The 56,243-nt window shown below is 65.8% G+C and carries 52 protein-coding genes (2 of these 52 cut by a window edge); 11 read left to right on the forward strand and 41 right to left on the reverse strand.

The genetic code is table 11. From position 1 onward, the window contains the following. The 23 genes from OMP44_RS03400 to OMP44_RS03510 all read right to left on the reverse strand — a co-directional run. Positions 1-788: the start of a bifunctional protein-serine/threonine kinase/phosphatase gene (locus OMP44_RS03400; RefSeq protein WP_280306441.1), read on the reverse strand. Its footprint begins 883 nt before the window's first position; the window shows 788 of its 1,671 coding nt (coding positions 1-788); the start codon lies at positions 786-788; its stop codon lies off the left edge, out of view. 73 nt (positions 789-861) lie between these two features. Continuing rightward, entirely contained in the window at positions 862-2,895 is a 2,034-nt protein-coding gene (locus OMP44_RS03405) for a M13 family metallopeptidase (RefSeq protein ID WP_280306442.1), read from the reverse strand. Between the two features lie 149 nt (positions 2,896-3,044). Further along, positions 3,045-4,496 (reverse strand): NADH-quinone oxidoreductase subunit NuoN, encoded by a 1,452-nt coding sequence (nuoN, locus tag OMP44_RS03410; protein ID WP_280306444.1) that lies wholly within the window; start codon positions 4,494-4,496, stop codon positions 3,045-3,047. A gap of 7 nt (positions 4,497-4,503) precedes the next feature. Then, the gene (gene nuoM / locus OMP44_RS03415; RefSeq protein WP_280306446.1) at positions 4,504-6,036 is read right to left on the reverse strand and encodes an NADH-quinone oxidoreductase subunit M; all 1,533 of its coding nucleotides are present in this window, start codon (positions 6,034-6,036) and stop codon (positions 4,504-4,506) included. 27 nt (positions 6,037-6,063) lie between these two features. Then, positions 6,064-7,911, reverse strand: a complete 1,848-nt coding sequence (gene nuoL, locus OMP44_RS03420; protein WP_273862251.1) for an NADH-quinone oxidoreductase subunit L — start codon at positions 7,909-7,911, stop codon at positions 6,064-6,066. Next, on the reverse strand, positions 7,908-8,216 hold the full coding sequence (nuoK, locus tag OMP44_RS03425; protein ID WP_007158894.1) for an NADH-quinone oxidoreductase subunit NuoK: 309 nt from the start codon (positions 8,214-8,216) through the stop codon (positions 7,908-7,910). The genes nuoL and nuoK overlap by 4 nt, the downstream gene beginning before the upstream one ends. 25 nt (positions 8,217-8,241) lie before the next feature. Next, the gene (gene nuoJ, locus OMP44_RS03430) at positions 8,242-8,754 is read right to left on the reverse strand and encodes an NADH-quinone oxidoreductase subunit J (protein WP_133861054.1); all 513 of its coding nucleotides are present in this window, start codon (positions 8,752-8,754) and stop codon (positions 8,242-8,244) included. 9 nt (positions 8,755-8,763) lie between these two features. Continuing rightward, a complete protein-coding gene (gene nuoI / locus OMP44_RS03435; protein ID WP_017642306.1) occupies positions 8,764-9,312 on the reverse strand; it encodes an NADH-quinone oxidoreductase subunit NuoI in 549 nt (182 codons plus the stop codon). Positions 9,313-9,322: 10 nt separating this feature from the next. Next, on the reverse strand, positions 9,323-10,333 hold the full coding sequence (gene nuoH / locus OMP44_RS03440) for an NADH-quinone oxidoreductase subunit NuoH (protein ID WP_133861053.1): 1,011 nt from the start codon (positions 10,331-10,333) through the stop codon (positions 9,323-9,325). Continuing rightward, the gene (gene nuoG / locus OMP44_RS03445) at positions 10,330-13,047 is read right to left on the reverse strand and encodes an NADH-quinone oxidoreductase subunit NuoG (protein ID WP_273862250.1); all 2,718 of its coding nucleotides are present in this window, start codon (positions 13,045-13,047) and stop codon (positions 10,330-10,332) included. Before nuoG ends, nuoH begins: the two co-directional genes overlap by 4 nt. A 140-nt stretch (positions 13,048-13,187) precedes the next feature. Then, positions 13,188-14,537, reverse strand: coding sequence for an NADH-quinone oxidoreductase subunit NuoF (nuoF, locus tag OMP44_RS03450; RefSeq protein ID WP_280306460.1), 1,350 nt, complete (start codon positions 14,535-14,537; stop codon positions 13,188-13,190). Next, the gene (gene nuoE / locus OMP44_RS03455; protein ID WP_187979635.1) at positions 14,534-15,034 is read right to left on the reverse strand and encodes an NADH-quinone oxidoreductase subunit NuoE; all 501 of its coding nucleotides are present in this window, start codon (positions 15,032-15,034) and stop codon (positions 14,534-14,536) included. Before nuoE ends, nuoF begins: the two co-directional genes overlap by 4 nt. A 2-nt stretch (positions 15,035-15,036) precedes the next feature. Then, on the reverse strand, positions 15,037-16,821 hold the full coding sequence (nuoC, locus tag OMP44_RS03460) for an NADH-quinone oxidoreductase subunit C/D (protein ID WP_158894193.1): 1,785 nt from the start codon (positions 16,819-16,821) through the stop codon (positions 15,037-15,039). Between the two features lie 51 nt (positions 16,822-16,872). Further along, positions 16,873-17,547: a NuoB/complex I 20 kDa subunit family protein gene (locus OMP44_RS03465; RefSeq protein ID WP_059315327.1), complete on the reverse strand. Its 675-nt coding sequence runs from the start codon at positions 17,545-17,547 to the stop codon at positions 16,873-16,875. Positions 17,548-17,557: 10 nt separating this feature from the next. Then, positions 17,558-17,971 carry an NADH-quinone oxidoreductase subunit A gene (locus OMP44_RS03470; RefSeq protein WP_007158885.1) on the reverse strand — a complete coding sequence of 138 codons (414 nt, stop codon included), beginning with the start codon at positions 17,969-17,971 and terminating at the stop codon, positions 17,558-17,560. A gap of 259 nt (positions 17,972-18,230) precedes the next feature. Continuing rightward, positions 18,231-18,992, reverse strand: a complete 762-nt coding sequence (locus tag OMP44_RS03475; RefSeq protein WP_280306465.1) for a secretin N-terminal domain-containing protein — start codon at positions 18,990-18,992, stop codon at positions 18,231-18,233. Further along, positions 18,989-19,519 carry a DUF7931 domain-containing protein gene (locus OMP44_RS03480; RefSeq protein ID WP_280306466.1) on the reverse strand — a complete coding sequence of 177 codons (531 nt, stop codon included), beginning with the start codon at positions 19,517-19,519 and terminating at the stop codon, positions 18,989-18,991. The genes OMP44_RS03475 and OMP44_RS03480 overlap by 4 nt, the downstream gene beginning before the upstream one ends. 12 nt (positions 19,520-19,531) lie before the next feature. Beyond that, positions 19,532-20,710 carry a ribosomal protein uL16 3-hydroxylase gene (locus OMP44_RS03485; RefSeq protein WP_273862246.1) on the reverse strand — a complete coding sequence of 393 codons (1,179 nt, stop codon included), beginning with the start codon at positions 20,708-20,710 and terminating at the stop codon, positions 19,532-19,534. Between the two features lie 58 nt (positions 20,711-20,768). Next, complete coding sequence (gene purB / locus OMP44_RS03490) at positions 20,769-22,139, reverse strand: adenylosuccinate lyase (RefSeq protein ID WP_280306467.1); 1,371 nt, start codon at positions 22,137-22,139, stop codon at positions 20,769-20,771. 87 nt (positions 22,140-22,226) lie between these two features. Then, complete coding sequence (gene hflD, locus OMP44_RS03495) at positions 22,227-22,847, reverse strand: high frequency lysogenization protein HflD (protein WP_273806045.1); 621 nt, start codon at positions 22,845-22,847, stop codon at positions 22,227-22,229. Beyond that, a complete protein-coding gene (gene mnmA, locus OMP44_RS03500) occupies positions 22,844-23,926 on the reverse strand; it encodes a tRNA 2-thiouridine(34) synthase MnmA (RefSeq protein WP_431312625.1) in 1,083 nt (360 codons plus the stop codon). The genes hflD and mnmA overlap by 4 nt, the downstream gene beginning before the upstream one ends. Positions 23,927-23,954: 28 nt before the next feature. Beyond that, a complete protein-coding gene (locus OMP44_RS03505; protein ID WP_280306471.1) occupies positions 23,955-24,407 on the reverse strand; it encodes an NUDIX hydrolase in 453 nt (150 codons plus the stop codon). Between the two features lie 129 nt (positions 24,408-24,536). Further along, positions 24,537-26,768, reverse strand: a complete 2,232-nt coding sequence (locus tag OMP44_RS03510; RefSeq protein WP_273862242.1) for an NADP-dependent isocitrate dehydrogenase — start codon at positions 26,766-26,768, stop codon at positions 24,537-24,539. Between the two features lie 423 nt (positions 26,769-27,191). Between OMP44_RS03510 and OMP44_RS03515 the strand changes: the two genes are divergently transcribed. Beyond that, positions 27,192-27,401, forward strand: coding sequence for a hypothetical protein (locus OMP44_RS03515; protein WP_280306473.1), 210 nt, complete (start codon positions 27,192-27,194; stop codon positions 27,399-27,401). Positions 27,402-27,500: 99 nt separating this feature from the next. Here the strand turns inward: OMP44_RS03515 and OMP44_RS03520 are convergent, their stop codons facing one another. The 3 genes from OMP44_RS03520 to queD all read right to left on the reverse strand — a co-directional run bounded on the left by OMP44_RS03520 (position 27,501) and on the right by queD (position 29,730). Further along, a complete protein-coding gene (locus tag OMP44_RS03520) occupies positions 27,501-27,683 on the reverse strand; it encodes a hypothetical protein (RefSeq protein WP_187979629.1) in 183 nt (60 codons plus the stop codon). Positions 27,684-27,824: 141 nt separating this feature from the next. Further along, the gene (locus OMP44_RS03525; RefSeq protein WP_133861038.1) at positions 27,825-29,291 is read right to left on the reverse strand and encodes an inorganic phosphate transporter; all 1,467 of its coding nucleotides are present in this window, start codon (positions 29,289-29,291) and stop codon (positions 27,825-27,827) included. Positions 29,292-29,373: 82 nt separating this feature from the next. Continuing rightward, complete coding sequence (gene queD, locus OMP44_RS03530; RefSeq protein WP_280306474.1) at positions 29,374-29,730, reverse strand: 6-carboxytetrahydropterin synthase QueD; 357 nt, start codon at positions 29,728-29,730, stop codon at positions 29,374-29,376. A gap of 172 nt (positions 29,731-29,902) precedes the next feature. Between queD and OMP44_RS03535 the strand changes: the two genes are divergently transcribed. After that, positions 29,903-30,520: a hypothetical protein gene (locus tag OMP44_RS03535; RefSeq protein ID WP_280306476.1), complete on the forward strand. Its 618-nt coding sequence runs from the start codon at positions 29,903-29,905 to the stop codon at positions 30,518-30,520. On the opposite strand, the gene OMP44_RS03540 is transcribed toward OMP44_RS03535, so the two are convergent. The 3 genes from OMP44_RS03540 to OMP44_RS03550 form a co-directional block, all read right to left on the reverse strand. Beyond that, positions 30,475-32,346: an ABC transporter ATP-binding protein gene (locus OMP44_RS03540; protein WP_280306478.1), complete on the reverse strand. Its 1,872-nt coding sequence runs from the start codon at positions 32,344-32,346 to the stop codon at positions 30,475-30,477. The two genes, OMP44_RS03535 and OMP44_RS03540, sit on opposite strands and share 46 nt — an antisense overlap. Before the next feature lie 94 nt (positions 32,347-32,440). After that, positions 32,441-32,995, reverse strand: coding sequence for a peptidylprolyl isomerase (locus OMP44_RS03545; protein ID WP_222613601.1), 555 nt, complete (start codon positions 32,993-32,995; stop codon positions 32,441-32,443). 62 nt (positions 32,996-33,057) lie between these two features. Continuing rightward, positions 33,058-33,948, reverse strand: a complete 891-nt coding sequence (locus OMP44_RS03550) for a LysR family transcriptional regulator (RefSeq protein ID WP_133861033.1) — start codon at positions 33,946-33,948, stop codon at positions 33,058-33,060. A gap of 172 nt (positions 33,949-34,120) precedes the next feature. Here OMP44_RS03550 and OMP44_RS03555 point away from each other — a divergent pair, with 172 nt between their 5' ends. From OMP44_RS03555 to rarD, 3 genes are all read left to right on the forward strand, one after another. Further along, positions 34,121-34,711 carry a DUF3060 domain-containing protein gene (locus tag OMP44_RS03555; RefSeq protein ID WP_280306480.1) on the forward strand — a complete coding sequence of 197 codons (591 nt, stop codon included), beginning with the start codon at positions 34,121-34,123 and terminating at the stop codon, positions 34,709-34,711. Positions 34,712-34,785: 74 nt separating this feature from the next. Next, complete coding sequence (locus OMP44_RS03560) at positions 34,786-35,637, forward strand: EamA family transporter (RefSeq protein WP_280306482.1); 852 nt, start codon at positions 34,786-34,788, stop codon at positions 35,635-35,637. Beyond that, a complete protein-coding gene (rarD, locus tag OMP44_RS03565) occupies positions 35,634-36,542 on the forward strand; it encodes an EamA family transporter RarD (protein ID WP_273862235.1) in 909 nt (302 codons plus the stop codon). Before OMP44_RS03560 ends, rarD begins: the two co-directional genes overlap by 4 nt. On the opposite strand, the gene OMP44_RS03570 is transcribed toward rarD, so the two are convergent. From OMP44_RS03570 to puuE, 4 genes are read right to left on the reverse strand one after another with little or no spacing between them, the layout of a single operon-like run. Next, complete coding sequence (locus OMP44_RS03570; protein ID WP_280306483.1) at positions 36,539-37,039, reverse strand: ureidoglycolate lyase; 501 nt, start codon at positions 37,037-37,039, stop codon at positions 36,539-36,541. The genes rarD and OMP44_RS03570 overlap by 4 nt on opposite strands. After that, positions 37,036-38,043: an allantoicase gene (alc, locus tag OMP44_RS03575; RefSeq protein ID WP_133861028.1), complete on the reverse strand. Its 1,008-nt coding sequence runs from the start codon at positions 38,041-38,043 to the stop codon at positions 37,036-37,038. Before alc ends, OMP44_RS03570 begins: the two co-directional genes overlap by 4 nt. 23 nt (positions 38,044-38,066) lie before the next feature. After that, on the reverse strand, positions 38,067-38,579 hold the full coding sequence (uraD, locus tag OMP44_RS03580; protein ID WP_133861027.1) for a 2-oxo-4-hydroxy-4-carboxy-5-ureidoimidazoline decarboxylase: 513 nt from the start codon (positions 38,577-38,579) through the stop codon (positions 38,067-38,069). Then, positions 38,576-39,484 carry an allantoinase PuuE gene (gene puuE, locus OMP44_RS03585; RefSeq protein WP_280306486.1) on the reverse strand — a complete coding sequence of 303 codons (909 nt, stop codon included), beginning with the start codon at positions 39,482-39,484 and terminating at the stop codon, positions 38,576-38,578. The genes uraD and puuE overlap by 4 nt, the downstream gene beginning before the upstream one ends. Before the next feature lie 216 nt (positions 39,485-39,700). Here puuE and uraH point away from each other — a divergent pair, with 216 nt between their 5' ends. Continuing rightward, positions 39,701-40,072, forward strand: a complete 372-nt coding sequence (gene uraH / locus OMP44_RS03590; protein WP_280306488.1) for a hydroxyisourate hydrolase — start codon at positions 39,701-39,703, stop codon at positions 40,070-40,072. A 70-nt stretch (positions 40,073-40,142) separates the two neighbouring features. Here uraH and OMP44_RS03595 read toward each other — a convergent pair whose 3' ends face one another. Continuing rightward, on the reverse strand, positions 40,143-41,189 hold the full coding sequence (locus OMP44_RS03595; protein WP_273862231.1) for an SGNH/GDSL hydrolase family protein: 1,047 nt from the start codon (positions 41,187-41,189) through the stop codon (positions 40,143-40,145). 194 nt (positions 41,190-41,383) lie between these two features. Then, on the reverse strand, positions 41,384-41,707 hold the full coding sequence (locus tag OMP44_RS03600; RefSeq protein WP_133861023.1) for an ArsR/SmtB family transcription factor: 324 nt from the start codon (positions 41,705-41,707) through the stop codon (positions 41,384-41,386). A gap of 92 nt (positions 41,708-41,799) precedes the next feature. On the opposite strand from OMP44_RS03600, the gene OMP44_RS03605 reads away from it, so the two are divergent. After that, the gene (locus tag OMP44_RS03605) at positions 41,800-42,897 is read left to right on the forward strand and encodes an NADH:flavin oxidoreductase/NADH oxidase (protein ID WP_133861022.1); all 1,098 of its coding nucleotides are present in this window, start codon (positions 41,800-41,802) and stop codon (positions 42,895-42,897) included. 213 nt (positions 42,898-43,110) lie between these two features. On the opposite strand, the gene guaD is transcribed toward OMP44_RS03605, so the two are convergent. The 4 genes from guaD to xdhA are packed head-to-tail and all read right to left on the reverse strand — an operon-like array spanning position 43,111 to position 49,091. Beyond that, on the reverse strand, positions 43,111-44,415 hold the full coding sequence (guaD, locus tag OMP44_RS03610; protein ID WP_431312615.1) for a guanine deaminase: 1,305 nt from the start codon (positions 44,413-44,415) through the stop codon (positions 43,111-43,113). A 23-nt stretch (positions 44,416-44,438) separates the two neighbouring features. Beyond that, on the reverse strand, positions 44,439-45,263 hold the full coding sequence (gene xdhC / locus OMP44_RS03615; RefSeq protein ID WP_280306491.1) for a xanthine dehydrogenase accessory protein XdhC: 825 nt from the start codon (positions 45,261-45,263) through the stop codon (positions 44,439-44,441). After that, positions 45,260-47,659 (reverse strand): xanthine dehydrogenase molybdopterin binding subunit, encoded by a 2,400-nt coding sequence (xdhB, locus tag OMP44_RS03620; protein WP_280306493.1) that lies wholly within the window; start codon positions 47,657-47,659, stop codon positions 45,260-45,262. Before xdhB ends, xdhC begins: the two co-directional genes overlap by 4 nt. Further along, complete coding sequence (xdhA, locus tag OMP44_RS03625; protein WP_280306494.1) at positions 47,652-49,091, reverse strand: xanthine dehydrogenase small subunit; 1,440 nt, start codon at positions 49,089-49,091, stop codon at positions 47,652-47,654. Before xdhA ends, xdhB begins: the two co-directional genes overlap by 8 nt. Before the next feature lie 312 nt (positions 49,092-49,403). On the opposite strand from xdhA, the gene OMP44_RS03630 reads away from it, so the two are divergent. Next, a complete protein-coding gene (locus tag OMP44_RS03630) occupies positions 49,404-51,974 on the forward strand; it encodes a bifunctional diguanylate cyclase/phosphodiesterase (protein ID WP_280306497.1) in 2,571 nt (856 codons plus the stop codon). On the opposite strand, the gene OMP44_RS03635 is transcribed toward OMP44_RS03630, so the two are convergent. Together OMP44_RS03635 and OMP44_RS03640 are read right to left on the reverse strand one after the other, a co-directional pair. Further along, the gene (locus tag OMP44_RS03635) at positions 51,971-52,603 is read right to left on the reverse strand and encodes a LysE family translocator (protein WP_280306498.1); all 633 of its coding nucleotides are present in this window, start codon (positions 52,601-52,603) and stop codon (positions 51,971-51,973) included. The genes OMP44_RS03630 and OMP44_RS03635 overlap by 4 nt on opposite strands. A 181-nt stretch (positions 52,604-52,784) precedes the next feature. Further along, complete coding sequence (locus tag OMP44_RS03640) at positions 52,785-54,236, reverse strand: efflux transporter outer membrane subunit (protein WP_280306499.1); 1,452 nt, start codon at positions 54,234-54,236, stop codon at positions 52,785-52,787. 98 nt (positions 54,237-54,334) lie between these two features. On the opposite strand from OMP44_RS03640, the gene OMP44_RS03645 reads away from it, so the two are divergent. The 3 genes from OMP44_RS03645 to OMP44_RS03655 all read left to right on the forward strand — a co-directional run. Next, the gene (locus tag OMP44_RS03645; protein WP_187979612.1) at positions 54,335-54,952 is read left to right on the forward strand and encodes a TetR/AcrR family transcriptional regulator; all 618 of its coding nucleotides are present in this window, start codon (positions 54,335-54,337) and stop codon (positions 54,950-54,952) included. Between the two features lie 76 nt (positions 54,953-55,028). Beyond that, complete coding sequence (locus OMP44_RS03650; protein WP_280306501.1) at positions 55,029-56,144, forward strand: efflux RND transporter periplasmic adaptor subunit; 1,116 nt, start codon at positions 55,029-55,031, stop codon at positions 56,142-56,144. Further along, positions 56,141-56,243, forward strand: the beginning of a protein-coding gene (locus OMP44_RS03655) for an efflux RND transporter permease subunit (RefSeq protein ID WP_280306503.1). Its footprint extends 2,996 nt past the window's final position; 103 of the gene's 3,099 nt are visible here — the first part of the coding sequence; it begins with the start codon at positions 56,141-56,143; its stop codon lies beyond the right edge, outside the window. The genes OMP44_RS03650 and OMP44_RS03655 overlap by 4 nt, the downstream gene beginning before the upstream one ends.

Below are 56,243 nucleotides of genomic sequence, written 5' to 3' on the forward strand. Positions count from 1 at the left end.
GTCCAGCCTTCGAAGTGCTGGCCGGGCTTGAGCGCCGGCAACGGCGGCCAGGTATCGGCGCTGGCCAGGGTATCGGCCAGGGACACGTCAGGGAGGCGGTCGACCCGTACCAGCAGGGCGCTGGCGTTGTCCTGACCACCGGCATGCAGGGCGCCGGCCACCAGGGCCTGGGCAGTGGCCTCCAGCTCCGCGACGCCATCGACCAGGATGCGCCTCATGCTGTCTTCACCCAGCGCGGCCCAGACGCCGTCGCTCACCAGGAGCAGGGTTTCGCCGGCTTCCAGCTCGCCTTCGCGAAAGTCCACCACCAGGTGGTTCTCCAGGCCCAGGGCGCGGGTCAGCACATGCTGCATGCCGGCCTGCTGCCAGACGTGGTCGACGGTGAGGCAGCTCAGCCGGTCGCCGTGCCAGCGATAGGCGCGGCAGTCGCCGACGTGGGCCAGGGTATAGCGCCGCCCGCGGATCACCAGGGCGGTGAGGGTGGTCAGCAGTGGCTGGCCATTGCCCGCAGCCTGCAGCCAGCGATTCTGCGCCAGCAGCAACCGCTCCAGGGCCTGGGCCACCGGCCAGGTCTCCGGCGTGGAATAGTAATCCTGGGCCAGGGCCTGGAGGGTGGCGCGGGCGGCCAGGCCACCGTCGGGACAGCCGCTGACGCCATCGGCGAGGGCGAACAGATGCCCCTTGGTCGCCGCCAGCGCCGCGCTGGGCTGGACACTGCGCAAGGCGTCCTGGTTTTCCTTGCGCGGACCGGTCGCAGTGGCTTCGGCGAAGGCGAGTTCTAGAGGCATGTAGGGGGCGCCAGAGAGGAGAGGAGACCGGCGATGCAAAAGCGATACCCGACCACCGGACGCCCCTGATCCCTCACCAGATTTCCACGCGTTTCTCGTCCGGCCGGACCATGGCATCACCCGCCTTGCAGCTGAACGCCTTGGCGAAGGACGGCATGTTGGACGGCGCGCCAAGCGCGCGGAATCTCATGGGCGCATGGGGGTCGGTGTTGAGGAACAGGCGCGCCTGCTCTTCACGGATCGAACCGCGCCAGACCCGCGCCCAGTTGAGGAAGAAGCGCTGCTGCTGGGTATAGCCATCGATCTTCCGGTTGGCTTCCTCCGGCTTTTTCGCCAGGGCCAGTTGCAGGGCGTCGTAGGCCGCATTGATGCCGCCGAGATCGCCGATGTTCTCGCCCAGGGTGAGCTTGCCGTTGACGTGCAGCTCCGGATGATCCGGCAGCGGCTGGTAGTTGTCGAACTGCTCCACCAGTTTGCCGGTGCGGGCTTCGAAGGCCTTGCGATCGGCCGGGGTCCACCAGTCCACCTGGTTGCCGGCGCCGTCGAACTTGCTGCCCTGGTCGTCGAAACCATGGCTGGCCTCGTGACCGATCACTGCGCCGATACCGCCGTAGTTGATGGCATCGTCGCCGTCCGGATAGAAGAACGGCGGCTGCAGGATGGCGGCGGGGAAGTTGATGGTGTTGTCGGTGGGGCTGTAGTAGGCATTGACCGTCTGCGGGTACATGCCCCATTCCTGGCGGTCGGTGGGCTTGCCGATCTTGTCCAGGTCATGGCGATAGTTGAAGCGCGAGGCGGCTTCCAGGTTGGCATAGAAGCCCTGCGGCTTGAGGGTCAGGCCGCTCCAGTCGCGCCAGCGCTCGGGATAGCCGATCTTGGGCAGGAAGCTGTCCCACTTGGCCAGCGCCTTCTGCTTGGTCTCCGGACTCATCCAGTCGAGCTGCTCGATGCGCGCCTTGAGCGCCAGCATCACGTTATCCACCAGTTCCTGGGCCCGCGCCTTGGCCTGGGGGGAGAAGTGCTCCTGCACATAGAGCTGGCCGAGACCTTCGCCCATGGCGCCGTTGACCGCGCGCAGCACCCGCTTCCAGCGTTCGCTCTGCTGCTGCTGGCCACTCAGGGTCTTCTGGTTGAATTCGAAGCTTTCCTGCTGGAAAGGCCTGGACAGCAGCGGCGCGGCGTCGTCGATCACATGGGCACGCAGATAGGCCTGCCACTGCTCGACGGGGGTCTGGGCCAGCATCCGGTCGAATTCGGCGAAGAAGCCCGGCTGGGACAGCGAAAAGCCCTGCTGGCCGGTGACGCCCTGGCTGGCGAAGAAGGCCTGCCAGTCGAAGTGCGGCGTGACCTTGTTGGCTTCGGCGAAGCTCAGGTAGTGATACTGGTTCTCCGGATTGCGCAGCTCCACCGGCTTGACCGAGGCCCGCGCCAGGCGACTTTCGAAGGCCAGCACCAGTTCGGCCTGGGCGGCCGCCTTGGCCTTGGGCACTCCGGTCAGCACCAGCAGCCGGGCGATATGGCCGAGATAGGCCTGGCGCAGCTTGGCGTAGTCGGCTTCGGTGTAATAGTCGGGCGTGGGCAGGCCCAGGCCGCCCTGGTAGGCGTAGGCGATCTGCTGCTTGGCATTCTGATAATCGGCGCCGGAGCCGAAGGAGAACACCTGCATGTCGCCACGGGCGAAGCTCTGTTGCAGGTACTTCACGACATCAGCCGTGGTGCGCAACCCGTCGATGGCCGCCAGTTGCGCCTGGATCGGCCGATAGCCGGCGCGCTCGATGGCGGCCTCGTCCATGCCCGAGCGATACAGCCAGCCGACCTTCTGTTCCACCGAGCCTGCTTGCGCGCGGTCCGCCGTGCGGGCGGCGCGCTGCAGGATGGCGTGCTGGTCGTTGAGCGATTTTTCCCCCAGGGCCATGAAGGACCCCCAGCGTGACTTGTCCGGCGGGATCGGATTGGCCGCGACCCATTTTTCATTGACGAAGGTGTCGAGGTCGCTACAGGCGGTGGCGGGGTCACCCAGTTCGGTGACGTCGAAGACCGGGGCGGCGAAGGCCTGGCTGCCGAGCAGCAGGCCGATGGCGAGGGTGAGGGGTTTCAACGCAGGCATGGGAGAAAAGGGTCTCCAGGAAAGGACAGGAAAGCAGGGTGGGGCGTCGAGGGTAGCGGTCGGGGCGCGACCCTGCCAAGGGCAGGTATTTCACAGGCTTCAGAAACGACGATCCCCGCCGAGGCGGGGATCGTGGGCGACGCTCTGGATCAGAACACCGTCAGCTGCGCCAGTTGCAGCAGCGGCTGCGGATAGACGCCGAGGATGAAGGTCGCGATGGAAATGGCGATCAGCATCACGCCACCAACGCGCTGACCCCAGTTCATCGGCGCATCGTGGCGCTGCAGGCCCTGCTCGGTCAGGTACAGGGTGACCATCACGCGCAGGTAGTAGAACAGGCCGATGGCACTGCCCAGCACGATGGCCGCGGTCTGCCACCACATGCCTGCTTCCACGCCCACGGTGATGACGTAGAACTTGCCGATGAAGCCGGCGGTGAGCGGGATGCCGGCCAGGGACAGCATCATCACCGTCAGCGCCGCGGTCAGGTACGGACGGCGCCAGAACAGGCCGCGGTACTCGAACAGGGCATCGGCGTCACGCTGGCCGTTGCTCGGGCTGGACATCAGGGTAATCACGCCGAAAGCGCCCAGGCTGGTGAAGACATAGGTCACCAGGTAGACCGCCACGGCCTCCATCGACAGGCCTTCGCCCGACGCCACCGCCACCAGCAGGTAGCCGAAGTGGGAGATGGAGGAATAACCCAGCAGACGCTTGAGGTTGCTCTGCATCAGTGCCAGCAGGTTGCCCACCAGCATGGAGGCGATGGCGATGAAGGCGATAGCATCGTGCAGCCAGCCGTCTTCGGTGGCCATGGGCATGGTCTGGAACACCCGCACCAGCACGGCGAAGACGGCAACCTTGCTGGCGGTGGCCAGGAAGGCACCGACCGGAGCCGGGGAGCCTTCGTAGACGTCCGGGGTCCAGAGGTGGAAGGGCACCAGCGACAGCTTGAAGCCAAGGCCGACGATCAGCATGCCGAGGCCGATTTCCATCAGCAGGCCGGTGCTCGCCGGGGCGTCCATCTGCATGCCGATGTCGGCGAAGTTCAGGCTGCCGGACTGGGCGTAGAGCAGGGCCATGCCGAACAGCAGGATGGCCGAGCCGGCGGCGGACAGCACCAGGTACTTCATGCCGGCTTCCAGGGAACGGCGATTGAAGTAGCTGTAGGCCACCAGGCCGTAGACCGGTACCGACAGCAGTTCCAGGCCGATGAACAGGCCGGCGACGTTCTGCGCCGCCACCAGCACCAGACCCCCGGTGGCGGAGATCAGCAGCAGCAGGTACAGCTCTTCGCGGTTGCCCGGATAGCCTTCCATGTAGGCATGCGACAGGGTCATGCAGGCCAGGGTGGCGATCAGGATCAGCGCCATGTAGAAGCAGGTGAAACCGTCGATGCGCAACATCGGGGTGACATCGATGGCACCGACGCCGAGGGCCGGGATGCAGGACAGCAGGGCCAGGTTGAGACCGATCACGCCCAGAGTCGGGATGATGGTGTGATCCCGCCGCCAGGCGATGCCCAGCATCACCACCACGGCGGTGAAGCCGGTGATGATGATCGGCAGGAGGGCGATGAAGTGTTCGTAGGTAAAGGTCATGGCGCTCTTACCGGGCGGAAACGAGAGAGGAGAAGGCTTCGCCGAGCCACTGCTGGACACCGGCCATGCTCGCGACCGAGGTATCCAGCACCGGCTGCGGATAGACGCCGAGCAGCACCAGCAGCACGCCAAGCAACAGCAGCATCGACAGTTCCCGTGCGTTCAGACCCGGCAGGGCGCCTTCGGCCTTGGCCGGACCGAAGTAGGCGCGGTGGATCATGATCAGCGAATAGACCGAGGCGAACACCAGGCCGAAGGTGGCGATGACGGTGATCAACGGCACCACCGGGAAGGCGCCCAGCAGGATCAGGAATTCGCCGACGAAGTTGCCGGTACCCGGCAGACCCAGCGAGGCCGAGGCGAAGAACAGACTCAAGGCCGGCAGGTAGGGCAGCCGCGCCCAAAGCCCGCCCATCTGGCGCATGTCACGGGTGTGCATGCGCTCATAGAGCTGGCCGCAGAGGATGAACAGACCGGCAGCGGAGAGGCCGTGGGCGATCATCTGCACCACCACGCCCTGCAGCGCCTGGGGGCTGCCGGAGTAGATGCCGATCAGCACGAAGCCCATGTGCGAGACGCTGGAGTAGGCCACCAGGCGCTTGATGTCGGTCTGGGCAAACGACAGGATGGCGCCGTAGAAGATGCCGATGATGCCCAGCCACATGGCGATCGGTGCGAATTCCGCCGAGGCGTTGGGGAACAGCGGGATGGCGAAGCGCAGCAGGCCGTAGGCGGCGGTCTTGAGCAGGATGCCGGCGAGGTCGACGGAACCGGCGGTCGGCGCCTGGGCGTGGGCATCGGGCAGCCAGGAGTGCAGCGGCACCACCGGCAGCTTCACCGCGAAGGCGATGAAGAAGCCCAGCATCAGCAGGTATTCCAGCTTGGGGTCCAGCTGCAGTTGCAGCAGGTCTTCGTAGTCGAAGGTCAGGACGCCGGTGGCACCGTAGTTCACCAGCACCAGGGCGATGATCGCCACCAGCATGATCAGGCCGCTGGCCTGGGTGAAGATGAAGAACTTGGTGGCAGCGGTGATGCGGCTCTTCTTGCCGTCCGCGGAGCTATGGCCCCACAGCGCGATCAGGAAGTACATCGGCACCAGCATCATTTCCCAGAAGAAGAAGAACAGGAACAGGTCCAGGGCCAGGAACACCCCCACCACGCCGCCGATGATCCACAGCAGGTTGAGGTGGAAGAAGCCGACGTGGCGCTGTACTTCGCGCCAGGAGCAGGTCACCGCGAGCACACCGAGCAGGCCGGTGAGCAGGATCATCAGCAGTGACAGGCCATCGAGGCCGAAGTGCAGACTGATGCCGAAGCGCGGAATCCAGTTCATCTGGAATTCCGCGGTCCAGGCGGTTTCGGCGCCAGGGGCCGGAGCCAGGCTGTAGTCGCCGTGGGCCCACAGCCAGAGGCCGAGTACCAGCTCCAGCAGCATGGTGAACAGGGCGATCCAGCGGGGCACCAGCGGGCCGGTCTTTTCCGTGAGGAAACAGAGCAGGCCGCCGATGAAGGGGATCAGGATTAGCCAGGGCAGAAGCATGACGTGTACTTATCCTTAGTCAGGGGGTCAGGCCAGCAGCAGCGCGCCGAGCAGCAGCACGGCGCCTCCCACGATGGAAGCCGCGTACCAGCGCAGACGGCCGTTCTCGGTGATGCTCAGTGCCAGGTTGCCGCCACGCGCCAGCATCGGGATCAGGCCAATGGCCTGGTCGAAGGGATCGCGACGCAGCAGACGGGTCAGCAGCAGGTACGGCTTGACGAAGATCAGGTCGTACAGCCAGTCGAAGCCCCAGGCGTGGTACCACCAGGTCCCGAAGAAGCGACCCGGCGCACTCCTGGCCAGGCCGTTCACGAAGGAACGCTTGCCGAGGAAGAGCAGGGCGGCCAGCAGGATACCGGCGATGGCGATGGCCCCCGAGGTGATCTCCAGGGAGTGCTTGGCTTCGCCACCGGCGTGGCCGATGGATTCCGGCAGCACCCCGGCCAGCGGCGGCACGATCATCGCGCCGACAAAGGTCGAGAGCACCAGCAGTACCGCCAGCGGCAGGTTGTGGGCGATGCCGTGGCCGGCATGGGCCTCGGTGTGCGCCTCGCCATGGAAGGTGATGAAGATCAGGCGGAAGGTGTAGATCGAGGTCAGGAAGGCACCGGCCAGGCCTGCGTAGAGCAGGTAGGTATGACCGCTGGCCATGGCTTCCCAGAGGATCTCATCCTTGGAGTAGAAACCGGCGGTCACCAGCGGCAGCGCCGCCAGGGCCGAACCACCCACCACGAAGCTGGCGTAGGCCAGGGGGATCTTCTTCCACAGGCCGCCCATCTTGAAGATGTTCTGCTCGTGGTGGCAGGCCAGGATCACCGAACCCGAGGCGAGGAACAGCAGCGCCTTGAAGAAGGCGTGGATCATCAGGTGGAAGATCGCCGGCTGCCAGGCGCCGACACCCAGGGCCAGGAACATGTAGCCGATCTGGCTCATGGTCGAATAGGCCAGGATGCGCTTGATGTCGGTCTGCACCAGGGCGGCGAAACCGGCCAGCACCAGGGTCACGGCACCGATGATGCCGACCAGGTGGAGGATTTCCGGCGCCAGCAGAAACAGGCCGTGGGTCCGGGCGATCAGGTAGACGCCCGCGGTCACCATGGTCGCCGCGTGGATCAGGGCGGAGACCGGGGTGGGGCCGGCCATGGCGTCCGCCAGCCAGGTCTGCAGCGGCAGCTGGGCCGACTTGCCGACGGCACCGCCGAGCAGCGCCAGGGTGGCCAGCACGATCAGTGGATCACCGCTGGCGAAGACGTCCGGCGCCTTCTGCAGCAGCTCCTGGATGTCCAGGGTGCCGAGGGTCATGAACAGGATGAACAGACCGAAGGCCATGAAGACGTCGCCGACGCGGGTGACGATGAACGCCTTCAACGCCGCGTTGCCGTTGGCGCGCTCGCTGTAGTAGAAGCCGATCAGCAGGTAGCTGCACAGGCCCACGCCTTCCCAACCGAAGTACAGCAGCAGCAGGTTGTCGCCGAGAACCAGCAGCAACATGCTGAAGATGAACAGGTTGGTGTAGGCGAAGAAGCGCGAATAGCCCTCTTCACCGCGCATGTACCAGGACGCGAACAGGTGGATCAGGAAGCCGACGCCGGTGACCACGCCGAGCATGGTCAGCGACAGGCCATCCAGGTAGAGAGCCATGTTGGGCGCGAAGCCCTCCACGTTCATCCACTGCCAGAGGACGATGGTCAGGTGGCCGTCGGCGGGCGGGGCGACGTGGAAGTTCCAGCCGACCCAGGCGGCGACCAGCGCCGCCAGGCCCACCGAACCCACGCCGATCAGCGCGGAAAGATTCTCCGACAGCCGACCGCGGGAGAAGGCCAGCAGGAAATAGCCGACCAGGGGAAAGGCGAAGGTGAGGGGTAGCAGGTTCATCCGTGCATCTCGCTGGCGGCATCGACGTCGAGGGTGTGGAAGCGGCGATAGAGCTGCAGCAGGATCGCCAGGCCGATACTGGCCTCGGCGGCGGCCAGGCTCAGCACCAGGATGAACATCACCTGGCCGTCGGGAGCGCCCCAACGGCTACCCGCGACCACGAAGGCCAGGGCGGCGGCGTTCATCATGATTTCCAGACTCATGAGCACGAAGAGAATGTTGCGGCGGACCATCAGGCCCACCAGGCCAAGGGCGAACAGGGCGCCGGCGAGGGCCAGGCCGTGTTCCAGAGGTATGGCGTTCATTGGCTGTTCTCCAGTCCTTGGCGACTCACTCGCCGATCCCGTCTTTGACGTCGCTGCGACCCAGGTGATAGGCCGCGACCAGGGCACCCAAGAGCAGCATGGAGGCCAGTTCGACCGCCAGCAGATAGGGTCCGAACAGGCTGATGCCCACGGCCTTGGCTTCCACCGAGGTATGACCGATGGCAGCACCGCCCGGCGTGCGCGCGAGCACCACCAGCAATTCCACCAGCAGCGCACCGGCGAGGATCGACGGAGCTATCCAGATCTTGGGGGTCAGCCACTTGCGTTCCTGCTCGGCAACGACCGGCCCGAGGTTGAGCATCATCACCACGAAGACGAACAGCACCATGATGGCGCCGGCGTAGACGATGATCTCCAGGGCGCCGGCGAAGGGCGCGCCCAGGGCGAAGAACACCATGGACACGGCCAGCAGCGAGATGATCAGGTACAGCAGCGCATGCACCGGATTGGTGTTGGTGATCACCCGGAAGGTGGCCAGGACGGCCACCCCGGCGGAGAAATAGAAGGCGAATTCCACGACAGCTCCTTAGGGCAGCAGGCTCTTCACGTTGATCGGCTCTGCCTCGCTCTGCGCGGCACCCTTGGGCTTGCCCGCGATGGCCATGCCGGCCACGCGGTAGAAGTTGTATTCCGGATACTTGCCCGGACCCGAGATCAGCAGGTCCTGCTTCTCGTACACCAGCTCCTGGCGCTTGAACTCGGACATTTCGAAATCCGGGGTCAGCTGGATGGCGGTGGTGGGGCAGGCCTCCTCGCACATGCCGCAGAAGATGCAACGCGAGAAGTTGATGCGGAAGAACTCCGGGTACCAGCGACCGTCTTCGGCTTCGGTCTTCTGCAGGGAGATGCAGCCGACCGGGCAGGCCACGGCGCACAGGTTGCACGCCACGCAGCGCTCCTGGCCGTCGGGGTCACGGGTGAGCACGATGCGGCCGCGATAACGCGGCGGCAGGTACACCGGCTCCTCGGGATATTGCAGGGTGTCGCGCTTGCGGAAGGCGTGGCCGAAGACCATCACGATGCTGCGCAACTGGGTGTAGGTGCCATGCAGGACGTGCAAGATTTCCTTGATCATGACGAATACCTCACTGGCCGATGGCCGGCGAGGCGCTATAGAGCACCACCGCGCCGGTCACCAGCAGGTTGATCAGGGTCAGGGGCAGGCAGAACTTCCAGCTGAAGGCCATTACCTGGTCGTAGCGCGGACGCGGGATGGACGCGCGCAGCAGGATGAAGATCATGATGAAGAAGGCGGTCTTCAGGGCGAACCAGAAAAACGACAGCCAGGGCAGGGTGTCCAGGAAGGGACCGTGCCAGCCGCCGAAGAACAGGGTCACCAGCAGCGCCGAGATCAGCACGATGCCGATGTACTCGCCGACGAAGAACATGCCCCACTTCATGCCCGCGTATTCGATGTGGTAACCGTCGGCGAGCTCCTGCTCGGCTTCCGGCTGATCGAACGGGTGACGGTGGGTGACGGCGATGCCGGCGATGAAGAAGGTGCAGAAGCCGAAGAACTGGGGAATGATGAACCACCAGCCCTGGTGCTGCGCCTCGACGATATCCCTCATGTTGAAGGAACCGGTCACCGCGACGATGCCCATCACCGACAGACCCATGAACACCTCGTAGGAGAGGGTCTGGGCCGAGGCGCGCATGGCGCCCAGCAGCGAGAACTTGTTGTTGCTCGCCCAGCCGGCGAAGAGCACCGCATAGACGTTGACGCCGGCCATGGCGAAGAAGAACAGCAGGCCGACGTTCAGGTCAGCCACGCCCCAGGTGGGGGTGATCGGAATGACCGAGAAGGCCACCAGCAGCGAGCCCATGGCGATCACCGGCGCCAGGGCGAAGATCATCTTGTCGGCGAACGGGGGCGTCCAGTCCTCCTTGAAGAACATCTTCAGCATGTCGGCGCCAAGCTGGAAGGCGCCGAAGGGACCGACCCGGTTGGGGCCGTGACGGTCCTGCCAGAGTCCCAGCAGACGCCGTTCGACGAAGCTCAGCAGCGCCCCGCAGATGACCACCGCCAGGAGGATGACGATGGCCTTGAGGATGCCGATCACCACGGCGATGAGGGTGGGGGTGAGCCAGGTCATGCCGCGGCCTCCTGCAGTCCTTCCACGCTGAGGCCGGCGAAGTCCACCGGAATCCCTTCGAAGCCGGCGGGCAGGCCGACCAGACCCGCCGACAGCTCGGGCTTGATCTGCAGCGGCAGGCGCAATTCCTGACCAGCGACCTGCAGGCGCAGCAGGGCGCCTTCGTTGACGCCCAGGCGGTCGGCATCAGCCTTGGCCAGCGCCACATAGGCGGCCGGGATGCGCTCGCGTACCGGTTCGGCACGGGAAGAGGTCTCTTCGCTACCGAACAGGTGGTACAGCGGCACGGCCTGGAAGCCGGACTCGGCACTGCGTACGGCAGCGGTCGGTACGGCGAACCAGGTCAGGCGATCGCCCTGGGACTCGATCAGACGCACGCCCGGATCGCCGGCGCGCAGGTGACCACCCACCTCGTCCTGGAACTTGTTCCAGGCCTGGGGCGAGTTCCAGCCCGGGGACCAGGCGAAGGGAATCTGCTGACGCGGTTCGACGCTGCCGGCATAGCCTTCCATGGAGAAGGCGAAGGCGGTGTCGGCATCCTGGGGCGCACGCGGCTCGTGCACGCTGAGGTTGGCGCGCATGGAGGTGCGGCCGCTGTAGCGATGCGGTTCGCGGGCGAGCTTGAGACCCTTCACCCGGAAGCTGGCGTTGGGCGCAGCATCGCGGATACCGTCCAGCTGCGGCGCAGCGGTGGCCACGGCGTCGGTGACGTGGTCCAGCTGGGTCCAGTCCACCGGACGGTTGTCCAGGGTGTTGCGCAGGGCGTGCAGCCAGCGCCAGCCCTCGCGGATCAGGCTGGAGGGGTCGTAGTAGCTCGGCTCATAGACTTGGAAGAAGCGCTGGGCGCGACCTTCCTGGCTGACCAGGGTACCGTCGCCTTCGGCGAAGCTAGCCGCCGGCAGCACCAGGTCGGCGCGCTGGGCGGTGGCGGTACGCTGGTGATCCAGCACCACCAGCACCTGGGCGCGGGCCAGGGCCTGATCCACCTGCTCGGCAGGGGCGCGGCGATAGAGGTCGTTCTCCAGCACCACCAGGGCGTCGGCCTGGCCGTTTTCCAGGGCGGCGAAGGCGTCTTCGACGGACTCGCCGCCGTAGAGCGCCAGGCCCAGGCTGTTGGCTTCGGGCACCACCAGGCTCAGGGAGCCGGCCTTGCCCTTGGCGGCCAGGGCCTTGGCCAGGTTGGCGGCGGCCTCGATCAGCGCCGGTTCACCCAGGGAGGTACCGGACACCACCAGCGGGCGTTCGGCCGCCAGCAGGGTTTCGGCCAGCAGGCGCGCCTGCTCGGCGACTTCGTCGCTCAGGCCGTCGACGGCCGGGGCGCTGGCGTCGATGGCATGGGCCACGGCATGGCCGAAGCGGGCCAGTTCCAGCGGCGAACCATGCAGGCGGGCGTCGGCGACGTCGTCCAGGCGGGTGGCGGCGACGCTGGCGATGAACAGCGGATTGCGCTCGCTCTGGCCGATGTTCTGCACGGCGGCGTTCAGCCAGGGCTGGATCTTCTGCGCCGCGGCCATGGCCTCGGGCTTGCCCTTGACCGACTGCCGCAGGGACAGCGCCAGACGGGCCGCGGTCTGGGTCAGATCTTCGCCGAGGACGAAGACGGCATCGTGCTTCTCCATGGCGCGCAGGGTGGGGACGGGCAGGGGGCTGTCCTTGAGCACCTGCAGCACCAGGCGGACGTTGGCCAGGTCACGGGTGCTCATGCCACTGGAGAAGTTGTCGGCGCCGACCAACTCGCGCAGGGCGTGGTTGCTTTCCAGGCTGGCACGCGGCGAACCGATGCCGATCACCTTCTTGCCGCGCAGCAGCAAGGCGGCACGATCCAGGGCGGCGTCGATACCGGTCTCCAGGCTGCCGTCCTTCAGCAGGGCCTGGCGCGGACGATCCTTGCGATTGACATAGCCATAGCCGAAGCGGCCACGGTCGCAGAGGAAGTACTGGTTGACCGAGCCGTTGAAGCGGTTCTCGATGCGGCGCAGTTCGCCATAGCGCTCGCCGGGGCTGATGTTGCAGCCCGAGGAGCAGCCATGGCAGATGCTCGGGGCAAACTGCATGTCCCACTTGCGGTTGTAGCGCTCGGAGTGGGTCTTGTCGGTGAACACCCCGGTGGGGCAGACCTCGGTCAGGTTGCCGGAGAATTCGCTCTCCAGGGTACCGTCCTCGACGCGGCCGAAATAGACGTTGTCGTGGGCACCGTAGACGCCCAGGTCGGTTCCGCCGGCGTAGTCCTTGTAGTAGCGCACGCAGCGATAGCAGGCGATGCAGCGGTTCATCTCGTGAGCGACGAACGGGCCGAGGTCCTGGTTCTGGTGGGTACGCTTGGTGAAGCGATAACGGCGCTTGTTGTGACCGGTCATCACTGTCATGTCCTGCAGGTGGCAGTGGCCGCCTTCTTCGCAGACCGGACAGTCGTGGGGATGGTTGGTCATCAGCCATTCGATGACCGAGCTGCGGAATTCCTTGGCTTCGGCGTCTTCGATGGAGATGTAGGTCTTGTCGCTGGACGGGGTCATGCAGGACATGACCAGGCGCCCGCGGGTGTCATTCTCGTCGGCGAACTGCTTCACCGCGCACTGGCGGCAGGCGCCGACGCTACCCAGCGCCGGGTGCCAGCAGAAATAGGGGATGTCGAGCCCCAGGGACAGGCAGGCTTCGAGGAGGTTGTCCGCCCCGTCGACCTCATACGTCTTGCCGTCTACATGGATAGTGGCCATAGGGTTTTCTTCTCACCCGCGCAAGGCGGGTCTGGCTAATGGGAAAACATTCGCGCCGCCCTGGCGGTCGCCAGTGGCAGCGCCGGCCAGGTCGGGCCCGGCCAGAAAGCGATAGGTTCGGCCCCCGAGGGGGCCAAACCTCAGGTCACGGTCGCGGAAGCGGTCGGACGAGGTTCGCTGGGCGCCTTGCGCACACCGGCCTCAAACTCTTCGCGGAAATACTTGATGGCACTACCCAGGGGCTCGACAGCGCCCGGTGCGTGGGCACAGAAGGTCTTGCCCGGGCCGAGGAAGTTGACCAGCTGCAGCAGGGTATCGAGATCTCCCTGCTGGCCTTCGCCCTTCTCCAGGCTGCGCAGGAGTTTGACGCTCCAGGGCAGGCCGTCGCGGCAGGGGGTGCACCAGCCGCAGGATTCGCGAGCGAAGAACTCTTCCATGTTGCGCAGCAGCGAGACCATGTTGACGCTGTCGTCCACGGCCAGGGCCAGGCCGGTGCCCATGCGGGTGCCGACCTTGCCGATGCCGCCGGCGTACATCTGCGCCGAGAGGTGCTCGGGCAGTAGGAAGCCGGTACCGGCGCCACCGGGCTGCCAGCATTTCAGCGTGAAGCCGTCGCGCATGCCGCCGGCATAGTCTTCGAACAGCTCCTGGGCGGTGATGCCGAAGGGCAGTTCCCAGACGCCCGGATTCTTCACCTTGCCGGAGAAGCCCATGAGCTTGGTGCCCATGTCTTCGCTGCCTTCGCGGGCCAGGCTCTTGTACCAGTCCACGCCACCCGCGACGATGCCCGGCACGTTGCACAGGGTCTCGACGTTGTTGACGCAGGTGGGCTTGCCCCAGACGCCGACGGCGGCGGGGAAGGGCGGCTTGGAGCGCGGGTTGGCGCGGCGGCCTTCCAGGGAGTTGATCAGCGCGGTCTCTTCGCCACAGATGTAGCGACCGGCGCCGGTGTGGACGAACAGCTCGAAGTCGAAGCCGCTGCCCAGGATGTTCTTGCCGAGCAGACCGGCGGCCTTGGCTTCTTCCACCGCCCGCCGCAGGTTGGCGGCGGCGTCGACGTATTCGCCACGCAGGAAGATGTAGCCACGGTAGGCCTTGAGCGCCCGGGCGCTGATCAGCATGCCTTCCACCAGCAGGTGGGGCAGCTGCTCCATGAGCAGGCGGTCCTTCCAGGTGTTGGGCTCCATCTCGTCCGCGTTGCACAGCAGGTAGCGGATATCGAGGGATTCGTCCTTGGGCATCAGGCCCCACTTCACGCCGGTGGGGAAGCCCGCACCGCCGCGGCCCTTGAGGCCGGAGTCCTTGACTTCCTGGACGATGGCGTCCGGCGCCAGCTCGGTCAGCGCCTTGCGCGCCGCGGCGTAGCCGTCCTTCGCCTGGTATTCCTCCAGCCAGACCGGGGCGCCGTCTTCACGCAGGCGCCAGGTCAGGGGATGGGTCTCGGGAGTACGGGCGATGCTGTTGGCAGGCCCGAAGGAGGTCAGTCTCATGCGTATCCCTCCAGCAGTTTGGCCACGCCCGCAGGTTGGACATCGCCATGGGTGTCGTCGTCGATCATCAGCGCCGGGGCCTTGTCGCAATTGCCCAGGCAGCAGACCGGCAGCAGGGTGAAGCGGCTGTCGGTGGTGGTCTGGCCCAGGCCGATGCCCAGCTGGCGCTGGATCTCGCCGACCACGGATTCGTGGCCGCCGATGTAGCAGGTCATGCTGTCGCACACGCGGATGATGTGGCGACCGACCGGCACGCGGAAGATCTGGCTGTAGAAGGTCGCCACGCCCTCGACGTCGCTGGCGGGAATGCCCAGCACCTCGCCGATGGCATAGATGGCGCCATCCGGCACCCAGCCACGTTCCTTCTGGACGATCTTCAGAGCTTCGATGGACGCCGCGCGCGGGTCCTCGTAGTGATGCATCTCGTGCTCGATGGCCGAGCGCTCTGTTTCGCTCAGGACGAAACGGTCGGTTTGGATCAGGGTTTCGGTGCTCATACTCAGCGGTCCACGTCGGCCATGACGAAGTCGATACTGCCCAGGTAGGCAATCAGGTCGGACACCATGCTGCCGCGAATGACGGCCGGGATCTGCTGCAGGTGCGGGAAGCTCGGCGTCCGGATGCGGGTGCGGTAGCTCATGGTGCTGCCATCGCTCGTCAGGTAATAGCTGTTGGCGCCCTTGGTCGCCTCGATCATCTGGAAGGCTTCGCCGGCCGGCATCACCGGACCCCAGGACACTTGCAGGAAGTGGGTGATCAGGGTCTCGATGTGCTGCAGGGTGCGCTCCTTGGGCGGCGGCGTGGTCAGCGGGTGATCCGCCTTGTACGGGCCTTCGGGCATGTGCTGCAGGCACTGCTCGATGATGCGCAGACTCTGGCGCATCTCCTCGACGCGCAGCATGCCGCGGTCGTAGCAGTCGCCGTTGTGGGCGATGGGCACTTCGAATTCGAAGTTCTCGTAGCCGGAGTAGGGACGGGCCTTGCGCAGGTCGAAATCGAGACCGGTGGCGCGCAGGTTGGGGCCGGTGACACCCCACTCCAGGGCTTCCTTGGTGTTGTAGACGGCGACGTTCTTGGTCCGGCCGATGAGGATGCTGTTCTTCATCGCAGCCTTTTCGTACTCGTCCAGGCGCTTGGGCATCCAGTCGAGGAATTCGCGGACCAGCTTGTCCCAGCCACGCGGCAGGTCGTGGGCGACGCCGCCGATACGGAACCAGGCCGGGTGCATGCGGAAGCCGGTGATGGCCTCGATGACCTTGTAGGCACGCTGACGGTCGGTGAAGGTAAAGAACACCGGGGTCATGGCACCGACGTCCTGAATATAGGTGCCTAGGTACAGCAGGTGGCTGTTGATGCGGAAGAACTCGGCCATCATCACGCGGATGAAGTCGACCCGCGACGGCACCTTGATGCCGGCGAGCTTTTCCACCGAAAGGACGTAGGGCAGGTTGTTCATCACCCCACCCAGATAATCGATCCGGTCGGTGTAGGGGATGTAGCTGTGCCAGGACTGGCGCTCGGCCATCTTCTCGGCGCCCCGGTGGTGGTAGCCGATCTCCGGCACGCAGTCGACGATCTCTTCGCCGTCCAGCTGCAGGATGATGCGGAAGGCACCGTGGGCGGAAGGGTGGTTCGGACCCAGGTTGAGGAACATGTAGTCGGAATTCTCCGCATGTTCCTTCATGCCCCATTCTTCGGGCTTGAATCTCAGGGTCTCCTGCTCGAGATCCTGCTTGGCGGCGTTCAGCGCATAGGGATCGAATTCGGTAGCCCGCGCCGGATAGTCCTTGCGCAGCGGATGCCCCTGCCAGTTGTCGGCCATCAGCATGCGCTTGGGCAGCGGGTGGCCGTCGAAATGGATGCCGTACATGTCCAGCACTTCCCGTTCGTACCAGTTGGCATTGGGGTAGATGCCGGTGGCGGTGGGCAGGCGCAGGTCATTGGCGGACAGGGCCACCTTGAGCATCACATCGCTGTTTCGGTCGATGGACAGCAGGTGGTAGAAGACGGTGAAGTCCGCGTTGGGCAGGCCGCGGCGGTGAGTCCGCAGGCGCTCGTCCACGCCATGCAGGTCATAGAGCATGACGTAGGGGCGGGGCAGGTTGCGCAGGAAGCGCAGTACTTCGATGATTCTTTCGCGCGCCACCCAGATCACCGGCATGCCGGTACGGGTGTCTTGCAGGGTCAGGGCGTCGGCGCCGAATTGGCCCTGGAGTTCGCCAACCACCGACGCATCGCCGGCAGGGGCGAGCGCAGAGGCGGACAGAGCGGTGTCTGCGGTCATGATGTTCCGTCGCTAATCGATCGTCGTCAGCGTGCAGGTCCCGAAGGGGACTTACACTTCGTCTGGGCTGCGCAGGTTGGTGACCTGGATGCGGCGCTCGCGGTTCTGCTCGCGCTGCGAAGGCATCTCGGCGCGATAGATACCCTGGTCGCCCACCACCCAGGAAAGGGGGCGGCGCTCTTCACCGATGGAGTCCTGCAGAAGCATCAGGCCCTGCAGGAAGGCTTCGGGGCGAGGCGGGCAGCCGGGCACATAGACGTCGACGGGCAGGAACTTGTCCACGCCCTGAACGACCGAGTAGATGTCGTACATACCGCCGGAGTTGGCGCAGGCGCCCATGGAGATCACCCACTTGGGTTCCAGCATCTGCTCGTACAGGCGCTGGATGACCGGGGCCATCTTCATGAAGGGTGTGCCGGCGATGACCATGAAGTCGGCCTGACGCGGCGATGCCCGGATGACTTCGGCGCCGAAGCGGGCGATGTCGTGGGGCGCCGTGAAGGCGGTGGTCATTTCCACATAGCAGCAGGACAGGCCGAAGTTGTAGGGCCAGAGGGAATTCTTGCGCCCCCAATTGACCGCGCCCCGCAGGACATCCTCAAGTTTGCCCATGAAGATGCTGCGGTTGACCTGACTTTCCATAGGGTCGGCAACGGTTTCCCGTTGGCCGGCCGGATAGCGGTCTACTGCCGCATCGGGATCGATCCGGGTGAGATTGTATTGCATTGCCAAAGCCTCATTGTTTCGACTTCGCCTGCCGCTCGCGACGGCTCGCAGGCGCCCAATCGAGCGCTCCGATTCGCCACAGGTAGACAAGACCCGCCAACAGAATTGCTATGAAAATGGAGGCTTCCACGAAGCCGGCCCATCCCGATTCACGGATGGACACCGACCAGGCGAAGAGAAAGAGGGCTTCGACGTCGAAGATCACGAAGAGCATCGCGACCAGGTAGAACTTGGCAGAGAGACGGAGACGGGCACCCCCGGTGGGGACGATGCCGGACTCGAAGGGATCGTTCTTGCTACGGCCCACGGCTTTGCTGCCGAGCAGGCTCGAGACTCCGAGCATGAAGGCGATCAGACCAACCACGCCCAGGAGAAATACCGCGAAGCTCCAGTTGTGGGTCAGTAGGCTGATCGACTCAGACATGCTTTGAATCCTTAATTATTGGGTATCAGGCGCTATCAGTGCGACACGGTGTCGCAAGACAGACAGATTTTATGCTCTATCGATTCATTCTGTAAATTTATTGGTCCAAAAAGATTCTATTGGACTGCTTTGAATCAAACTAAACAGAACTTCAGATTCATTTGAGAATGAATATAGGAATTATTCTCAAATAAACCTTTATGTTCTGCTGAAGCCTAGATTGCCAGGCGCCGCGAGAGTTCTCCCGTTCGCCGGTTGGTTAGTCGATGAGGTCGGCGCGAATGCTCAACTGGCGGTCATCATGACCCTCGGTCGAGTAGTAGCGGGTAGGGCCGTTCTGGTCGCCCTCGACCTGCTGCCGGAAGCCCCCTAGATCCAGCCATTGCCCGAGGGGACCGCTGATGCGGGTGGCAGCGCTCTGGGTCTGCACCGCGCCCGGGCGCATGGCCGCGGCGCGATCATCGACGCTGCTGATGTCCAGATGCACCAGGTTGCCGCTCAGACGGGCGGTGACCTGAAACCCCCGTTCGAGACGGCGGTAATCGGTCTGAGCGGAGCTCTGCCCATAGGGGGAGGTCTGGTAGGTGGTGACCGGGACGTCTTCGCCGAAGCGAATGAAGGCAGGATAGCCCTCGGTGACCTGGACGCGCTGGGCGCCATCCTCTCGCTGGTCGGTGCTGTCCTCGATGATGCGCACCTGGGGCGAGCGTCCGTTGCCGTTTACCGAGTATCCCTGACTGGCACCCGAACTGCCGGCGCGGGTAGCCAGGGTGATGAGCAGGCGCCGCGGCTGGATATCCAGCTGGGCCAGCAGATTCTTGAGCTCGGCGAGCTTGGCCGGCTCGGCGTTGACGATCAGCTGGTTGCCATAGACATTGACCTTGCCTTCGCCGCCGAGGACGGCTTGCAGGGTGGGCAGGAGATCGTCGGCGGTGCGGTACTGCAGGGGAATGACCTCGGTACGAGGCGTGGCCCAGGCGGTGGCCGTCAACAGCAGCAAGAGCGCCAGCAAGCCCTTCACAGCACCATCCTCCGCAATTCCTGATCCGGCTGGCTGATGGCCCAGAGACGATCGAAGACCCGTTGCTGGACCTTGACGGCGGCACGGTCACCATAGCGGACGAAGCCAGTGGGGGCGCTGCCCGTGCGACGCAGCAGGGCCTGGTCGTCGACGATCAGGCAGCTGCCTTCTGGTTGCCGATCGGCCGATGGTCGCCGGATCAGCAGATTGCTGGTCAGGCGCTGCGCCAGGGCGATGAGTCGATGCCCCTGGCGCAGGGCACTGGCGCTGTCGTTGATCAGGATGCGTACCTGATGCCGCGGATGGCCCAGCAGCAAGTGCTTGATCGCCGCCTCGACGTCGAGGTTGTCGTAGAGGGGCGCTTCCAGATCGGGCGTCTGGAGGCACAGCTGGCGACTGGCTTGCGCGATGAGACGGACGCTGTGCTCACGCAGGGCGTCCAGGCCTTCGAGGCGCAGGGCGAGGTCCTGGCCGAGCTGGGGTTCGGGCAGGGCGCCCAGGGTCAGATCGGCAAAGGACTCGTCCACGGCGGCTCCCTCTCACTCGTCGTCGTCTTCTCCGGCGAAGATCAGACTGCCCTGCTGGAGCAGTTCGCGGATCAGGCGCATGGCATCGTCGTCCTGCAGCCAGGGCGCGAGATTGGCCTCGTGCAGGACCTCCGCCGAGCATAGCAGGTCGAGCAGCGGTTGCAGTCGCATGGGCAGCAGGCGGCTCTGACCGCTGGCAAAGACCATCACCTCGTCTTCCAGGCGGCTCCAGGCGATGCGGCCACTGGGGTTGCGCATCAGCAGTGCGCCTTCGTCGAGTTCCTTGCGCAGCTGCTTGGCGCTGAGGTTTTCCCCGGCGACCCGCTCCGGGTACCGCGGCTCGGTCATGTGCTGGCCGAACCAGGCCAGCAGCAGGCGATCATCGCTCAGGTGGCGTTCCATCAGGCCGCGCAGGCGCTTGATGGCCTCGGGCGGGATCTCCGCCGGATGCTCGCTGGCCGGCGCGCAACCGGCGTCGCTGTAGCGCTCGTCCTCGGGGATGAACTGGGCGAGGAAGTCGGTGAAGTGGGTAAGCACTTCGCCGGCACTGGGCGCGCGGAAGCCAATGGAGTAGGTCATGCACTCGTCTTCGGCGATGCCATCATGGGCCAGGCCCGGCGGCAGGTAGAGCATGTCACCCGGTTCCAGGACCCATTCGTCGGTCTGCTGGAAATCGGCGAGGATCTTCAGCTCCAGGCCGTCGATCAGCGGGCTGTCGGCGGTGCATTGCTGGCCGATGCGCCAGCGGCGGCGGCCATGGCCCTGCAGCAGGAAGACGTCATAGTGATCGTAGTGGGGGCCGACACCGCCACCGGGGGCGGCATAGCTGACCATGATGTCGTCGACGCGCCAGTTTGGCAGGAAGCGGAAGGATTCCAGCACCTCCGCCACCTCGGGCACGAACTGGTCGACCGATTGCACCAGCAGGGTCCAGTCCCGCTCGGGCAGGCCGGCGAAGGTGTCTTCCGGCAGCGGGCCGCGGCGCAGCTCCCAGGTCTGGTCCTGGCCGATGATCAGGCGGGATTCGATTTCCTCTTCCAGCGACAGGCCGGCCAGTTCGTCGGGCTCCAGGGGATTCTGGAAGTCCGGGAGGGCCTGGCGGATCAGCAGGGGTTTCTGCTGCCAGTAGTCGCGGAGGAATTCTCGGGCGGTCAGGCCGCCGAGCAGTTGCAGGGGTTGATCCGGGTTCATGCACACCTCGCGCAATGAAAAACGCCCGGCGAGGCCGGGCGTAGAAAAAGGATGATCTTCAGACCCGACGGGCCTGTTCGGCAGCGTTGCCGATATAGCCGGCCGGGGTCAGCTGGCGCAGTTCGGCCTTGGCGGCCTCGGGGATCTCCAGGCCGTCGATGAAATCCTGCAGGGCGCTGGCGCTGATGCCCTTGCCACGGGTCAGCTCCTTGAGCTTCTCGTAGGGGTTGGCCACGCCATAGCGGCGCATCACGGTTTGCACCGGCTCGGCCAGGACTTCCCAGCAGGCGTCCAGGTCTTCGGCGATGCGGGCGGCGTTGAGTTCCAGCTTGCTGATGCCCTTGAGAGTGGCTTCGTAGGCGATCACGCCGTGGGCCAGGCCGGTGCCGAGGTTGCGCAGCACGGTGGAGTCGGTCAGGTCGCGCTGCCAGCGGGAGATCGGCAGCTTGCTGGCCAGGTGCTGGAGGATGGCGTTGGCGATACCCAGGTTGCCTTCGGAGTTCTCGAAGTCGATGGGATTGACCTTGTGCGGCATGGTCGAGGAGCCGATCTCGCCGGCCACGGTCTTCTGCTTGAAGTAGCCGAGGGAGATGTAGCCCCAGATGTCCCTGTCGAAGTCGATCAGGATGGTGTTGAAACGGGCGATGGCGTCGAACAGCTCGGCGATGTAGTCGTGCGGCTCGATCTGGGTGGTGTAGGGATTCAGGGTCAGGCCGAGATCGCCTTCGATAAAGGTGCGCGCATTGGCCTCCCAGTCGACGTCCGGGTAGGCGGACAGGTGGGCGTTGTAGTTGCCCACGGCGCCGTTGATCTTGCCCAGCGGGCGGACGGCGGCGATCTGCTCGATCTGGCGCTCCAGGCGATAGACCACGTTGGCCAGTTCCTTGCCCAGGCTGGTGGGGGAGGCGGGCTGGCCATGGGTGCGCGAAAGCATGGGCACGTCGGCGAAGCGGTGGGCCAGCGCACGGATCTCGCCGGCGATCTGGCGCATCAGCGGCAGCAGCACCTGGTCACGACCTTCGCGCAGCATCAGCGCATGGGACAGGTTGTTGATGTCCTCGGAGGTGCAGGCGAAGTGGATGAATTCACTCACCGCAGCCAGTTCCGGCAGGTCGGCGACCTCTTCCTTGAGCAGGTACTCGATGGCCTTGACGTCGTGGTTGGTGGTGCGCTCGATGTCCTTGACCCGCTGCGCCTGCTCGACGCTGAACTCGGTGGCCAGCTTGTCCAGCAGGGCATTGGCCTCGGCGGAGAAGGGAGCGACCTCGGGAATGCCGGCCTGGGCGGCCAGGCGCTGCAACCAGCGGACCTCGACCTGGGCGCGGAAACGGATCAGGCCGAATTCGCTGAAGATGGGGCGCAGGGCGGCGGTCTTGCCGGCGTAACGGCCGTCGATGGGCGATACGGCGGTGAGCGAGGAGAGCTGCATGGGCATTCTCTTGGTAGCGGGGGAGAAAGGGGCGGAATTCTACACGCAAAGGCCGGCGCTTTAGTACCGCCGCCGGCCAGTCCGGGATCAGCCGTTGCGCAGGGGATAGAGGTTGTCGAGCAGCTTGCGGCGATTGAGCACCAACTGCCAGCGATGGCCGCCGAGCTGGCGCCACAGGCGGGCGGAACGGATGCCGGCCAGCAGCAGGGCGCGTACCCGCGAGGCGGTGGCGGACTGCTGCAGGTAGCGCATTTCGCCGTGCACCTGGATGCGCTGCTTGAAGGTGCTCAGGGTGTCCTCGTAGAGGCCACCGCAGGCGGCGATGACGTTCTCGTGCGCCACGCCGAAGTGTTCGACCTGGGACTGGATCTGGGTGAGGCGCCGGCCGATGAGGTCGAGCAGGTCGCCGCGCTTCTCCAGCTTGCGTTCCAGGGCGGTCATCGCCAGGGCATAGCGCAGGGGCTCGCGCTGCAGGCTGTTGGGATTGCGCTCCAGGGTGCTGGAGAGGGCACCCAGGCCCTCGCGCAGGGGTGCGACGCTGCCGCCATAGACGTCCAGCGTACTACCCGGATCCCGTACCAGCAGGCTGCCAAGCAGGCAGGCCAGGGGTTCTTCCGCGACCTGGCCGGTGCGCGCCAGCTGGTCCACCAGCAGGGCGGCCTGGAAGACGCCGCCCAGGGCGATGAGTTGTTCCTGGGTACGATTCATGCGGCGGGCGCCTCGGCGCAAGCGGGTTGGTAGTGTTCGATCACGCCGCCGCCCAGGCAGACGTCGCCGTCGTAGAAGACCACCGACTGGCCGGGGGTCACGGCGCGCTGGGGTTCGTCGAAGACCACCCGGTAGCCGGCGCCCTGGCGCTCGATCCGGCAGGGCTGGTCCTGCTGGCGATAGCGAACCTTGGCGGTGAGGCGGCGCGGCTGGGCGAGCTCCAGGTCATTGACCCAGAACATCTCGCCGACGGTCAGGGACTCGGCGAACAGCCAGGGGTGGGCATTGCCCTGGCCAACGATCAGCACGTTGCGGGTCAGGTCCTTGCTCAGTACGTACCAGGGATCGTCGCCGGCGTCCTTCATGCCGCCGATGCCCAGGCCCTGGCGCTGGCCGATGGTGTGGTACATCAGGCCGTGGTGGCGGCCGATGACCTCGCCGGTGGTGGTCTCGATGTCGCCCGGCTGAGCCGGCAGGTACTGCTTGAGGAAGTCGCTGAAGCGGCGCTCGCCGATGAAGCAGATGCCGGTGGAGTCCTTCTTGCGCGCGGTGGCCAGGCCATGCAGCTCGGCGATGGCGCGGACCTCGGGCTTTTCCAGTTCGCCCACCGGGAAGAGGGTGCGCGCCAGCTGCTCGCCGCCCACGGCGTGGAGGAAATAGCTCTGGTCCTTGTTGGCATCCAGGCCCTTGAGCAGCAGGGTCTGGCCGTCGACATCGCGACGACGCACATAGTGGCCGGTGGCGATCAGGTCGGCGCCCAGGGCCAGGGCGTAGTCGAGGAAGGCCTTGAACTTGATCTCGCGGTTGCAGAGGATGTCCGGATTCGGCGTCCGGCCAGCCTTGTATTCGGCGAGGAAGTGCTCGAAGACGTGGTCCCAGTACTCGGCGGCGAAGTTGGCCGTGTGCAACTTGATGCCGATGCGGTCGCAGACCGCCTGGGCGTCGGCCAGGTCTTCCTTGGCGGTGCAGTACTCGGTGCCGTCATCCTCGTCCCAGTTCTTCATGAACAGGCCCTCGACCTGATAGCCCTGCTCCTTGAGCAAGAGGGCCGAGACCGAGGAATCCACTCCGCCGGACATGCCGACGATGACGCGGGTGCCGTTCACTTCAAAAACCTCTCATATCTACGATCATCGACAGGGGATAGCGGTGGCCGTCCAGATATTTCTCGATGGCGTCCAGGACCAGGGGGCTGCGCAGCCGTGCCTGTTCGGCGCGGATCTCGTCGAGCGTCAGCCACACCGCGCGGGTGATGTCGGCGTCCAGGGCGCGCCCGGGTTCGTGGGCCAGGGGGCGGGCATGGAAGGCCGTGCGGTAGTAGGTGACGCCATTGGCTGGCGCCACATAGAGGCCGATGCCGATCACGCCCTGGATCTCCACCTGCCAGGCGGTTTCTTCCAGGGTCTCGCGGTGCGCCGCCTCGATCAGGCTCTCGCCCGGCTCCAGGTGCCCGGCCGGCTGGTTGAGCACCAGGCGACCCTGCTTCTCTTCTTCCACCAGCAGGAAGCGACCGGCGTCTTCCACCACGGTGGCCACGGTGACGTGGGCGTGCCAATCCATCTCGGACTCCGCTATCGGTAATCGCGCAGTATACGCCTTAAGCTTTGCCTGTCCCAAATGCAGCGAACCCCGGCCAGGGCCGGGGTTCGCTGTGATCACCCATTCAGGCTGCGGGCGCAGCCCTCAGGTTCAGCCCTTGAGCTGGGCCAGGGCGGCGTTGAGCGTGGCGCTCGGACGCATGGCCTGGCTGGTCTTGGTCTGGTCGGGGTGGTAGTAGCCACCGATGTCCACAGCCTGGCCCTGGACGCCGTTCAGCTCGGCGACCACCTTGGCTTCGTCGGCGGTCAGCGACTTGGCCACTGGCGCGAACTGGGCCTTGAGCTCGGCGTCTTCGCTCTGCTCGGCCAGGGCCTGGATCCAGTACAGCGCCAGGTAGAAGTGGCTGCCGCGGTTGTCCAGTTCACCGGTCTTGCGCGACGGCGACTTGTTGCTGTCGAGGAACTGGCCGTTGGCCTGGTCCAGAGTCTTGGCGAGGATCTTGGCCTTGGCGTTACCGGTGGTTTCGCCCAGGTGGTTCAGGGATTCGGCCAGGGCCAGGAATTCGCCCAGGGAATCCCAGCGCAGGTGGTTTTCCTGCACCAACTGCTGGACGTGCTTGGGCGCGGAGCCGCCGGCACCGGTCTCGAACAGGCCGCCGCCGTTCATCAGCGGGACGATGGACAGCATCTTGGCGCTGGTACCCAGTTCCATGATGGGGAAGAGGTCGGTCAGGTAGTCGCGCAGGACGTTGCCGGTCACCGAGATGGTGTCCTCGCCCTTGCGGATGCGCTCCAGGGACACGCGGGTGGCTTCCTCGGGCGACAGGACGCGGATGTCCAGGCCGTTGGTGTCATGGTCCTTGAGGTAGCGCTCGACCTTGGCGATGACCTGAGCATCATGGGCGCGGTTCTGGTCCAGCCAGAAGATCGCCGGGGTGCCGCTGGCGCGGGCACGGTTGACGGCGAGCTTGACCCAGTCCTGGATCGGCGCGTCCTTGGTCTGGCACATGCGCCAGATGTCACCGGCCTCGACCGGATGCTCGAAGACCACCTTGCCCTGGTCGTCGGTCACGCGCACGGTGCCGTCGGTGGGGATCTGGAAGGTCTTGTCGTGGGAACCGTATTCCTCGGCCTTCTGCGCCATCAGACCGACGTTGGGTACGCTGCCCATGGTGCTGGGATTGAAGGCGCCGTGCTGCTTGCAGTCCTCGATCACCACCTGGTAGACGCCGGCATAGCAGCGGTCGGGGATGATGGCCTTGGTGTCCTGCAGGTTGCCTTCGGTGTTCCACATCTTGCCGGAGTCACGAATCATGGCCGGCATGGAGGCGTCGACGATGACGTCGCTCGGTACGTGCAGGTTGGTGATGCCCTTGTCGGAGTTGACCATGGCCAGCGCCGGACGCTGGGCGTACTGGGCGTCGAAATCGGCCTTGATGGCGGCCTGGGTGGCTTCCGGCAGGCTGGACAGGCGGGCGTAGAGGTCGCCGATGCCGTTGTTGCGATCGAAGCCGGCTTCTTTCAGGGCGGCTTCGTGCTTGGCCAGCACGTCCTTGTAGAACTCGCCGACGATGATGCCGAACATGATGGGGTCGGAGACCTTCATCATGGTGGCCTTCAGGTGCACGGAGAACAGCACGCCCTTGGCCTTGGCGTCTTCGATCTGGGCGGCGATGAAGCTCTGCAGGGCCTTGCGGCTCATGGTCGAGGCATCGACGATCTCGCCGGCCTTGACCGCGGTCTTCTCTTTCAGGACCTTGCTGCTGCCGTCCTTGCCGATCAGTTCGATCTTCAGGCTGCCGGCATTCTCGATCGTGGCCGAGCGCTCGCTGCCATAGAAGTCATGGGCGTCCATGTGGGCGACGTGGGACTTGGAGTCGGCGCTCCAGGCACCCATGCGATGGGGGTGCTTGCGGGCGTAGTTCTTGACCGACAACGGTGCGCGGCGGTCGGAGTTGCCTTCGCGCAGGACCGGGTTCACGGCGCTGCCCTTGACCTTGTCGTAGCGCGCCTTGACGTCCTTTTCCTGGTCGTCCTTGGGCTCGTCCGGATAGTCCGGCAGGGCGTAACCCTGGCCCTGCAGTTCCTTGATCGCGGCCTTGAGCTGCGGTACCGAGGCGCTGATGTTGGGCAGCTTGATGATGTTGGCTTCGGGAGTGGTGGCCAGTTCGCCGAGTTCGGCGAGGTGGTCGGAGATGCGCTGCTCTTCCTTCAGGTACTCGGGGAAGAGGGCGATGATGCGGCCGGCAAGGGAGATGTCACGGGTTTCGAGGGCGACGCCGGAGGAGGCGGTGATGGCCTCGACGATGGGTAGCAGCGAATAGGTCGCGAGGGCGGGCGCTTCGTCGGTCAGGGTGTAGATGATCTTCGACGTGGTGGACATGTCTTGCTTTAACTCCTCTTTATCACAGCTGTGGCGCGAAGCCGGGCGAGCGAGGATCGACCCTTGAGTCGATAGACGCCCCAAGAAGGCGTTATCGGGCCGCGCGACAGGCGCGGCGGCGATGGACGTGCGATGCGACAAAGCGTCGCTGCGGAAATTGCGGGATCGGCCGATACAGCCAGCGGAACCGGCAGGGCCTGCAGCGACCCGTCAGTCGGCGGAGTATACCAGCGCGGCGCCTGGCGTGCATTCGCACCGCCGTGGCTGGGCCATGGGGAAATGTTGCCGGCGCGATCGATCCGACAGAAGCGCACGGCCGCATTGGGGATTCAGGTCAAGAGGCTTGACCATTCGACGGCTGGCGCTGCACGGCAGTTGCTTAAGGGACTAAACTATTGCCCCTCTTAATTTGATGAGGTCGTTATGAAAACCAAGGACAACACGTCCAAGAGTCGTTCCTGGGCCATCGTCGGGCTGGAAACGCTCGTCATCGTCGCCCTGTCGCTGTACGTCGCCTTTGGCGCCGGGCTGTTCGTCAAGCATCACTGCTGGGATACCCTGACCCCGCAGCAGCAAGACCAGATCCTCGAGCAGATGAGCCGCAGCGCTCAGGAAAATACCCTGCTCACCTGATTCGCGTCGGTTCGAATCCCTTCCTTTCAAACAATAAGAATCTTCCTTTTTCCCCACGCACTGCCCAGGTGTCGAGGTGGCCTCGTCACGTCCGCAGTGCTAGCAGACCAGGTGTTTGCCTGGACTCACGGGGGAGGTGGGAATGGCCGTGGGCAGCGCCCTGGGCGCGGACGTCGCCACGGGTCTGGCGCGGCGTGCCAGACGCAGCATGGCCCAGAGTATGGCCAGCGCCAGGGCTAGCCAGCCAAGTACCAGGAGAAGGATGTAGGTCGCAGGAGTCATTGACGTTCACCGTACGGCTGTCTCGGAAAGGTGTCTCTGCTGGGACACATTTCAGTAGACTCGTCAATAGCTATCCTGTTCGGGCTTTCCCGACGAGGGGTCCGACCGGGCGCCGCTCGCGCGGCGCCCGGTCGGTACGGGTCACAGGAACAGGTGGGCCAGCCAGAACAGACCGGCGGAGAGAGCCATGGAGGCTGGCAGGGTCAGGACCCAGGCCATGAGGATATTGCGCACCGTGCTGCCCTGCAGGCCGCTGCGGTTAGCGACCATGGTGCCGGCGACGCCCGAGGACAGCACGTGGGTGGTGGAGACGGGCAGGGCGAAGACGTTGGCCATGCCGATGGCGGCCACGGCCGTCACCTGGGCGCTAACGCCCTGCGCATAGGTCATGCCCTGGCGACCGATCTTCTCGCCCACGGTGAGCACCACGCGGCGCCAGCCGACCATGGTGCCGATGCCCAGCGCCAGGGCGACCGCGATGATGACCCAGAAGGGCGCGTATTCGGTGGTGCTGGTGAGGTCCTTGCGCAGGCGGCTGAGGTCGTCGCGATCGCGCGCGGTCAGCACCGGCAGCTTGCTCACCTTCTTGGCGGTGTCGTCCAGGCACAGCAGGTAGCGGCGCACCTGCTGGCGATGGTCGTCGCTCATGGCGCGGTAGTCGGTGATGCCTTCCAGATCGGCCAGCAGTGCCTGCAGGGTCGGCACGGTCATGTGCGGGGCGCAGCGGAATTCCTGGGGCAGGTCGCGATTGCCGGGCACTTCGGCGAGGAAGTCCTTGAGGTTGTCGCCCTGGCGCTCGTAGAACTGGCCCAGGTGGATGGCCGCATCGCGGGTGCGCTCGATCTGGTAGGTGGTGCTGTCAAGGTCCAGCACGAACTTGGCCGGGACGATGCCGATCAGCACCAGCATGATCAGGCCGATGCCTTTCTGGCCGTCGTTGGAGCCGTGCACGAAGCTCATGCCCATGGCCGAGAGGACCAGCATCAGGCGATTCCAGAAGGGCGGGTGCTTCTTGGCATCCACTTCGCGGCGCTGTTCCGGGGTCTTGTGCATCTTCGACAGCGGCCGCCAGCGCTTGAGGGCGAGCAGCAGCAGGCCGGCGACGGCGAAGCCGGCCAGCGGCGAGAAGATCAGCGACAGGCCGATGTCGATCGCCTTCTGCCAGTTCACGCCTTCGCTCACCGGCAGGCCGGTCAGCAGGGCGTTGGTCACGCCGACACCGAGGATGGAGCCGATCAGTGTATGGGAGCTGGAGGCGGGGATACCGAAGTACCAGGTGCCCAGGTTCCAGGTAATGGCCGCGGCGAGCAGCGAAAACACCATGGCCAGACCATGGCCGGTGTTGACGTTGATCAGCAGTTCGACCGGCAGCAGGTGGACGATGGCGTAGGCGACGCCGACACCACCGAGCAGCACACCGAGGAAATTGAAGATGCCGGAGAAGAACACCGCGAGGTGCGGTGGCATCGCCTTGGTGTAGATCACCGTGGCGACGGCGTTGGCGGTGTCGTGAAAGCCGTTGATGAATTCAAAGGCCAGCACAAAGGCCAGGGCCAAGACGAGGCTGATGGCGACCCAGGCATGGAGTCCGCTGAAAAGTTCGAACATGGGGATACGTCGACAGTTGGCAGGCGCGAATTATGGCAGAAAAATGACTGCCGCCATCGCCACCTTGAATGGGAGGGGCGATTTAGTCGCCGCGGTAGATGCAGCCGCAGGTGCAGGTCTCGTGGACGCGAACCTGGCTGAGCTCGGGTAGCAGAGGCTTGAGCTGTTGCCAGATCCAGCGCGCGAGCACTTCGCTGGTGGGATTCTCGAGGCCCGGGATGTCGTTCAGATAATGATGGTCGAGACGCTCGTACAGGGGTTTGAAGACGGCCCTGATGTCGGCGAAATCCCGCACCCAGCCGGTATGGGGATCGATGGGACCCTCGACGTGCAGGCCTACCTTGAAGGAATGCCCATGGAGACGACCGCACTTGTGCCCGGCCGGAACATTGGGCAGGAAGTGTGCGGCTTCGAAAACGAATTCTTTGAAAATTTCCACGATAACCACTCGCGTTGGGCCACGGTATGTGACGGCTGCGGGACGGCAGTCTATCAGCTCGACAGCGGCTTGCCGAACCTGCGGCCGCGGGCGCCGGAACCGGCGGAATTCCGATTTGCCTTCGCCGGCGGGCTTAGGCAGTCTCCCGGTCTTTGTCCGGACGAGAATCCCTATGCGCAGCAGCAATCCCCGTACCTTCTGGGTGCTCCTTGGCCTGGCCGCGGTCTTCGGTCTCGTTGGTCTGATCGGCAATCAGGTCGGCTGGGAGCGCGTGGAGATCGGCTATCGGACGGTACCGTCGCCCAGCGGCCTGGACATTGGCGTGGCGGGGCAGGTCATCACCGGCCTGCCGTCGCTGTGCATCGCCCTGGCGCTGGTCACGGTGGTGACCGCGCTGATCATCCGCGGTGGCCGCCGCTTCCGTTCACGGCTGCCGCTGCCGGTGACGGCCGGCATCCTCTGGGTGCTGCTGGCGGGCCTGCTGGTGCTCTTCTATCCCAGCACCCTGGCGTTCCAATGGGAGAATCATCGCAGCGCCGCGGATATCGACTTCTATGTGCTGCAGGAACGCCAGGGTCCGTTCCAGGGTACGGCGCAGAAGAGCCAGCGCCTCGGCTACTATCAGGACTGCGGCAAGACCGGGCAGGCCGCCTGCCCGGTGTTCGAGTGCGTGGTGGAGAAGCGCAGCTGGCTGGGTGGGCTGCAGAAGATCGAAGGCTTCTATCCGGGCCTGGACCAGCAGCATCAGCTGGAGCTGCTGCGCACCCGCTGCCTGCCCGGCACGCCATGACCGACGAAGCCGCCGGTCTGGTGGCGCCATAGACGGGCATAGAGGCCGTTGTAGGCGATCAGCTCGTCGTGGGAGCCCATCTCGACGATCTGGCCGCGCTCCATGACCACCAGGCGATCCATGCGCGAGATGGTCGACAGCCGGTGGGCGATGGCGATCACCGTCTTGCCTTCCATCAGGGTTTCCAGGCTTTCCTGGATCGCCGCTTCCACCTCGGAGTCGAGGGCGGAGGTGGCTTCGTCCAGCAGCAGGATCGGCGCGTCCTTGAGCAGGGTACGGGCGATGGCGATGCGCTGGCGCTGACCGCCGGAGAGCTTGACCCCGCGTTCACCCACCTGGGCATCCAGCCCGGTACGGCCATGGGCGTCGGTGATGCGGGCAATGAAGTCGTCCGCCTTGGCCTTGCGCAGAGCGGCATGCAGCTCTTCATCAGTGGCCTCGGGACGGCCGTAGAGCAGATTCTCGCGGATCGAGCGATGCAGCAGGGAAGTGTCCTGGGTGACCACGCCGATCTGGCATCTCAGGCTTTCCTGGGTGACATGGGCGATGTCCTGGCCGTCGACCAGGATGCGACCGCCTTCCAGGTCATAGAGGCGCAGGAGCACGTTGATCAGCGTCGACTTGCCGGCGCCCGAAGGGCCGACCAGGCCGATCTTCTCGCCCGGAGCGACATCGAGGGTCAGGCCTTCGATGATGCCGGCGCCCTTGCCGTAGTGGAAGGCGATGTCCTCGAACAGCACCGCGCCGCGGGTCACCTGCAACGGCTTGGCGTCCGGGGCGTCACCAACCTGGCGCGGCTTGGCGATGGTGCTCATGCCGTCCTGCACCATGCCGATGTTCTCGAAGATGCCGTTGACCACCCACATGATCCAGCCGGACATGCTGTTGATGCGGATCACCAGGCCGGTGGCCAGGGCGATGGCCCCGACGGAGATGACGCCCTGGTGCCAGAGCCAGAGGGCCAGGCCCGTGGTGCCGGCGATGAGGAAGCCGCTGAGGATGGCGATGGTCACGCCCATGGCGGTGATCAGGCGAGCGGCGCGCTCGGCCTTTTCGGTCTGCTCTTCCATGGCCTGGCGGGCATATTGCTCCTCCTGGGCCGAGTGGGAGAACAGCTTGAGCGTGGAGATGTTGGTGTAGCCGTCGACGATGCGCCCGGAGAGCTGCGAGCGGGCTTCGGAGGCAATGGCCGAACGCTCCTTGGTCTGGGGCACGAAATACCAGAGGGCGATGACATAGCCGATGATCCAGAGGATCAGCGGGACCATCAGCCAGACGTCGGCCTGGGCGAACAGGATCAGCGAGGTGACGGCGAAGATCAGCACGTGCCAGATGGCATCCACCGCCTGCACCGCCGAATCGCGCAGGGAGACACCGGTCTGCATGATGCGGCTGGAAATGCGCCCGGCGAAGTCGCTGTGGAAGAAGCCCAGGCTCTGCTTGAGCACATAGCGATGGTTCTGCCAGCGGATCAGGGTGGTGAGGCTGGGGGTGATGGTCTGGTGCACCAGCAGGTCGTGCAGGCTGATGAACAGGGGCCGGATGACCAGGGTGACCACCGCCATCCAGATCAGGGTGCCACCGTGCTCCTGGAAGAACACCGTGCTGTTGGGCGCACTGCCCGCGAGGTCGACGATCTGGCCGATGAAGTTGAACAGGGCGACTTCGACGAGGGCGCCGATGAGACCCACTGCCAGTAGCAGGGCGAAGGCCGGCCAGGCTTGCTTGAGAAAGTGGAGATAGAAGGCGCCGATCCCAGTGGGCGGCATTTCATCGGGGGCTTCCCGAAACGCATCGATGATGCGTTCGAAGCGGCGAAAGATCATGCGGGGTCCTTGTGGGGGGAGACGGCGTCTCGCACTGGGGCCTCGCCTGGTTAACCGGACGACCGCCAGCGGATCGTCCGGCAGGACGGGTCGGCTACAGCCGTTTGGCAGCGAGAATCATCACCGGTTCACGGGGAATGTCGCGCAGCATGCCCTGGCGGGTGGTCTGCACCCCGGCGATCTGGTCGACGACTTCCATGCCGCGCACGACCTTGCCGAATACCGCGTAGCCGAAGTCGCGCGAGCCGTGGTCCAGGAAGGCATTGTTCTCGACGTTGATGAAGAACTGACTGGTGGCGGAGTTGACGTCCGAGGTCCGCGCCATGGCCAGGGTGCCGCGCAGATTCTTCAGGCCGTTGTCGGCTTCGTTCTTGATCGGCGCCTTGGTGCGTTTTTCCTGCATGTCGCGGGTGTAGCCACCGCCCTGGATCATGAAGCCGGGGATGACGCGATGGAACAGTGTGCCCTTGTAGAAGCCGCTGTCGACGTAGCCCAGGAAGTTCTCGGTGCTGACCGGTGCCTTGGCCGCATCCAGCTCGACCTCGATGTCACCCTTGTTGGTGCTGATGAGCACGTGCGGATTGTCCGCGGCCCAGGTGGTGGAGGCGACGAACAGGGCGCAGGCGGCAAGCAGGGCTTTGAACATGATGGATCCTTGAGTGGCAGAGACGACTGGCGAACGATAGCAACCCGGCTGGCACCCCGCCACGGTCAGCGTGGCAGGGCATGCTTGCGCAGCAGGTTCATGAGGATCTGCGACGCCGGGCCCAGTTCGTGCTGGCGGGTCTTGTAGAGCTGGAAGGGATGGAAGCGCTGGGCGCCCTGTTCCAGCGGCAGCGGCTTGAGCAGGCCGGCGTCGAGATCGGTCTGGATGGCGTCCCGCGGCAGCCAGGCGAAGCCCAGGCCGTCGCGCAGGAAGGTGGCGGCGGTGCTGATGCTGCCCACCGTCCAGCGTTGTTCGGCGGCCAGCCAGCCGGCATCCCGGGGCTGGGCGCGGCCGCTGTCGCGGATGACGATCTGCAGCTGCTCTTCCAGATCGGCGGTCACCAGGGTGCGCTGCAGCAGGTGCAACGGATGCTCGGGATGGGCGACGGCGACGAATTCCACGTTGCCCAGGGAGGCGCCCAGATGGGCGGCGATCACCAGGCCGGTGATCGCCAGGTCCGCCGAGCCGTCGAGCAGGGCCTCCTCCACCCCGGACAGGACCTCTTCGCGCAGGCGTATGCGGCAACCACGACTCTGGGGCATGAATTCGCGCAGGCAGAGCAGCAGCGGACGGGTCGGGTAGGCGGCGTCCACCACCAGGCGCACCTCGGATTCCCAGCCCTGTTCCATGTGGTAGGCCAGTTCCTCCAGCTGGCTGGCCTGCTGCACCAGGCGCCGTGAACGGCGCAGGAGCACGGCGCCGGCATCGGTCAGCACGGCGCGGCGACCTTCCAGGCGCAACAGCGGCACGCCGAGCTGCTCCTGCATGCGGGCGACGGTATAGCTGACCGACGACTGGGAGCGATGCAGCACCTCGGCGGCCTGGGCGTAGCCACCGTGGTCCACCACCGCCTGCAGGGTTCGCCACTGATCGAGGGAAACGCGAGGAGTCTTCATCGAGCGCTCTGGAGCCACGAAAGGGCGCATGTTAGTGCCTAGGGTGGCAATGGCAAAACGCGGCGTCCATCACGGCACGAAAAAATTCCGCCCGCAGGAGCAAATGTCTCGTCGGCGCCACCCTCCAAGCCAGCCGATGAGTTTCCCACTCTAGGCAAGACAAGGAGTCTCCATGTCGTCATTCAAGGCATTGCTGGGTTGCTGTCTGGTCATCGCGCCGCTGCTGGTCCAGGCCGAGGAATCCCGCGCGGTGGCGGCCGAGCCGATCGATATCGACGGCATGAACATCAGTCGCACCCTCGACTGCGAAGGCCGGGACGTGTCCCTGTCCGGCGAAGGCAATACCCTGACGTTGAAAGGTCAGTGCGGCACGGTGGCCGTCTACGGCAGTCATCATCGGCTGGTGCTCGACGGCGCCCAGGCGCTGACCATCCATGGCCTGGGCAGCGTCACCACGGTCAAGGGCGCGGTGGCCAGCCTGAGCATCGGCGGTGGCTACCAGCAGGTGCAGGCCAACGTGCGCGGCAGCGACGGCCTGGCCAAGGTCGATGCCTATGGCTACGGCGCCAAGGCGCGCCTGACCCTGCTCAGCCAGGCCGACATCGCCGTGGGCGGTTCCAATCAGCAGGTCTACTGGTCGCGCGCCGCGGGCGTGGCCGAACCCAAGACCCTGGTCTCGGGCAGCGACAATGTGCTGCAGGCCAATCAGTCGGTAGCGGCGCTCAGCGGCGGCGAGCCCTCGGGCCTCAACGCCACCCGCTAGCCGGCGACGAGCCGGGGGTTTCCCTCCGGCGACGGGCACGTTAAGGTCGCGCACCTTTTTCGTGCGTCGCCGCCATGCCTTATCTCCTGCTCGTCACCCTCATCTGGGCGTTTTCCTTCAGCCTGATCGGCGAGTACCTCGCCGGTCGGGTCGACAGCGACTTCGCCGTGCTGGTCCGCGTGGCCATCGCCTTCGTGCTGTTCCTGCCGTTCACCCGCTGGCGCGGGGTGCCGGGACGCTTCGCCCTGGGGCTGATGGCGGCGGGCGCGCTGCAGTTCGGCATCACCTATCTGTGCCTGTACCGCAGCTTCGCGGTATTGACGGTGCCCGAGGTGCTGCTGTTCACCGTGCTCACGCCGATCTACGTGACCCTGCTGGACGATGCCTGGCAGCGGCGCTTGCGCCTCTGGTCGCTGCTGGCGGCGGTGGTGGCGGTGGGCGGCGCGGCGCTGATCCGTTTCCAGCCACTGACCGGTGACTACCTGCTGGGTTTTCTGCTGCTGCAGGTGGCCAACCTGACCTTTGCCGCCGGCCAGGTGCTGTGCAAGCACCTGGGCCATGCCTATGCCGGACAGGGCGCCCTGCATCGCTACTTCGGCCTGTTCTTTCTCGGTGCCCTGCTGGTGGCGGCGCTGTCCTTTCTGCTGTTCGGCAATCCGGCGCGGCTGCCCAGCACGGGCCTGCAATGGGGCGTGCTGGTGTGGATGGGCGTGTTTGCCACGGCGCTCGGCCTGTACTGGTGGACGCTGGGTTCGTTGCGGGTCAACGGCGGCACCCTGGCGATCATGAACGAGGCCCATGTGCCGGCCGGTCTGCTGGTCAGCCTGCTGATCTGGCAGCACCCGGCCGATCTGCCTAGGCTGTTGCTGGGCGGCGGGATCATCCTGCTGTCACTGTTCATCAATCGTCTGGGGCGCCCGTCATGAATGTGCTGTCCGGCAAGGGCCTGGGCCTTTCGGTGCTGTCATCGGTACTGTTCGCGCTGATGCCGGTGTACTTCGCCTGGCTGGCGCCGCTGGATGGCCTGCAGGTCGTGGCCCTGCGGGTGGTCTGGTCGTTGCCGATGGTGCTGCTGCTGGTGGTGGTGCTGCGGGAGGGCAGGGCCCTGTGGGCCACGCTCAAACGGCTGGTGCGCGAGCCCCGCCTGTGCCTGGCCATCCCGGCGGCGGCGCTGCTGATGGGCATCCAGTGGTGGGTGTTCGTCTGGGCGACCATGAATGGCGAGGCCATGGCCATGTCGCTGGGCTACTTCCTGCTGCCCCTGGCGATCGTGCTGACCGGACGCCTGGTCTATGGCGAGCGCCTGCGGCCGCTGCAGCAGGTAGCGGTGGTGTGCGCGCTGCTGGGGGTGGTCAACGAGGTCTGGGTGACCGGAGCGCTGTCCTGGGTCAGCCTGCTGCCGGTGGTGGGTTATCCGCCGTATTTCGTCCTGCGCCGCTGGATGGCGGTGGATGCGCTGTCGGGCTTCGTACTTGAGATGTGCTGCCTGCTACCCTTCGCGCTGCTCGCCCTGCACTGGTTCTCGCCCGGCGCCATCCTGCAGCAGACGCCCTGGCTGTGGGCGCTCCTGCCGGGCCTGGGCCTGCTCAGTGCCATCGCCTTCGCCGCCATGCTGGCGTCCAGTCGCATGCTGCCGCTGAGTCTGTTCGGCATCCTCAGCTATGTGGAGCCGGCGCTGCTGGTGTTCGTCGCCCTCTATGTGCTTGGTGAGCAACTGCCGGAGGGTGCGATCTGGACCTATGGTCCCATCTGGTTGGCGGTGGCCTGGGTCTGCCTGGACAGTGCGCGCCTGCTGCGCAAGCAGCTCAGGCGCGCGCCGGTGGCGCCCTAGAGCGCCAGGATCGGGCATTCCTGCGCGGCGAAAAAGAACTCGTCGCAGTTGGGCAGGCTGCCGGCGCGATCAACGATGAGGAATTCATCTTCGTCGCGCAGGGCCAGCACCGGATGGTGCCAGACCCCGGCGTGGTAGTTGATGCCCTGCTGGCCATCGGCGCGAAAGACGCGGATGGCGCGGGCATCCGGCTCCGTTGTGGGTGGCGCCACCACTACCAGAAAGGGTTCGCCGCGCAGCGGCACGAAGGCCTGGCTGCCGTGGGGATGGCGTTCGAGCATGGCGATGGTCAGCGGATAGTCCAGGCGCCGGGCGCGAAAGATGCTGATGATCGCCGCGCCGTCCGCCGGTCCCGTCGCGACCCGGGCCAGAGCGTGGTATCTCCGGGTCGAGCCGTTGTTGATCGGATACCAGTCCCGGCCCGCCGTCTCGATGACCTCGCCGAAGGGCGCGAAGCCCTCGGCAGTCAGCGGCTCGATGCGCAGTGGCCGACTCATGCCTGGCCCCGTGCCACCTTGCCGAACAGTCGCAGCCGGCTGACACCGCCGTCCGGAAAGATGTTCAGGCGCACGTGAGTGATGGGGCCAAGGTCGCGGACCTGCTCCCGGAAGCTGTGCTCCTGGTGCATCTGCAGCTTTTGCGGCGGCAGCAGCTCCTTCCAGAACAGACTCTGGGTCTCGATCTGGCCATCGGTACCGCCGCGGACAAAGGCGCCCTGGATCTGGCAGCTGTCCGGGTAGTTGCCCTTGAAGTGCAGGGTGTCCACCAGGATCTCCTCGACGGTGCCGGCATGGCCCAGGGCGATGATCACCCAGTCATTGCCGGGGGTGCGACGGCGCGCGGTTTCCCAGCCATCGGCCATGCTGTCGGCGCGACCGGGGTTGAGGATGTTGCTCATGCGGCCGTAGTGCTCGTCATTGCAGGCCAGGGCGCGCCCGCCATTGAGCGCGGCAGCCAGGTCCAGTACCTCGTCTTCGGCCTGGGCCGACCAGTCGCGATGGGGAATGCCATAGACGCGCAGGCGCGCCACACCGCCGTCCGGAAAGATGTTTAGCCGCAGGTGGGTCCAGGGGCGGTCATCGGCGATGGCATGGTAGTGGTGGCTATTGCCCTGCATCTCGATGGCCGGCAGCACCTCGGTCCAGGCAGCGTCTTCGGCCGGATCGCCCTCGGCGCAGAAGCAGGCTTCCAGGGAGGCTGAGGGCGGATAGTTGCCGGTGAACCAGCGGGTGTCGATGTCGACGCCCTTGATCGAGCCGGGCACGCCCAGGCGGATCACCGCGTGGTCGTAGCCTTCGAAACGCTTGCGTCGCGATTCCCAGCCGTCCATCCATTTGCCGTTGTCGTCGTAGACGCCTTCCTTCCACTCCGGCTCGTGGGGCTGGAGCATGCGGTCGGCGGCGGCGAACCAGTCGTCGGTGACGCTGATGACGCGGGTGCCGAGACGGGCGTCGGCGAGGTTGAGGTACTTCTCGAAGGGCGCGGCATAGGTGCGTTTCATGGAGTGCTCTTGTCGGGGAAGGGTCAGAGGGTCTGCAGGCGGAAGAGGGCGATGCGATCGATCTCGGCCAGGGCGCGCTGGAATTCCTGCTCCGGGCTGTTGGGCAGGCGCTCTTCGAAGGCCGCCAGGATCAGATGCCGGTTGCTGCCCTTCACCGCCATGATGAAGGGGAAGCCGAATTTGGCGCGGTAGGCGTCGTTGTGGCGGGTGAAGCGCTCGAGCTCGTCCGGGGTGCATTGATCGAGGCCGGCACCGGCCTGTTCGCCACTGCTGGCGGCGGTCAGCTCGCCGGCCAGGGCCGCGCGACCGGCAAGATCCGGATGTGCCTGGATCAGCGCCAGTTGCTCGGCGTGACTGGCCCGGGCGACCTGAGCGGCGAGGCGCTGATGCAGGGCGTCGACGCTGTCCGGCAGCGGCTGGCCCTCGTCGAAGGCGCGCTCGGCGACCCAGGCGGAGTGCTCGTAGATGCCGCCGAAGGCCGCGACGAAGGCGGCGCGATCCAGCTGGCTGGGCGTGACGGTGTGGAAGGCGCTCATGCCGGCGGATGCTCCCTGTGCCAGTGACGGGCGATGTCCACCCGGCGGGCGAACCAGACGCGCTCATGGCTCTGGGCGTATTCGAGGAAGCGCTTGAGACCCACCAGGCGACCGGGGCGACCGATCAGCCGGCAGTGCAGGCCGATGGAGAGCATCTTGGGCGCGCTGGCACCTTCCGCGTAGAGGGTGTCGAAGGCGTCCTTGAGGTACTGGAAGAATTGCTCGGCGGTATGGAAGCCCTGGACCTGGGTGAATCTCATGTCGTTGGTATCCAGGGTGTAGGGGATCACCAGGTGCGGCTTGCCGGTGGGCGTATCGGGCTCCCAATAGGGCAGGTCGTCGTCGTAGGTGTCGCTGTCGTAGAGAAAGCCGCCTTCCTCCATGACCAGGCGCCGGGTGTTGGGCCCGGTCCGGCCGGTGTACCAGCCCAGCGGACGCTTGCCGGTCAACCGGGTAAGGATCTCGATGGCGCGCTGCAGATGGGCGCGCTCTTCGGCTTCGTCCAGGTACTGGTAGTCGATCCAGCGATAGCCGTGGCTGCAGATTTCGTGGCCGGCCTGGACCATGGCGCGGATGACCTCGGGGTGGCGCTCGGCGGCCATGGCCACGGCAAAGATGGTCAGGGGTACCTGTTGCTTGGCGAACAATTCCAGGATGCGCCAGACGCCGGCGCGACTGCCGTATTCGTAGAGCGACTCCATGGACATGTTGCGTACGCCCTGCAGCGGCTGGGCGGCGACCATCTCGGAAAGAAAGGCCTCGGATTCCTTGTCGCCGTGCAGGATGTTGCGTTCGCCACCCTCTTCGTAGTTGAGCACGAAGGACAGGGCGATGCGGGCGTCACCCGGCCAGCGCGGGTGGGGCGGCTGGGCACCGTAGCCGATGAGATCGCGGGGATAGGTCATGGGAAGGGCATCCTGGCAGTCGAGATGTTTTGTATACAATGTTTGGCGGCCTTTGCCGAGTCCCAGCAAGAATCCTGCCCAACTGGTCTGACCGGTCTGAAGACTTTGGTGCGCTAGAGGACGATGATCCCTAGGTTAGGGCGGGGCAAGGAGCTGTATACAATCGGCGGGTAGAAAACTGCTAGGCTGGATCATCCCCCTTGCAGGAGTTCTCCCATGTCCGTTTCATCCCCTGGCGGTTACCTGACGACCCATGTGCTGGACACTACCGGCGGCTGCCCCGGCGCGGACATCGCCGTCCGCCTGTACCGCCTGGATGGGGTGTCGCGGCAGGCGCTGGGCGAAGTGCGGACCAATGCCGATGGCCGCGGCGATGCACCGCTGTTGCAGGGCGAAGCCTTTACGGCGGGTACTTACGAGCTGGAATTCGCGGTGGGTGACTACTATCGGCGACGGGGGACGACGCTGGAGGAACCGGCATTTCTTGACACCGTGGTCCTGCGCTTTGGCATCGCCGATGAGGCGGCGCACTACCATGTGCCGCTACTGGTTTCGCCCTACAGCTATTCAACCTATCGCGGCAGTTAGGGACGACTGCTCTGCGGCGGTGCGCGCAGGGGGGGAGCCGGCACCAGCCTGGGGCGTGGATCCGCTCAGGCTAGTGGAAGGTCGGCTCGCTGGCCAACCGGGCGCTGGCCAGCAGCGGTCGGTCCGGCACGGCACTGTCTGGCCAGGTCTGGGCGATACGTTCCAGCACCACCTGGGCTAGCATGCTGTGGGTACGGCTGGCGAAATGACCCCGGGCGCCGAAGATATAGGCCTGGTCAGCGCCCGGTTCGACGTAGCTGTCCGGATCGCAGAATTCGCGACCGGGCAGGCAGGCATCGCCTTCGGCATGGGTGAATCCATAGTTGCCGTAGTGGGCGAAGACCTCTTCCATCACCCGGTATGCATCCACCAGCAGCAGGCGGTCTCCGGCCGGCAGGTTGGCCTGCAGGGTGTCGTTGTAGAGCTTCACCAGATCATGATTGCGCTGCGCCACCTGCTCGGTCCAGGGCTCGAGATAGGGCGCCTTGCCGTAGTCGGTGTTGTTGAGCACGACCAGCCGCTGGGCACCCAGGCTCAGCAGGTAGCGCAGCAGCTTGACCTCGTTCAGGGCCGTATGGCGGATCCGGGCCTCGACCTGCGTGCGTACCTCCGGAGTCAGCGGGGCATCAGCCATCAGCGCGGCCTTGAGCGTCTTGTCGTAGAAGGGGCCGATGATGTCATTGCCGCCGATCTGCACCAGCACCAGGTCCTGCTGGCGGAAGCGGCCATGCTGCATCTCGAAATTGCGGATCTGCTGGGAAAACGCCAGCGGCGCCTCGTTGTGGTCGAAGCCTGGCTCGGTGAAGCTGCCGGTTACGGCGCCGCCCTCGGCGTAGCAGAGGCCGTCGGGATCGCTCGGACCCTCGTGACCATAGCCTTCCACCTGACGATTGGGGCCCAGTTCGATACCGTAGGCGTCGGCAATTTCCTGGGGATAGGTGCGCCCCGGGTTGGTTGCGTAGATGTGGCCGAAGGTGCCGCAGTCCATCAGGCTGTCGCCAAAGGCGATGACCCTCTGGATGCCCCGCGCCTCGGCGATGGGCTCAGGGCTGGGTACGAGGGCGAGCAACGTGGCGACACCTGCGAGTGCGGTCGCCAATCCCCAGTGCTTGCCCATCGTCTACCTCCCGGCAGCGTCCAGCGTCGGTGCTGCTTTTATCTTTTGCAACCTTCATACCGGGAAGAGCGGAAAAGCAAGGTCGGAGTTCCCGGCGCCCGGACCAGGCGAAGCGGCAGCCGACGACCAGCACGGGATGGCAAGAGCGATGGGCAAGTCCGAGGTTTCGCAGCTAAGGCTGCACCACGAGCGAGCTAGTCCGGCTTGATCACGGGATCGGAAGACTGCGCCAGGATGGCTGCCATCAGCCCGGGGAAACGCTGATCCAGGTCGTCGCGCCGCAACTGGTTCATGTGCGTGGTACCAGCGTTGCGGGTGTGTACCAGGCCGGCGTCGCGCAGGACGCGGAAGTGGTGCGACATGCTGGATTTCGGACGGCCCCCGTCAAGTTCGCCACAGGTGGCCTCGGCGACCCGCGCCAGGTAGCGGACGATGTCCAGACGTACGGGATCGCTGAGCGCATGGAACAGGCGCTCAAGGGAGAATTCGTCGGGACTGGGATGTTTGAAAGGGCGCATGCGCTAATCATACACCGGGGGTTGGCGATTATGTTATGTTCGATTAATATCGAAATAACGAAACAACATCCGCCTTATTGGAGACCGCTCAGATGTCCGCATTGTTCCAACCCTTTACCCTGAAGGACGTGACGTTGCGCAACCGCATCGCCATCCCGCCCATGTGCCAGTACAGCGCCGTCGATGGCGTGATCAATGACTGGCACCAGGTGCACTATGCCGGCCTGGCCCGCGGTGGTGCGGGCCTGGTGGTCGTCGAGGCCACGGCGGTCTCGCCGGAAGGCCGGATCACCCCCGGTTGCACCGGCATCTGGTCGGACGCGCACGCCCAGGCCTTCGTGCCGGTGGTCCAGGCGATCAAGGCCGCCGGTTCGGTACCGGGCATCCAGATCGCCCACGCCGGTCGCAAGGCCAGCGCCAACCGTCCCTGGGAAGGCGATGACCACATCGCCGCCGACGACGCCCGTGGCTGGGACACCATCGCCCCGTCCGCGGTGGCCTTTGGCGCCAATCTGCCCAAGGTGCCCAAGGCCATGACCCTGGACGACATCGCCCGGGTCCGCCAGGACTTCGTCGATGCCGCCAAGCGTGCCTATGAGGCCGGCTTCGAGTGGCTGGAGCTGCACTTCGCCCACGGCTACCTGGCGCAGAGCTTCTTCTCGGTGCATTCCAACCAGCGCGACGACCAGTACGGTGGCGACCTCGCCGGCCGCAGCCGCTTCCTGCTGGAAACCCTGGCCGCGGTGCGCCAGGTCTGGCCGGAGCACCTGCCGCTGACCGCGCGTTTCGGCGTGATCGAATACGACGGTCGCGACGAAGAGACCCTGGCCGAATCCATAGAGCTGGCCCAGGGCTTCAAGCGCGAAGGCCTCGACCTGCTGAGTGTCAGCATCGGCTTCTCCACCCCGACCGCCAACATCCCCTGGGGACCGGGTCTGCTGGCACCCGTCACCGAACAGGTACGCAAGGCGACCGGCCTCAAGGTGGCCTCGGCCTGGAACATCGACACCCCGGCGCTGGCCAACCAGGTGGTGGCCGATGGGCAACTGGATCTGGTGATGGTAGGTCGCGCTCACCTGGCCGATCCGCACTGGCCCTACTATGCGGCCAAGGCTCTGGGCGTCGACCAGCCGTCCTGGGTGCTGCCGGCGCCCTACGCCCACTGGCTGGAGCGCTATCGCACCAGTTGAGTCGGCCTAGGCTGAACATGAAAACCGCCCCTCGGGGCGGTTTTTTGTGCGTATGGGATGGGGGTGGGTTTTGTTGGGCTTCGCTGCGCTCAGCCCAACCTACGGTAATGGGTAGGTTGGGTTGAGGCGGCTCCATCGCCGAAGCCCAACAGTGCCGTTTTGCTCCACCCGTGGAAAACGCTGCGCGGTTTTCCACGCTACGGGGTGAGGGTATCAGGCGTCGCGACTGTGTACCCGGCGACCGGCGGCATGGGTTTCCCGTACCACCCGGTCGTCGCCCAGGGTGGTGAGGACGAAGAGGGTTTCTTCCAGGCTCCTGGACTGTTGCAGGCGGTAGTCGAGCAGCGGGGTGGCCTTGAGGTCGAGCACCACGAAGTCGGCGTCGTGGCCGGGGGCCAGGCTGCCGATGCGTTCGTCCAGGCGCAGGGCGCGGGCGCCGCCCAGGGTGGCCAGGTACAGCGACTTGAAGGGATGCAGGCGATGGCCGCGCAGTTGCTGCACCTTGTAGGCTTCGCCGAGGGTCTGCAGCAGCGAGAAACTGGTGCCGGCGCCAACGTCAGTACCCAGGCCGACGTTGACCTTGAAGGCTTCCATCCGTTCGAGATCGAACAGTCCGCTACCGAGGAAGAGGTTGGAGGTGGGGCAGTGCGCCACCGCTGATCCGGTGTCGTGCAGGCGCTGGCACTCGGCGTCGCAGAGGTGGATGCCGTGGGCGAACACTGAGCGCGGGCCGAGCAGCTGGAAGTGGTCATAGACGTCCAGGTAGTGGCTGCGCTCCGGGAACAGCGCCTTCACCCAGTCGATCTCCTTGAGATTCTCGGAGAGGTGGGTGTGCAGGTAGACGTCCGGGTATTCGGCCAGCAGGCGGCCGGCGGCTTCCAGTTGCTCCGGGGTGCTGGTGGGGGCGAAGCGCGGGGTGACGGCATAGTGCAGGCGGCCCTTGCCGTGCCAGCGCTGGATCAGCGCCTTGCTGTCGGCATAGGCGGATTCGGCGGTGTCCTGCAGATAGTCCGGGGCATTGCGATCCATCAGCACCTTGCCGGCGATCATGCGCAGGTCGAAACGTTCGGCGACCTCGAAAAAGGCATCCACCGACTGCGGATGGACACTGCCGAACACCAGGGCGGTGGTGGTGCCGTTGCGCAGCAGTTCACCGACGAAGACCTCGGCCACCTCGGCGGCCTTGGCCGGATCGACGAAGGCGCCCTCGGTGGGAAAGGTGTAGGTGTCCAGCCAGTCCAGCAGTTGCTCGGCGTAGCTGGCGATCATGCCGGTCTGCGGATAGTGGATATGAGTGTCGATGAAGCCGGGGGTGATCAGGGCGTCGGGGTGCTCGATGACCTGGGTGCCGGCGGGCAGGGTGGGCAGCAGCTCGGCGGCCGGGCCCATGGCCTGGATGCGGCCGTCCGCGACCAGCAGCAGGCCGTCGGCATGGTATTCGTAGGAGGCGTCCAGCCCCACCTCGGCCGGGTCGGCGAGGCTGTGGAGCAGGGCGGCGCGATGGGCGATGGCGGTCATAACGATCTCAAATAGGGCTAGAGCTAATTGGGGGTGGCAGTGACCAGGCGCAGGGGCAGATCCGCCTGCTCGGCCTGGCGACCGTAGTGGGCGATGACCTCGCCGGCCACGGCGATGGCGATCTCCAGCGGCAGCTTGCCCTGGACCTCGGGCAGGCCCAGCGGGCAGCGCACCGTGGCCAGGCGGTCGGCGCCGTGGCCGCGCGCCGCGAGGCGGTGGCGGAACTTGGCCCACTTGGTCCGGGAGCCGATCAGACCGAAATAGCCATGGTCGCCACGGGCGAGGATGGCGTCGGTCAACTCCAGGTCCAGGGGGTGATTATGGGTCATGACGATGTAGTAGGCACCCGCCGGCATCCGGGCGATCTCGTCTACCGGCTCGTCGGTCAAGCGCTTTTCCACGCCGGCGGGCAGGACGGCGGGAAATTCCTGGGCGCGCGAATCCACCCAGCGCACCGCGCAAGGCAGCCCGGCCAGCAGCGGCACCAGGGCGCGGGCGACATGGCCGGCGCCAAAGACGATCACCGGGACGTCCTGTGCCAGCTGGGGTTCGAAGAGCAGGGTGGTGACGCCCCCGCAGCACTGGCCGAGGCTGGCGGCCAGGGAGAAACGCTCCAGGCGCGGCTGGCGCGTACCGGCGGCGAGCATTTCCCGGGCGATGTCCACCGCGCGGTATTCCAGGTGGCCGCCGCCGATGGTCAGGTGCTGCGCTTCCCGGCCCACCAGCATCTTGGTGCCGGCCTCGCGGGGCGTGGAGCCCTGCTCGTCGGCCACGGTGATCAGCACGCAGGGTTCGCCGCGCGCCTCGAAGTCGGCCAGCAGGGCCAGCCAGCCACGTCTGCTGTTCATGCGGGCTCCTCCGTGGTGGGGACCGGGGCGGTCTGCAGCTCGGTGGCCAGGCGGCGCATGCGCTCCACGCCCCAGAGCACCCGTTCCGGGGTGGCCGGCGCGTCCAGCGCCGGGTGGAAGCGGTAATCCGCCACGCTGGCCACGGCGTCCTGCAGGGCGCACCACACCGAGATGCCAAGCATGAAGGGCGGTTCGCCCACGGCCTTGGAATGGAACACCGTGGCCTCGGGATTCTGCCGATTCTCCACCAGCCGCACCCGCAGGTCCGGAGGTACGTCACTCACCGCCGGGATCTTGTAGGTGGAGGGGCCCGCGGTGAGCAGCTTGCCGGCATCGTTCCACACCAGTTCTTCCATGGTCAGCCAACCCAGACCCTGGACGAAGCCGCCTTCGACCTGGCCGATGTCGATGGCCGGATTCAGGGAGGCGCCGACGTCATGGAGGATGTCGGTGCGCAGCAGGCGGTATTCGCCGGTGAGGGTATCGATCAGCACCTCGGAGCAGGCGGCGCCGAAGGCGTAGTAGTAGAAGGGCCGCCCGCGGGCCTGGTCGCGGTCGTAGTGGATCTTCGGTGTGCGGTAGTAGCCGGTGCTGGATAGCGACACCTGGCCGACATAGGCCAGCTGGATCAGCTCCTCGAAGCTCAGCAGCCGGTCGCGCACCCTGACGTGGCCGTTGCGGAAGTCGACCTCTTCAGGCCCGACGTGGAAGTGGCGGCTGGCGAAGTCGATCAGGCGGTCCTTGATGGTCTGGGCGGCGTTCTGCGCGGCCTTGCCGTTGAGGTCGGTGCCGCTGGAGGCCGCGGTGGGCGAGGTGTTGGGCACCTTGTCAGTGTTGGTGGCGGTGATCTGGATGCGGGCTATGTCGACCTGGAAGACCTCGGCCACCACCTGGGCGACCTTGGTGTTGAGCCCCTGGCCCATCTCGGTGCCGCCATGGTTCAGGTGGATGCTGCCATCGGTGTAGACGTTGACCAGGGCGCCGCCCTGGTTGAGGAAGGAGGAGGTGAAGGAGATGCCGAATTTCACCGGAGTCAGCGCCAGGCCCTTCTTCAGTACCGGACTGTTCCGGTTGAAGTCGCGGATGACCTCGCGCCGCGCCTGGTAGTCACTGCTGGCCGCCAGGTCCGTGGTCATCTCGTCGAGCAGGTTGTCTTCCACCACCTGGTGATAGTGGGTGAGGTTGCGCGTCTCCTTGCCATAGTAGTTGCGCCGCCGTACCTCCAGCGGGTCGAGGCCGCGATGGCGGGCGATGGCGTCCATGACGTTCTCGATGGCCAGCATGCCCTGGGGGCCGCCGAAGCCGCGGTAGGCGGTGTTGGACGCCAGGTGGGTCTTGCAGCGGTGGCCGGTGATCTGGGCGTTGCCGAGGAAATAGGCATTGTCGGCATGGAACATGGCGCGATCGATGATGGCGTTGGACAGGTCGGGCGAATAGCCGCAGTTGCCCGCCAGTTCGAAGCGGATGCCCAGCAGTCGGCCATCGTCGTCGAAGCCGACGTCGTAGTCGACGTGGAAGGGATGGCGCTTGCCGGTCATGTGCATGTCTTCGAATCGCGGCAGGCGCATCTTCACCGGGCGCCCGGTGAGATGGGCGAACACCGCGCAGAGCGCCGCCGGCATGCCGGCCTGGCTTTCCTTGCCGCCGAAGCCGCCACCCATGCGTCTCATGTCGACGGTGACCCTGTTCATCGACACCCCCAGCACCTCGGCCACCTGCTTCTGCACCTCGGTGGGATTCTGGGTGGAGGAATAGACCAGCATGCCGCCGTCTTCGGTGGGCATCACCGAGGCTACCTGTGTTTCCAGGTAGAAGTGCTCCTGGCCGCCAATGACCAGTTCGCCCTGCAGGCGATGGGGCGCGGCGGCCAGGGCGGCGGCCGCGTCACCGATTTGATGGCTGTGGCTGGGCGAGATGAAGTGTTCGCGGCGCAGCGCTTCCTTGACGTCAAGGATGGCCTCCAGCGGCTCGTATTCGACGAGGGCGGCCTGGGCGGCGCGGCGGGCGGCGTCGAGGCTGGTCGCGGCCACCGCCAGCACCGGCTGGCCCAGGTACTGCACCTCGCCATGGGCCAGCAGCGGATCGCCGGGCAAGACGGCGCCGATGTCGAGTTGGCCGGGTACGTCGGCGGCGGTGATGGCCAGGGCCACACCGGGGATCTGGTAGCAGGGCGCGAGATCGATGTGTTTGATCCGCGCATGGGCGTGCTCGCTCATCCGCGCATAGACGTGCAGCTGGTTGGGAAACTCCAGGCGGTCGTCGATGTACAGGGCCTCGCCGCTGACATGCTTGTCGGCGCTCTCGTGCTTGAGCGGCTTGCCGACGCCGGTGGCCAGGCCGGCGGCGAAGGCCGCGGCCATTTCCTCGGGGGTACGGGCGGGCAGGGTGCTAGGCATGGGCGGTGACCCTCGTGGCGAGCGCGGGCTGAGTGGTTTCCAGGTGACATTTGCGCAGCAGGTTCTGCGCCGTCAGCAGACGGTATTCGCGACTGGCGCGGAAATCCGACAGCGGGGCGAAATCCTCGGCCAGGGCCTGGACGGCGCGCTCGATGGACGCGGCGTTCCAGGGCTGGCCGAGCAGCGCCTGTTCGCAGCGCGCTGCCCGCCTGGGCGTGGCCGCCATGCCGCCATAGGCGATGCGCACGCTGGCGACGCGGCCCTGCTCCAGCTCCAGGGCGAAGGCGGCGCAGACCGCGGAGATGTCGTCATCCAGTCGCTTGGACACCTTGAAGGCGCGGAACACCAGGCCATCACGTGACCGCGGCACCCGTACCGCCTGGATGAATTCGCCCGGCTCCAGGGCGGTCTGGCGATAGTCGAGGAAGAAGTCGTCGAGGGCCAGTTCGCGCAGCCGTTCGCCCTGGCGCAGCAGCACGCTGGCGCCCAGCGCCAGGAGCAGGGGCGGACTGTCGCCGATGGGTGAGGCATTGCCGATATTGCCGCCCAGGGTCCCCTGGTTGCGGATCTGCAGGGAGGCGAAGCGCTGCAGCAGGGCGCCGAAGTCCGGGTAGTCGGCGGCCAGGGCGGCGGCGCAATCGGCCAGCGGGGTGGCGGCGCCGATCTCGATGACCTCGTCGCTCAGGGTAACGCCGCGCAATTCGGGCAGGTTGCCCAGGTAGATCAGGGTCTCCAGGCGGCGATGCTGCTGGGTGACCTCCAGGGCCAGGTCGGTGCCGCCGGCCAGCAGGCGCGCCTCGGGATGGGCAAGGTAGAGACTGGCCAGTTCGCTCAGGCTGGTGGGGCTGTGGCAGCGTCGACCGTTTCCTTCCAGGCGCGTAGCGGGTGTAGGCGCCAGGGCCTGGAGACGCTCCAGGGTCTGCTGCTCGCGGGCATCGAACTGATCCGGCTGCCGCCCGGCGCAGGCCTGTTCGGCCGCGGCTAGGATCGGCCGGTAGCCGGTGCAGCGACAGAGATTGCCGGCCAGGGCTTCGTGGGTCGCGGCGTCATCCGGCGCGGCCACGTTCTTCTGCAGGGCGAACAGCGACATGACGAAGCCCGGGGTGCAGTAGCCGCACTGGGAGCCATGGCAGTCGACCATCGATTGCTGCACCTGATGCAGACGGCCCCGGTGCTTGAGGTCCTCCACACTGATCAGCTGCCGGCCGTCCAGCGCCGCCACAAAGGTCAGGCAACTGTTGACGGTGCGATAGCGCAACCGGTCGCCATCGGGCTCGGCCAGCACCACGGTGCAGGCGCCGCAGTCGCCCGAGGCGCAGCCTTCCTTGGTGCCGGTCTTGCCACAGCGCTCGCGCAGGTACTGCAGCACGGTGAGGTTGGGGTCGAGCTGCTCTTCGCTGCGCAGCTCCTGGTCCAGCAGAAACCTGATCACGGCCGCTCTCCACCTGGTCTCGAATGTCTCGATGGTGGGTAAAGCTGACCGATAGGTCAACAATTGCCCGGTCGAGTGGAGCGCTGCTGTCGTTTTTGGGCAAGCGGCCTGGCCAAGGCCGCGCCGTCCTGGCGCGCCCAGTGCCGTGTTGCACGCCAATGGTGCAAAACAAGCGCTCTAAGCTGCGTTTCTGCGGAATATTTATGCCGGCGCTTCAAGGCCATCACAGCAGTGCCGATATAAAGGCAGACGATTACGGCCTGGCCGCCTGCCGTCAGCACCCTCGTACAACCGTTGCCACAGGTCGCTATCGTGCCTACTCAACTCAATCGCGTCGCTCGTCAGGCCTCCCTGGGTTTCTTCGCACTGGTCACCCTCATCTTCACTCTGGCCGGATGGATGCTGTTCGACCTGTGCGCGCGCATTGACGAGCAGCAACGCCATCACAGCGAGGCGGATGCCCAGCGGGCGCTGGAGACGCGGCTGGACAAGCTGGGCCGGGTGCTGACCGATTACTCCTTCTGGATCGAGGCCTATGCGCGGACCGGCAAGAAGGTCGACGTCAACTGGGCCTACGAAGAAGATAACGTCGGGCCATCCCTCTACAGCGGCTATGGCGTGAATGGAGCCTTCATCCTGGCGCCCTCTGGTGTCACGCGCTACGCCGTGGTCGGCGGCGGTCGCAGCAAGCTGCAACTGGATACCTGGCTGGGCGACGACCAGGCGCCGTTGCTGGCTCAGGCCCGGGAGCGCTCGCTCAAGGATGGCTATGCCCAGGGCTATTTCCTGATCGAGGGCAAGCCGGCCAGCGTGCTGGCCGCGGTCATCCGCCCGGACGCCACCTACCAGGACTTCAAGCGGCTGTCCTACATGGTCTTCGTCGACATCCTCACGCCGGACAAGCTTGCCCAGCTCGGCCAGACCTTCGAATTGCCCGGGCTGACCGCGGAGCCAGGGGAGCTGCCCGCCGTGGTGGAGCGGCCGACCCTGGTGGTGAAGTCCGATCCGGGTATCGCCGTGACCTTGCACTGGCGGGTGCATGGCATGGGGCAAGGTCTGCTGGCGCAGTTCCTGCCGTTGCTGGCGGCGATGTGTGGTCTGGCGCTGCTGCTGGTCTGGTACCTGCGCCGCCGGATCGGCCTGGCGGCACGGCAGACGGATGTGGCCGAAGATGCCCTGAGGCACAGCGAGCAGCGCTTCCGCACCGTTTCCGAGGCCTCGTCCGACTGGATCTGGGAGAGCGACGCTGAGCAGCGGCTGGTCTATCTTTCGGAGCGCTTCGTGGCGGTGACCGGCTTCAGTCGCGAGGACTGGCTGGGCCGCCCGCTGCACGAACTGCTCGGCTATCCGCCGAGCCAGGTGGAAGAGGTGGCGAGGACGCCGCTGGCGGCCGGCCGGACCCGGCGCCCCCTGCGCTGCGAGATGCGCGACGCCCAGGCCAAGCTCAGGTACTGCCAGTTGACGGCGCAACCCATCATCAGCGGTGGCCTGCTGGCCGGCTTTCGCGGCACCGTGTGCGACGTGACCGAGGAGATCGAGGCCAAGGCGCGCATCGAACACATCAGCCAGCACGATGCCCTGACCGGACTGGCCAACCGTCATCAACTGCACCGCTACCTGGCGCAGCGCTTCGCCGAGGGCGTCAACGCCAGTCAGCCGCTGCATCTGCTGGCCCTCGACCTGGACCGCTTCAAGCCGGTCAACGACGCCCTCGGCCATGGCGCCGGCGACCAGGTGCTCTGTCAGGTCGCCCGGGAGTTGCGCGCCAGCGTGCGCGAAGGCGATCTGGTCACGCGCATCGGCGGTGATGAATTCGTCATCGCGGTGAATGGCTGCCTGAGCGCCGAGCAGGTGAGCGTGCTGTGCAACCGGATGCTGGAGGGCATCGGCCGGACCATGCGCATCGACGAGCACGACATCAACATCGGGGCGAGTATCGGCATCGCCCGGGCGCCCCAGGATGGCCATGGTGCCGAGGATCTGCTGCGCTATGCCGACATCGCCCTGTACGAAGCCAAGGCGGCGGGGCGTAACACCCTGAGGTTCTATGAGCCCACCATGAATCAGCGCATCCTCGAGCGGCGCCAACTGGAGACCGAGTTGCGCCTGGGGTTGCAGCGACTGGAATTCGAGCTGGATTTCCAGCCGCGCTTCGCCGCCAATGGCCAGCGCTTGCTGGGCGCCGAGGCGCTGGTGCGCTGGAATCATCCTGTCCGTGGTCGGCTGGCGCCCGCCGAATTCATCGGGGTGGCGGAGGAAACCGGGCTGATCCTGGGGCTGAGCGACTGGGTGCTGCAGGAAGCCTGCAGTCAGGCGCTGGAGTGGGCGCCGGAGTTGATCGTGTCCATCAACCTGTCACCGCTGGAGTTCCAGCGCGATGACCTGATCGCGCGGATCAGCAAGGTCCTCCTGCGCACCGGTATCGACCCGGCGCGGGTCGAGCTGGAGCTGACCGAGAACGTCCTGCTGGACGACGCCGCCGGTGCCCTGGAATTGATGAAGAAGCTCAAGGCCCTGGGCGTGCGGCTGTCCATGGACGACTTCGGCACCGGCTATTCCTCCCTGAGCTATCTGCGCACCTATCCCTTCGACTGCCTGAAGATCGATCGCAGCTTCGTCTCCAACATCGAGGTGAGCGAGAGCAATGCCGCCATTGTCGAGGCGATTGTCAGCATGGGGCGGGCCCTGTCGTTGACGGTGGTGGCCGAGGGCATCGAGACCGCCGGCCAGCTGGCGCGCATCGCCGACCTCAAATGCGACCAGGCGCAGGGCTTCCATCTGCAGCGACCGCTGTCCCCGGCGCGTTTTGCGGCCTTGCGGCAGGAGCAGTCTCAGCCGCGGGAAGCGTCGAGCGACGCCAGCCGGACCCTGGTCGCGCACTAGCCGCCTGGGGACCCCAGGGCCGCCCCCAGCAACAGCGTGGCGAACACCAGGAAGAGCGCGCCAGCCGCCCGCTGCAGCCGGGCGAGGGCGGTATCCGAGGTCAGGCGGGCACTCAGGACTGTCGCCGCCCCGGCGTAGCTGCAATGGATGATGAAACTCATCAGGCTGAAGGTCGCCACCAGCAGCACCAGCTGCGGCAACACCGGGCGATCCACCTGGATGAAGGGAGGAAACAGCGCCAGAAAGAAGAGGATCAGCTTGGGGTTGGTGAGGGACACCAGCAAGCCCTGCAGGAGGTGTCTGCCACCGCTGACCGAAGGCCGAGTGGCGGCAGGCTGCCGGCCTTGGGCCGCGGGACTGCGCAGACGCCGCAGCCCCAGCCAACCCAGGTAGAGCGCGCCGACCAGCTGCAATCCCTGCAGGGTCCGTGGCGAGCTGCTCACCAAGGCGCCGAGCGCGGTGCTGGCCAGGATGGCGACCAGCAGTATGCCCAGCACCACCCCGAGGATGCCCGGCAGGGCGCCGCGCAGCCGCAGCTGCAGCGCATTGGTGATCGTGAGCAGTACGCCCGGGCCGGGGCTGGCGATGGTGAGGCCGCACAGCAGGAGGTAGAGGGCGAAGTGTTGCATTGACGTGTCTGAACCTGCTGGCATGGGACGACCGGAGTGGCTGTCTACCTGGGAAGCTGACCGGTGCCGGCCATGGGTACCCAGTATGGACGGCCGGGTTGCAGGGGCCGCGATGCAGAATCTCGGCTTTTGTACCGGACAGCCGCTCGGGCTGGCCCGGTGCAGCAGGTGCCGTCTTTTTCTATCTCAGGCTCAGGGCGGCGGGGGGAGCGGGTTGCCAGCCTCCACCCAGCGCCTTGAAGGTGCTTATTGCCGCCTGTGCGGCTGCCGTTTGCGCCTGGGCACGCGCATCGGCCGTGCGGAGCAGGCGCTCATCGGCCTGCAGAACGTCGACCAGGGGCAGCACACCCTTCTGGTAGGCGAGGGCGGCGGCCTGGCGGGCTTGGCTGAGCGAAGCCTCGCCCGCCGTCAGTAGAGTGACCTGCTCTTCGCGCTTCAACTGGCCGGTCAGGGCATCTTCCACGTCTTCGGTGGCGCGTAATGCCGCCAGCCGATAGGCCGCCAGCGATTCTGCGCGCTGTCCCTTGGCCGCCTGGATCTGCGCATCGATCCGGCCGAAGTCGAACAGCCGCCAGCGTACGCCCAGGGCACCGAGCGCCTGATTGGCGTCGTGGCTGAAGAGATTGCCACTGGAAATCGTGGTGGCGCTGCCGAGCAGAGCGCTCAGGGAGATCTTGGGATAGTACTCGGCCATTGCGGCGCCGATCCGGGCATTGGCGGCGGCCAGGCGGCGCTCGGCCGCGATCAGGTCCGGACGTCGACGGAGCAGATCGGCGGGCGTGCCTGCCGTTTCGATGCGGGGCGCGTCGGGAATGGACGCGGCGCCAGCCAGTTGGGTACGCCAGGTGCCAGGCGGCGCCGCCAGCATCACGTCCAGTGCATTCATGGCCCGCTCCAGCGAGAACTCCAGGCCGGGTATCGAGGCCTGGACCTCGGCCAAGCCCCCTTCGGCCTGGCGTAGCTCCCGGTCGGTCGCCAGGTCCTTGCCGTTCAGTAGCCTGACCATCGACAGCAAGCCCTGCTGGGTGTCCACCTGATGGCGAGCGATCGCCAGGCGTGTCTGCAGACCGCGGATGTCGACATAGAGGTCGGCGGTCTGGGCAGCCACGGCAAGGCGCACGGCACGGGCACCCGCCACGCTGGCCTGGTAGTCGGCCCGGGCGGCTTCACGACCTCGGCGCAGACCGCCAAACACATCCAGCTCCCAGCTTGAGTCAAGATTGGCCTCATAGGAAGAACCGCTCCTGGCGTAGCCGGGCGCTGAATCGAGCACCCGTCCAAGCGGTGTTTCCAGCGACTGATAGGCACGACCGGCTTGGCCACCGAGATCGCCTGCCGGCAATAGCGCGGCGTCGGCCGCCCTAAGGCCGGCGCGAGCCTGGGTAATGCGTGCGTCGGCCTGGACCAGATCGAGATTTTGCGCAAGCGCCTGTTCTACCAGGCGGCTCAGGAGTGGATCGTTGAAACGGTCCCACCAACCCGCGAGCGCCCGATCGGCCAGGGTCGCTGCCACCGGCTGCTGCTGGAAGGTTGCCGGTAACGCACCTTCAGGGGCGCGGTAGTCAGGCCCGACTGTGCAGCCGCTCGCCAGGGTGGCGCTGGTGAGCAGAATAATCTGGAGTCTGGAGCGCATGGGCTTTTATCCTGAGCAACGCCTGAACGGTTTTAGTGACTAAAGTGTATATTGGTCACCTTCCGCATCATTTTGCAACTGCCGGAACACCCAGCCCCATGACTACCGAATCCGTTTCCCCTGGCCAGGCTCGTGGACCGGCCGAGCACGACGTTCGCCACCAGATCATGGTGGCAGCGAAAGAACACTTCAGCCACTACGGCTACGAGAAAACCACGGTGTCCGAACTCGCCCGGAGCATCGGGTTTTCCAAGGCCTACATTTACAAGTTCTTCGATTCGAAGCAGGCGATTGGCGAGGCCATCTGTGCGGATTGCCTGAGCGGAATCGAGGCCGAGGCCAGGGCCGCAGTGGCCTCAGCTACCCAAGCCCCCGAAAAGCTAAGAAGGCTGTTTCAGAGCCTTCCGGCGGCAACCCTGCGGCTGTTTTCAGACGATCGAAAGCTTTACGAAATCGCCATTTCTGCGGCGTCGGGCCGCTGGCCGGCCACGATCAGCTACGAAGCGCGGATGCAGGAGCTGCTCAAGGAGATCCTGGTGCAGGGCCGCGGGGAAGGACAGTTCGAGCGCAAGACGCCGATCGACGACGTGACGATGGCGACCTATCTCGTGTTGCGACCCTATCTGAATCCGCTGATGCTCCAGCACAGCTTCGAGCATTTCGATGTCGCTCTTACCCAGCTGTCCAACCTGGTGCTGCGTAGCCTCTCGCCCTAAATTGTCTTGTGACTATTGACTAAAATGGTCACTAGTATCAAATTGCGCGCTCTGCTGGCATCCTCTCGGAGCTTCCATGTTCGCGCGCCGTCTGCTTTCCACCGCTGTGGGTGCTACCGTCCTTTCGCTGTCCCTTGGCGGTTGCAACGCCCCTTCCCAGGGCGATCCCCGCACGCAGGCGCCTTTGGTGCGAGCTGCGGTGGCGGAGCCCGCCGAGCGCGCTGGTCGTACCTTTACCGGTATCGTCGCCGCGCGAATCCAGAGCGATCTGGGCTTCCGCGTGACAGGCAAGGTCGCCGAACGGCTGGTGGACATCGGTGAAACCGTCAAGCGCGGGCAGCCGCTGCTGAAGCTTGATCCCATCGATCTGCAACTGGCCCTGCAGGCGCAGCGCGAGGCCGTGGCCGCTGCCCAGGCGCGAGCCCGCCAGGCGGCGGACGATGAGGCGCGCTACCGGGATCTACGGGGCACGGGGGCGATCTCGGTCTCCGGCTACGATCAGATCAAGGCTGCTGCGGATACGGCCAGGGCCCAGCTCAAGGCTGCCGAAGCCCAGGCGGAAGTCGCCTTCAACGCCAGCCGTTATACCGTCCTGGTGGCCGATGCGGATGGCACCGTGGTCGATACCCTGGCCGAGCCCGGGCAGGTCGTAGCCGCTGGACAGAGCGTGGTGCGCCTGGCTCGTGCAGGCGCCCGGGAGGTCGTCGTCCAGCTGCCGGAGACCTTGCGTCCGACGCTTGGCTCCCTGGCCCAAGCCAGCCGTCTGGGCGCTGCGGAACAGCCGGGATCGGCTCGGTTGCGGCAGTTATCGGACAGCACCGACCGCGAGACGCGTACCTTCGAGGCGCGCTATGTGCTCGAAGGGACGCTGGCCAGTGCGCCCCTGGGTACCACCGTGAGACTGCGCATTCCGGAAGAGTCCGGGCATCGGGCGAATGCCTTGCAGGTGCCGCTGGGCGCCCTGTACGACGCGGGCAAAGGCGCGGGGGTCTGGCGTATCCAGGGCTCGCCCGGGCAGGTCGCCTGGGTACCCGTGCAGATTCGTCAGGTGTCGGATGACACCGCCCTGGTGGACGGCCCCCTCCTGCCGGGTGACAGGGTCGTGGCCCTCGGCGTTCATCTCCTTCACGAGGGCCAGGCGATCCGCCTGGCCACCACTGCCAACAGTGCCCTGGAAGGGAAGCAGCCGTGAGCGACAGCCGATTCAATCTGTCGGCGCTGGCCGTCCGCGAGCGCTCCATCACCCTGTTTCTGATCCTGCTGATCTCGGTCGGCGGGGTACTGTCGTTCT

The sequence above is a fragment of the Pseudomonas flavocrustae genome, from assembly GCF_029872515.1.
Classification (GTDB): domain Bacteria; phylum Pseudomonadota; class Gammaproteobacteria; order Pseudomonadales; family Pseudomonadaceae; genus Chryseomonas; species Chryseomonas aestiva.

Bases quoted from the DNA above. Each gene is read 5' to 3' on its own strand.
- OMP44_RS03405 (WP_280306442.1), bottom strand. From the start codon at position 2,895: ATGCCTGCGTTGAAACCCCTCACCCTCGCCATCGGCCTGCTGCTCGGC.
- nuoN (WP_280306444.1), bottom strand. From the start codon at position 4,496: ATGACCTTTACCTACGAACACTTCATCGCCCTCCTGCCGATCATCATC.
- nuoM (WP_280306446.1), bottom strand. From the start codon at position 6,036: ATGCTTCTGCCCTGGCTAATCCTGATCCCCTTCATCGGCGGCCTGCTC.
- nuoL (WP_273862251.1), bottom strand. From the start codon at position 7,911: ATGAACCTGCTACCCCTCACCTTCGCCTTTCCCCTGGTCGGCTATTTC.
- nuoK (WP_007158894.1), bottom strand. From the start codon at position 8,216: ATGAACGCCATACCTCTGGAACACGGCCTGGCCCTCGCCGGCGCCCTG.
- nuoI (WP_017642306.1), bottom strand. From the start codon at position 9,312: ATGATCAAGGAAATCTTGCACGTCCTGCATGGCACCTACACCCAGTTG.
- nuoH (WP_133861053.1), bottom strand. From the start codon at position 10,333: ATGACCTGGCTCACCCCCACCCTCATCGCCGTGGTGATCGGCATCCTC.
- nuoG (WP_273862250.1), bottom strand. From the start codon at position 13,047: ATGGCCACTATCCATGTAGACGGCAAGACGTATGAGGTCGACGGGGCG.
- nuoF (WP_280306460.1), bottom strand. From the start codon at position 14,537: ATGAGACTGACCTCCTTCGGGCCTGCCAACAGCATCGCCCGTACTCCC.
- nuoE (WP_187979635.1), bottom strand. From the start codon at position 15,034: ATGAGCACCGAAACCCTGATCCAAACCGACCGTTTCGTCCTGAGCGAA.
- nuoC (WP_158894193.1), bottom strand. From the start codon at position 16,821: ATGACCGCAGACACCGCTCTGTCCGCCTCTGCGCTCGCCCCTGCCGGC.
- OMP44_RS03465 (WP_059315327.1), bottom strand. From the start codon at position 17,547: ATGCAATACAATCTCACCCGGATCGATCCCGATGCGGCAGTAGACCGC.
- OMP44_RS03470 (WP_007158885.1), bottom strand. From the start codon at position 17,971: ATGTCTGAGTCGATCAGCCTACTGACCCACAACTGGAGCTTCGCGGTA.
- OMP44_RS03485 (WP_273862246.1), bottom strand. From the start codon at position 20,710: ATGAACCCGGATCAACCCCTGCAACTGCTCGGCGGCCTGACCGCCCGA.
- purB (WP_280306467.1), bottom strand. From the start codon at position 22,139: ATGCAGCTCTCCTCGCTCACCGCCGTATCGCCCATCGACGGCCGTTAC.
- hflD (WP_273806045.1), bottom strand. From the start codon at position 22,847: ATGAATCGTACCCAGGAACAACTCATCGCCCTGGGCGGCGTCTTCCAG.
- mnmA (WP_431312625.1), bottom strand. From the start codon at position 23,926: ATGTCCGGCGGAGTGGATTCCTCGGTCTCGGCCCTCTTGCTCAAGGAG.
- OMP44_RS03505 (WP_280306471.1), bottom strand. From the start codon at position 24,407: ATGGATTGGCACGCCCACGTCACCGTGGCCACCGTGGTGGAAGACGCC.
- OMP44_RS03510 (WP_273862242.1), bottom strand. From the start codon at position 26,768: ATGTCCACCACGTCGAAGATCATCTACACCCTGACCGACGAAGCGCCC.
- OMP44_RS03515 (WP_280306473.1), top strand. From the start codon at position 27,192: ATGAAAACCAAGGACAACACGTCCAAGAGTCGTTCCTGGGCCATCGTC.
- OMP44_RS03520 (WP_187979629.1), bottom strand. From the start codon at position 27,683: ATGACTCCTGCGACCTACATCCTTCTCCTGGTACTTGGCTGGCTAGCC.
- OMP44_RS03525 (WP_133861038.1), bottom strand. From the start codon at position 29,291: ATGTTCGAACTTTTCAGCGGACTCCATGCCTGGGTCGCCATCAGCCTC.
- OMP44_RS03535 (WP_280306476.1), top strand. From the start codon at position 29,903: ATGCGCAGCAGCAATCCCCGTACCTTCTGGGTGCTCCTTGGCCTGGCC.
- OMP44_RS03540 (WP_280306478.1), bottom strand. From the start codon at position 32,346: ATGATCTTTCGCCGCTTCGAACGCATCATCGATGCGTTTCGGGAAGCC.
- OMP44_RS03550 (WP_133861033.1), bottom strand. From the start codon at position 33,948: ATGAAGACTCCTCGCGTTTCCCTCGATCAGTGGCGAACCCTGCAGGCG.
- OMP44_RS03555 (WP_280306480.1), top strand. From the start codon at position 34,121: ATGTCGTCATTCAAGGCATTGCTGGGTTGCTGTCTGGTCATCGCGCCG.
- OMP44_RS03560 (WP_280306482.1), top strand. From the start codon at position 34,786: ATGCCTTATCTCCTGCTCGTCACCCTCATCTGGGCGTTTTCCTTCAGC.
- rarD (WP_273862235.1), top strand. From the start codon at position 35,634: ATGAATGTGCTGTCCGGCAAGGGCCTGGGCCTTTCGGTGCTGTCATCG.
- OMP44_RS03570 (WP_280306483.1), bottom strand. From the start codon at position 37,039: ATGAGTCGGCCACTGCGCATCGAGCCGCTGACTGCCGAGGGCTTCGCG.
- alc (WP_133861028.1), bottom strand. From the start codon at position 38,043: ATGAAACGCACCTATGCCGCGCCCTTCGAGAAGTACCTCAACCTCGCC.
- uraD (WP_133861027.1), bottom strand. From the start codon at position 38,579: ATGAGCGCCTTCCACACCGTCACGCCCAGCCAGCTGGATCGCGCCGCC.
- puuE (WP_280306486.1), bottom strand. From the start codon at position 39,484: ATGACCTATCCCCGCGATCTCATCGGCTACGGTGCCCAGCCGCCCCAC.
- uraH (WP_280306488.1), top strand. From the start codon at position 39,701: ATGTCCGTTTCATCCCCTGGCGGTTACCTGACGACCCATGTGCTGGAC.
- OMP44_RS03595 (WP_273862231.1), bottom strand. From the start codon at position 41,189: ATGGGCAAGCACTGGGGATTGGCGACCGCACTCGCAGGTGTCGCCACG.
- OMP44_RS03600 (WP_133861023.1), bottom strand. From the start codon at position 41,707: ATGCGCCCTTTCAAACATCCCAGTCCCGACGAATTCTCCCTTGAGCGC.
- OMP44_RS03605 (WP_133861022.1), top strand. From the start codon at position 41,800: ATGTCCGCATTGTTCCAACCCTTTACCCTGAAGGACGTGACGTTGCGC.
- guaD (WP_431312615.1), bottom strand. From the start codon at position 44,415: ATGACCGCCATCGCCCATCGCGCCGCCCTGCTCCACAGCCTCGCCGAC.
- xdhC (WP_280306491.1), bottom strand. From the start codon at position 45,263: ATGAACAGCAGACGTGGCTGGCTGGCCCTGCTGGCCGACTTCGAGGCG.
- xdhB (WP_280306493.1), bottom strand. From the start codon at position 47,659: ATGCCTAGCACCCTGCCCGCCCGTACCCCCGAGGAAATGGCCGCGGCC.
- OMP44_RS03635 (WP_280306498.1), bottom strand. From the start codon at position 52,603: ATGCAACACTTCGCCCTCTACCTCCTGCTGTGCGGCCTCACCATCGCC.
- OMP44_RS03640 (WP_280306499.1), bottom strand. From the start codon at position 54,236: ATGCGCTCCAGACTCCAGATTATTCTGCTCACCAGCGCCACCCTGGCG.
- OMP44_RS03645 (WP_187979612.1), top strand. From the start codon at position 54,335: ATGACTACCGAATCCGTTTCCCCTGGCCAGGCTCGTGGACCGGCCGAG.
- OMP44_RS03650 (WP_280306501.1), top strand. From the start codon at position 55,029: ATGTTCGCGCGCCGTCTGCTTTCCACCGCTGTGGGTGCTACCGTCCTT.